Source organism: Castellaniella sp., from assembly GCF_034675905.1.
Taxonomy (GTDB): Bacteria; Pseudomonadota; Gammaproteobacteria; order Burkholderiales; family Burkholderiaceae_B; genus Castellaniella.
Map to the genome: position 1 here is coordinate 1 of NZ_JAUCCV010000007.1, position 57,671 is coordinate 57,671.

A 57,671-nucleotide genomic window follows, 5' to 3' on the forward strand; every position below is an offset into this window, starting at 1 on the left:
GGATGAGTAGTGATACCTTCCTCTGGGGCGGCTTACGGCCAGGAGCCACCATTCGAGTTATTGACCGTCCACATCAAGCCGAGCGAGGTCGGTAATTTTGAAGGTTAGCCATCACATGACCATCCGTCGAGGTTCTCGTGCACAAGCCACAGCAAAGAAGCAACTCCTGAGCGCCCTAGAAACAGCAATGCGCATCTATGCCCCTGCTCGGGAAATGTGTCGATACAGTAGCGAGTCCTTCAACGAAACGGCCTATCAACCCAATGTCGCAGCAAAGGTGGTTGGATTGGCCTTTCTCTCGGCCGTCGCTGCTTGGGAGGACTTTGTCGAGGATGTCTACCTCAACTATCTCTGCGGCTATCAAGCGCCTAATGGGTATGCCCCACGTCTACGCGCAGGGAGAGCTCAGAACAAAACCCATGCGCTTCTACTTGCTGCTGGTGAAAGCAACGAAAAAGAAGCGGAACGTAAACTGCGGTGGAGCAATTTTAAGCGGGTTCAGGCGCTTTCTACCGTTCACTTTGTGCCAAACAACGTCTTTACTGCCGTAACCGATCAAGATGTTGCGTGGCTCGATCTTGCTCAGATCGTTCGAAATCGAGTTGCACATAATTCCGAGAAAGCGAAATCTCAATATAAGGCAGCATTGAATCGACTTATGCGTGAGAAACCGGATTCGCCTCTGCCGCGCGGATTTTCAGCAGGAAAATTTCTTATTTATCAGACTCATGCCGATGAGCAACTGATTCCGCTCATGGAGGATCATCATTACTGGCCGGATGTCTTCGAGGGGTACATGTCTCTTTGGCAAAGGTTGGCAGACCGGCTATGCCCAGAGTAATGACGGGTTCCTAAAGGTCTGCTTCTCCAAACCGGCAAGTTCCGCTTTGGGTCGCTAACGACCGAATGGCTTAATCTTTTATCAGCCAAAAGCGTACGGCCTCAATTTCTCCCGCAGAAGTAACTATTTGGTCATAAGATTGAGGCCACCAATATTTTGATGAATTTTAGCCATGAAAAAATATATCGAACCGGATTTGCCTGGTTGCACAGAACCTGAGAAGATGCTTTGGCTAGCCTATGCATTCGCCGATACTGCAAACGTGTTAATGCAGGCCATGATAGAAAATGACTCGCATGGGGATTGCGGTCAAGGCTTAGTTGTCTCCCACCTCTGTCGCCACGCTCTGGAGCTTTACTTCAAAGGTGCAATTGGTATTGCGACTGGGCAAATTAAGCGCAAGGATCATCGGCTAGATAAACTCTATTCTGAATACAAGAAGCTGTACTGCGACAAAGGTGCGTTCTATTTCTTTGATTTTCTAGTGGAAGATTGGGTTCTTAATAAAGAAGATATGTTCCCTGACTCTCTGGTTAAGCACCGTCAAACCCATGATCAACGGTTTCGATATCCTGCCGATAAGAATGGCATGGAGTTTGTTGGATTTAAAGAATTTAATGTTCTGGAGAAGGCTAATCAAGTGGAAAAGTTCAGCAACGCGCTTAACCATCGAGCATTCTTTATGGGCCAATATGGGACAAAGGCTCAAGAGCACATGGATTCATGCCAGGGATGATTCCTTCAACGCAATCCGCTTGGTAGGTGCTACTTTCGGCCAAAGGCGGTCGGACACACTGTCGTGCCGAAAGCAGCTGGTTGGTATATCGGGACCGGAGTCGGTAGTGTGTTTATCAATTCTGTTAATGTTGCTCTCCCACACCACAGCATCACGTGAAGGAAAATCTGCTAACCATTCCGCGCAGCCAGGCTCTGTCATGTTAGGGAGCGCGCTCTGATGCTAGACGGCAAGACTTTCCCCTACATTAACTGCCTATGCACCACAATAAATAGCCCATCATGCCACTCACAGCCCTCCTAGCACCACATGAATGCGAAAGCCTGTACTCAGGTGCGAATTCCGCAATCTGGCACTCACACTCCCTTGCCAGACAGCTCGCCAAGAGCACCGTCCGTGAAGAAGACTACGTCGCGACATTGGTAACAAACGGAATACCATACTTGGCGGATCGATGGGTGCCATTACTCCGATCAAAGGGAGTTAGTTTGAGGCTCTCTGGTGTGTTCTGCCACGGGCACCCGCAAGTTTCGTTCGGTTCCCCGCCTCGTCAGGTCGAACTCGCTGATTTGCTTGTCGTTCATCAGCACACTAAGAAGGGACGCGCTTCGGCTCGCGCGATATTGCTACAAGCAAAAATGTCGAGAGACTCCACTCACCGGCTTCCCTCCTCAGATGCGCAGCTTCACCTATTCAGCCTATGGCCACCATTTGAGTTTGTGACTGGAGGCCTTACTTCAGGACTACGTGACCTCAAAGAGCATGGCAAGGGTTCGCGCTATGCTTTGGTGCACGATGGGCAAGCCTATCCTGAGCAAATCACGTGGGCCGACCAGTGCCCTTGGGCGGCAAGCCCTGCGAAACAGCAACTAACGGCTGATCGGTCCCTTGCCCGTCTGCTCGGCGACATGCTCCTTAATAAAGACGGCAGGCCGTTTCAGTTGGGGAAGCCCAAGGATGATTGGTCTCGAACGATTCAGGAACTACTGCAAACGACTGGGCGGCGTACTTATAGGCGTGCAAATATCGGTCGAGGCCCTGCCCCGCGAATAACCGATGCAACAGAACCCGGACTAATGCTTATGTATGTCGAGAGGCATCAGGCCGATATTTCAGCTCAAACTTCAAAAGCATCGCTGCTTGAACGCTACTTCGGCACTGTACCTATCGCACAGGACGGTGGTGACGGTTCGAACACTCTCTCAAATGAACAACGCGATCGGCCCTCCGGCGGCCTCTCTAGTCTCATTATTGAGACGGCGGAGGATATGGGGTAAGGGTTCATCCGCTCCGCCGACTATATCCAACGTTAAAACATCCATTTCTCAGACAGGTGACTCAGTACAGCCTAGCCAAAGAAATTGGTGTATCCGTTCGGCGCATTAACGAAATCGTGAAAGGGTTACGTGCTTTTACTGCCGATAAGAATCTACGCTTGGCACGTTTCTTTGGCTTTTCAGATGGCTACTGGTTGCGTGCCCAGGTGGTGCATGATACGGAAGTCGCCCGTGAAAAAATGCAGGACGTATTGGCGAAAATTCAGTCGTTGGAACACGCGTAGAAGCAAAAACTCCGACGAATCGGGGCTGAAATCTACCATACCAATATTATCGCTATTCGACCAGCCGGTTTAGGTCAGGTTTGGCCATCTGCCTTTGGCCACAATCTGCCAATAGAGGACGCTCAGCAATAAGATGTGGATGCCTTAGCCGACGTAAAGGTCCAACAAGTCTTCCAGGGACCGAGACAGAGCAACACCATATTTCGAATCGAGTCGCGCTTGCTTGGCGCGTGAGATGGCGGCTTTCTCGGCGACAACACGGTCCGAGTATGGAATCGCCGTATAAAACGATTGCATGTCAAGGACGTCGTTCGCTGAAAGAGCGCCGGTCTTGGATTCCAGGCGTGCGGCCATTTCCACTTCCACATTCATCGTCGGAACGTCTTCTAACAGTGCTCGCATGGCTTGGTCTCCGAGAGCCCTCAACTGGTCGAAAGAATAGCCAAGTGCAGCCACCGTTTGGTTGAGGATGTTGAGGTTCTCCGCCCAAGACTGCGCTGCGTAAGCCCGACGTCGAAAATCGATGGACTTGTTGGCAAAGCGCTCGCGCCTGCTTTCGATGCGAACGACCAGCGCGGCGAGTCCTTGGGTCAATGTTGCAATGGCCTTTCGTCGACGGATGTCGTCTTGGTTGACCATGAAGTCGAGGTATAGCGCTGCCGGGTGCGTGAGGGAATTCAGATCCCGCACGCGTGCCAGCTCTTCCGGCATCGCCATCAGCTCATCCATGGGTTCGAAGGCCTGCATAAAGCCTGGGGCGAACGCCCAATTGGGCGGCATGGCAACCGGCTCCACACCGAATCGCCGTTGAATGGCCGCGCGCAGCTCTACGGCCATCCGGCCCGCTCGACTTCGGTGGGCGTACCCAAGGCTGAGTATGGCCTGCGTCTCGGCAACGTGCCGTCGGCTGTCAGGGTCGTTGCGCTTTGCGGTCTCCATGATGTTCGAAACCGAGAGAGGAAATAAGACGCGCTTTCTTTGGACCGCAGCAACGAGTTGAGGAAACAGCTCGGCCATGGGGCCGCTCGTAGTGCGCCCGCTATGCACCTGCGCCAGCTCGATCCACTTGTTCTGGTCCAGAAAGACTATATCCATAAGTCTGAGAATTCCTCCACTTGAGGTAGTACCAGTATGTACCAATCAACGCATTGAGTGGCCTCGGGCGGCGAACTCAGCGCGCCAAAGAAGCGCCCAGGGTTTGGATAGTCCCGATTTCGCTTTGGTACCCAGGAGTTATCGATATTTCGTAATTGTCGCAAACTAAAACTCCTTCCCCTACAAAAAGGAGTTCATCATGATTTCGAATGCCTCCGCTACTTTAGAACGCGAGCCTTGGAATAAGGGCAAGCTCGTTGGGCAAAAGCACCATTGAAGCTCAAGGACATCTGGGCTATCCGCGTCCGGTTACAGCTGTCGAATGACATCCGTAATCTTGCTCTATTCAACCTGGCAATCAACAGCAAGCTTCGCTCATGTGATTTAGTGAAGCTAAAAGTCCGAGATATCGCACACGGAGAACACGTAGCAACTCGTGCGATTGTTATGCAGCAGAAAACCCAACGTCCTGTGCAATTTGAAATTACTGAGCAAACACGCGAATCGTTGGTGATGTGGATACGCTATAAACAGTTGCGCGCTGATGATTTCATTTTCTCAAGCAGGATTCACGCATCTTTGCACTTGTCGACTAGGCAATATGCTCGGATTGTAGATGCTTGGGTGAGCGCCATCGGTTTAGATCCGACCACATACGGCACGCACACAATGCGAAGGACAAAGGCGTCATTAATTTACCGACGTACAAAAAATCTCAGGGCGGTTCAATTGCTACTTGGTCATACCAAGCTCGAAAGCACGGTGCGATACCTTGGTATCGAAGTCGATGACGCGCTGGAAATGGCAGAGCAGACAGAAGTGTGATATTTACTTACAATCAACCAGGACAGCAGCCGAGATGGTCGCTGTCCGGCCAGAACCGGACAGTTGGGGGCAGCGCAAAAATCCGGCCCGGAGCGGCTACTCGACGAGGCCGCGTCAGAGGAAAATCCTCCTGCATTGGCGATAGCTGACACACCTCCACCTCAGACTCAGACAACGGCTCCAGGGAGTCTAAGAAGTTTGGGGTCATGCAGTCAGCGGTCGGATTCACACAACATGATGGATAGGAATGAGTAAAACGACCAAGGAGCAGCGGCGCAAGAAGAGGAAGGCGAAAGAGTTGCAGCAACAGAAGCGACGGCGGGCTGAGCGAGGAAAACGTCTTGCTCCTTGGGAAGCCCCCAAGATGGAAATGTTTCAGCTGCCACAGTTGCTCAAAGATGGCGTGCCTCTTGAGAAACGACTCGATCTCATGCGATCAATCGGCAAGGACGCGGGGGAAAAATTTTCCGTCCTATACCCGCAAACCATCAAATGGGTCACTCAATACGAACCGACCTACGTACTTTCGATGTGCGCCCTCTATCTAATGGCGCACCCGGAGGGTATTGATCCCGAGGCAACTGGAGAGCTTGAGTTCCATCATCACTACTTGGAGTTGCTTCAAGCGTTCGCACTTTGTCAGCCTAGGAGCTTTGCAATGCAGCCACTGCGTGAAGAACTCCTAGTGCTTAAGGCACACATGCAGGAGCTTGGCGAGCACATGTCGCTTCGGAGTCTTGATATACCAGAGGGGCTGACATCGGATGAAGAGATCAGCGCCTACCAGCTTCGGACCGGGATGATGGCTCACACCACGGCGGTTCGCAACTGGGCCTATATGCATCAGATGAGAAAGGTCTTTCTCGATCTTGCCCATTCAGTAGAACCTGCATTTAAGGCTGCCTACGGAGTAGCGCCGCAGCAGTTCTTCAGCATGCTGCTGCAGATCGCCGAAGAGACGGAAGATCGGCTCAACGACCACATTGCAAAAATTCGGAAATGCGCGACCGAGCGTGATCACCGCGCAATTATCGCGGCATACAACGACGCGTTCCCAGGGAACATGCCCATCACAGGAGAGCAGGCGTCATGGATGTGGGAGCAAGCCACTAAGAAGCGGCAGAATCTGCTGGCGATGTTAATGATGCATGCTGATCTCAAGCTCGCAGACATCTATTCGTTTTCCCTTGACCGTGCGCTTGAACTTGTCGGTGAGGGGACAGACAAGGCAGCGTTGCAAGCCCTGTTGGAGAAAATCTCGTTTCGCTTCGGTGACTTGGCAGACGCGAACAAAGAGCATTTCGTGCTTTCAAATCCCGTACTCAATCGCCCATTGATCAGTCTTGGAGATGGAGCCTACTTCTCTGCGGTTTGGGGCGTGTTACCTCACCTGTTGCTCGACATCCTGGAAGATCTCGTGTGGGAAAACAAAGGCCTGCGAGATCTGTACACAAAGTCAAAGGCGCTCTACCTCGAGGATGAGCTCGAGCGAATCGTTCGATCAGGCTTCCCAAACGGCCAAGTGTTCACGGGCAGCACCTGGCAGACCAGCGATGGAGTAACCTACGAGAACGATCTGACTATGGTCATTGACTCGTTCGCCATCGTCTTTGAAGCCAAGTCTGCTTCCGTAAGCGATCCGGCTAGACGCGGGGCTCCGTCGCGGTTGGCAGAAACGTTGAGGGAGTTGATCGAGTCGCCTTCAGAGCAAGCACTTCGTTTCATAGACCGACTGAAGAGCGAGCCTGGCGTCCACAAGTTCAGAACCAAGAGAGGTGTGGTGAACGAGATCGATAGCGGGGCGGTCAAGCACTACATACCGATCGGCGTGACGCTTTCGCATCTCGGATTTATTGCGAGCAACCTGAAGAAGCTGATCGCCGCCGGCATCGTCGACAAAAAGTTGGAGGATCTGGCGCCGTCAATCAACATCACTGATCTTGAGTCGGTGTTCGAGCTGCTTACACGCGAGGTAGAGAAGGTGCACTACCTATCGCGCCGGCGCGAATTCGAGGCACATATGGACTACGAAGGAGATGAGCTTGACCTGCTTGGCTTCTACTTAGACAACGGCTTTAACATTGGGGACACGGAGTACAGCCAAGACATCGTTTTGAACATGGCGTTGAAGTCCAAAGAGTTGGACCCATACTTCGTTGGATCTCGCGAAGGGCACCCCGTACCGAAGCCCCGTCTTGCGATGACAGACTGGTGGGACGCGATCCTGAATCGGGTGAGCGAGACAAGGTTCGAAGGCTGGCTTGAGACCGGATTCATCTTGCTCAACACGACAAAGGAGGACCAGGAGAAATTCGAGGTTGAGTTCAAAAATTTGGCAAGGCGGGTTCAGGAGGGCACGGCAAGTCGATCCCACAACTGGGTAGTCTGGGAGACAGGGCCTACGCGACGACGCTACGTTGTCGTGGGTTACCCCTATGTCGTGGATGACAAGGCGCAGAGAGATTCCATACTTAGCGAGGCAATTGGGAGCGATGCCAATGCTGACGCGCGCGGTGTTGCGGCCATCGGTGTGAACATGAAGCACCCGCATTACCCCTATGACGTCCTAGCACGGCGTGCTGCAACCAACTTGTTTGACACGCTGACGTTGGACGCGAGGGCTACCTCGTCGGAGCAGACGGGGGAGTGACAAGCCTGTCACCGAAGGGTTGCTCGTTGGGCTGCGCGACGACTTCCAGGTGCCTCTCACGACAGTATGCTGATTAGCAGATGGCTGCTCGGGACGGATCTCAATCGCTTCAGCAATAGCAGACGCCAAGGGAGTGTCAGATTTTTTGTGGGCGGGGCGGTTTGGCATCGTTTAATCCCTCGCCTCGGTGAACCGTTCACCGAACAGGATGGCGAACTGATTCATGGCTGCTTTCCACGTATGAACCGATCGCGACGGCTTGGCCAGCACGTTTCGCAGCGCCAGCCATAGGAGTTTGACGGCCGCCTCGTCGCTGGGGAATTGGCCCCGGTTCTTGATGATTTTACGCAGCTGCCGATTCATGTTCTCGATGGCGTTCGTGGTATAGATCACGCGCCGGATATCGGGTGGGAAGATGAAGAACGGCACCACATGTTCCCAGGCCCGCTCCCAGGCGGCCACGATCGTCGGATATTTCGTGCCCCAAGGGCCAGCCGCGAAGGCGGCCAGCGCCTCTCTGGCCTGTTGCTCATTGGCGGCGGCATAGATGGGCTTGAGGGCGGCGGCGACCAACTTACGGTCCTTCCAGCCGGCGTCATCCAGGCTGTTGCGCATCAGATGCACGATGCAGGTCTGCACCGTCGTTTTCGGGAAGACCACGTTGATGGCCTCGGGCAGGCCCTTTAAACGTATCCGTCCGGTGAACGCACCTTGAGCCGTTTGAGCATCCGATAGAGCATACGTGTCCGCTTAAATATCGTGGACACGTATGCACCAAGAACCTGTCAGCAAGCCACGCCGTCGGCGCCGTACCTATACCGCGCAGTTCAAGACCGATCTGGTCGCCCAGTGCATGGACCCAGCCGTCTCCCTGGCGGCGGTGGCCATCGAACATGACCTGAACCCCAACGTCTTGCGCCGTTGGGTCATCGAGCACGAACGTCTGGGCTTGCATGATGCCGATGCCCAGTCCGCTGGGGATCGCACCGAGCTAGCGCCCGCGCCCGCGAACTGGCTACCCTTCGTGCCAGTCCGGACGGTCGCCACCGAACGGCTGTCCACACAACCGTCACAGCCCGAGGCCCGTATCCCGCTCACGCTCAGTGGCCGAGGCCTGACCCTCACGCTGGACTGGCCGATGGCTGAACACCAGGCGTTGGCCCAGTGGGCACGCCTGGTCCTGGCATGATCCGCATTGACCGGATCTGGCTGGCCGTCGATCCCATGGACATGCGTGCAGGCCTGGATACGACCCTGGCCCGGGTGGTGCGCGTGTTCGGGGCCGCACACCCGCATCATGCCTATGTCTTTGCCAACCGCCGCGCCACACGCATCAAGGTGTTGATGCACGATGGCGTCGGCGTGTGGCTGGCGACCAGACGTCTGAACCAGGGCAGGTTCGTCTGGCCCACGCCAGGCGGCACACACCTGACGCTCACCGACGAGCAGGCCAGCGCTCTGGTGCTGGGCCTGCCCTGGCAACGCCTGGGCGATGCCGGCGTCATCGACTGCATCTAAGGTAGCACCGGCTCAGGCTGTGCAATCGGGGCTGATGCCGATGGTGCGATGCAGCACCTGCTGGCATACTGCCCGCCATGACAGCCGTTGCACCCGACTCACTGCAGGACATGGACGCCGCGCAATTGCGCGAACTGGCGGCCAGTCTGATGCACACGCTCGGGCGCACGCAGCAGGAACTCAGCGCCACCAAGACGCTCAACGAGAAGCTGACCTTCGAGATCGCGGCCCTGCGCCGTTTCCGGTTCGGCAAGCGCGGCGAGCAACTGCCGCCCGGTGTGCAGGGCAGCCTGCTGGAGGAAGCCGTTGACGAGGATCTGGTCGAGATCGAGGCCCAACTGGCGGCCTTGAACCCCAAGGCCGATCCGCTCACGCCCCCTAAGGATCAACCCAAGCGCGCCGCCTTGCCGCCTGAGCTGCCCCGCGTCGAGATCCGTCACGAACCGCACAGAATGAACTGCACTTGCGGTTGCCAGCTGAAGTTCGTGCGTGACGAGGTTAGCGAGAAGCTGGACTACACGCCTGGCACCTTTACGGTCGAGCGTCATGTGCGCCCGATCCTGGCCTGTCCTCAGTGCGAGACAATTACCCAGGCCCCGATGCCGGCTTACGTCATCGACAAGGGCCTGGCTACGCCTGGCCTGATGGCCCACGTGCTGGTGGCCAAGTACGCTGATCACCTGCCGCTGTACCGTCAGGAAGGCATCTTTGCCCGGGCGGGGCTGAAGATCGCCCGATCAACCCTGGCGGAGTGGGTCGGTGCCTGCGGCTTCGCGCTGCAGCCGCTGGTTGCGGCACTGCGAGACGAGATCCTGGCACACCGAGTACTGCATGCCGACGAGACGCCGGTCAAACTGCTCAAGCCTGGCAGCCGCGCCACCCACAAGGCCTATCTGTGGGCCTACACCCCGGGCGCCTTCGAAGGCCTGAACGCGGTCGTCTATGACTTTACCGAAGGCCGTGCCGGGGCGCATGCCCGGGAGTTCTTCGGCGACTGGACGGGCAGCCTGGTCTGCGATGATTACGTTGGCTACAAGGCCTGCTTTACCCAGGGCATCATTGAGGTGGGCTGCATGGCGCACGCCCGGCGCAAATTCTTCGACTTGCACGCGGCCAGCCAGAGCCCGGTGGCCGCGCAGGCGCTGGAGTCCATCGGCGGCCTGTACGCGATCGAGCGTGAACTCAAGGACCTGTCCCTGGAGGAGCGTTTGAGGCAACGCCAGCAGGTCGCCAAACCGCTGGCCGACAAATACCATGAGTGGATGTTGGCCCAACGCCAGAAGGTGCCAGAGGGTTCCGGCACGGCCCGGGCGCTGGATTACAGCCTGAAGCGCTGGGTGGCGCTGACGCGCTACCTGGATGATGGGATGCTGCCCATCGACAACAACCGGATCGAACAACAGATCCGGCCCGTCGCCGTGGGCCGCAACAATTGGCTGTTCGCAGGGTCCTTGCGCGCCGGCAAACGGGCGGCGGCGGTCATGAGTCTGGTGCAGTCGGCCAAACTCAATGGCCATGATCCGTATGCCTATCTGAAGGACGTGCTCACACGCCTGCCCACGCATCCGAACAGCCGGATCGGGGAATTGTTGCCGCATCGCTGGCAGGCTGTGTGACGCTGTTGATCTGCGTCGGTTGAAATCTGACCCACCTACCGGCATCGCTGCCGTACCAACACCGGAGGAAAGTCATGGCATTGAGTGAATTGGAGCTTGCAGGGGTGAATCGCACCATGACTGCCTATATTGCACGCCGCCGTCCTCGTCCAGAAATCCGGAATGAATTGGATATTGGCTACTCCATTGAAAACCAATCCATCATCGTCCATGAGGATCGCCGGTTATACGATGGTTCGCGGATGATCGAGCCCGTCGCAAAGGCGACGTGGGTCAAAACACAAAGGGCTTGGAAAGTCTTCTGGATGCGAGCTGACCTTCGGTGGCACAGCTATGAACCTCTGGCTACAGCACGGACCTTGGATAAAGTGCTTGAAGAGATCGATGCGGATCCCTACGGCTGCTTCTGGGGTTAAGCGTCGGCTAGAGCCTCAAGATGTGTTCGCCGGACGCTAACCTTTAAACCATCGACCACGGCAATCAGAATGTCCTGGCAGCCCCGGTTCTTGAGCTCGTTGAAGACCTTGAGCCAGAACTTCGAACCTTCGGTCTGCTCAATCCACAGCCCCAGCACGTCACGCTCCCCGTTAGCGTCGATCCCCAGGGCCAGGTAGACCGCCTTGTTGGCCACCAGCCCGTCGGTGCGGATCTTCACGCGCAGGGCATCGAAGAACACGACCGGGTACATGCGCTCCAGGGGCCGATTCTGCCAGGCCACCGTCTCGGTCATGACCTCGTCAGTGACCTCGCTGATGAGCTCGGGCGAGACATCCGTGCCATAGGTCTCAGCCAGGAATGCCTGGATCTCGCGCACGCTCATGCCTCGGGCGTACAGGGCGATGATGCGTTCATCGAACCCGGCGAAATGGCGCTCATGCTTGGGGATCAAGACCGGCTCGAAGGTACCGTCCCGGTCGCGGGGCAACTGAACACGCATCGAGCCGTGTTTGGTCAACAGCGTCTTGGCGCTCACGCCGTTGCGTTCGTCGGCTTGTTGGGCCGGCTTGTCTTCGCCGGCACGGTAGCCAAGGTGGGCGTTCATCTCGCCAGCCATGGCCCGCTCGATCACCGCCTTGCCAAAGGCATCAATCAGATCCTCGACCTCCATGGCCGACATCGGACCTTCGACCAGGCCGTCCAGCAAATGCTCAGGCAGCTTCGGAAATCGGGCCGTACGGGCGGCCGCCTGGGCCGCAATAGATGGCTTCTTGTGTTTCACGGGCATATCCATGATCGTTTTCTCTCATGTTATGCCTCGCCCACAAAATTCTGGACACTCTCGGTACGAGTTCAATTAGAACTAACAAATGGCTCTAATCATTCGCTGAAATCACTGAGACAGGCCAAGGTCCAACACGTAGAGCAACAGCCTCCCACAATATTTAACGGCCGCTTCGGGTCGTAAACAGCCCTCCACACCAAACACAATGAGACGATACTGTTTCCATCCACAGACCAGAAAACTCATCGTGTCCCCTTCCCAAGACCACGCAGCCCGCAGCGGCCACAGCCCCTTCTACCGCACAGAAGGTAGCAGAAACACCCCACCCTCTCCATGAACGATAATACCGTCTGCCCTCCTCAATCCACGCAGACAGATCCCCGCATGACCACCCCAGACCTCTCCGGCCACACCCCCATGATGCAGCAATATTTGACGCTGAAAGCCCAGGCGGGCTCGCATCTGCTGTTCTACCGCATGGGGGACTTCTACGAGATGTTCTACGACGATGCGGAACGCGGGGCGCGGCTGCTGAACCTGACGCTGACCAAACGCGGCACGTCCAATGGCGAGCCGATCCCGATGGCCGGGGTGCCGCATCACGCCATGGAAGGCTATCTGGCGCGGCTGGTGGCGCTGGGGGAATCCATTGCCATTTGCGAACAGGTGGGCGACCCGGCGGCCAGCAAGGGGCCGGTGGAACGCAAGATCGTGCGGGTGGTCACGCCCGGCACGCTGACGGACGAGGCCCTGCTGCCCGCCCGCGAAGACCGCGTGATCGCCGCCTGGATGACGGGACGCAGCCACGGCAAGGACCAGATCGGCCTGGCCTGGATGAACCTGGCCAATGGCGAATTCAAGACCTGCGAATGCACGCCGGAACTGCTGGATACGGAACTGGGGCGCATCGCCCCGGCGGAACTGGTCTGCGCGGAACAGGCGGATATCCAGGCGCTGGAATCCTCCGGTCTGGACACCACGGTCAGCCGGGTGCCTGACTGGCATTTCGAGGCCGACGGCGCGCGCGACACGCTGCTGCGGCATTTCGGGGTGGCGGATGTGGGGGCCTTCGGACTGGATCACCTGCCGCTGGCGACCTGCGCAGCAGGCGCCCTGCTGCGCTATGTTGGCGCGACGCAGTCGCAAACGCTGGGCCACGTTCACAGCCTGGCGGTGGATGCGGGCGGCGACTATGTGGTGCTGGACCCGGCGACGCGGCGCAATCTGGAAATCACGGAATCGCTGAACGGCGGCGAGGGGCCGACGCTATTCAGCACGCTGGACCATGCCCGCACACCCATGGGCAGCCGCCAGCTGCGCCGCTGGCTGCAGGCGCCGCTGCGCCACAATCCGCAGGCGCAGGCGCGCCAGGACGCGATCACCCAGATGCTGCAAGCAGCCGATGCAGACCAGGCGCTGCACACGCTGCGCGACAGCCTGCGCGCCCTGCCCGATCTGGAACGGATGGCGACCCGGCTGGCGCTGGGGACGATCCGCCCGCGCGAACTGGCCAGCCTGCGCGACGCCCTGGGGTCGCTTGCCCCCTTGTCCGCCCAGGCGCTGGACAGCTTCCAGGCCACCGGCCTGCTGGCCGACAGCCTGCAGACGGTCCCGGTGGATGCGGCGCTTGCCGCCTTGCTGGCCCAGGCCATCGCCCCCGAACCGGCGCTGATGATCCGCGACGGCGGCGTGATCGCCGATGGCTACGACGCGGAACTGGACACGCTGCGCCAGCTGGCCGGGGACAACGGCGCATTCCTGCTGGAAATGGAAACCCGCGAACGCGAACGCACCGGCATCGCCAATCTGCGGGTGGAATACAACCGCGTGCACGGCTTTTTCATCGAGGTCACGCGCGGCCAGGCCGACAAGGTCCCCGACGATTACCGCCGCCGCCAGACGCTGAAAAACGCCGAACGCTACATCACCCCCGAACTGAAAGCCTGGGAAGACAAGGTGCTATCGGCCCGCGAACGTGGCCTGGCCCGTGAAAAACTGCTGTTCGAGCAGATGCTGGAACAGGCCGCCGGCCACGCCACGGCCCTGGCCGCCAGTGCAGCAGCTCTGGCCCGCATCGACGCGCTGGCGGCGCTGGCGCACCACGCCCGCAGCCACGGCTGGACAGCCCCGGAACTGTGCGAGGACGTCTGCCTGGACATCGACGCCGGCCGCCACCCGGTGGTGGAACACAGCATCGAGGCCTTTACGCCCAATGACTGCCGCATGCAGGAAGAACGCCGCATGCTGCTGATCACCGGGCCGAACATGGGCGGCAAATCCACTTATATGCGTCAGGTGGCGCTGATCGCACTGCTGGCCCGCATGGGCAGTTACGTGCCGGCCAGCCACGCCCGCATCGGCCCGGTCGATCGCATCTTTACCCGGATCGGGGCAGCCGACGACCTGGCGGGCGGGCGTTCGACCTTCATGATGGAAATGATGGAAGCCGGCGTCATTCTGGCGGCGGCCACGCCGCACAGCCTGGTGCTGATGGACGAAATCGGGCGCGGCACATCCACCTACGACGGTCTGGCGCTGGCCTGGGCCATCGCCTACCGGCTGCTGACGCACAACCGGGCGCTGACGCTGTTTGCCACCCACTATTTCGAAATCACCCGCTTGCCGGAAAAAACGCACGGGGTATCCAATGTGCACCTGGCTGCCGCCGACGCGCCCGACGGGGTTGTCTTCCTGCACGAAGTGCGCCCCGGTCCGGCCAGCCAAAGCTACGGTCTGCACGTGGCGCAGCGCGCCGGCATCCCGCCGGTGGTGATCCGCCATGCCCGCAAGGAACTGGCCGAGCTGGAAGCCCGCAATCGCGCGGATTCACAGCTATCGCTGTTCATCCAGCAGGTCGAGGAAGAAGACAGCCACCCCGACGCGCCCCTGAAAACCGCCCTGCAGGCCCTGGACCCGGACACGCTCAGCCCCCGCGAGGCGCTGGAACTGGTCTACCAGCTGCGCCGCGATTTCCTTTGATTTTCAACGGCCAGCCCCTACACTGGTTCTACCCGATTTCTCTGTAGCGGCGCTTGGGCGCCGCTACAGGCTTTGCCAGGACACCCCGCCATGTCTCGCGCCTACCCCACCCCCGATATCGATCAGCCCACCCCTTTGCTGGGGGGCCTGACGCCACGTGAATTCATGCGCGATTACTGGCAGAAAAAACCGCTGCTGATCCGCCAGGCTATCCCCGGTTTCCAGCCTTCGGTCACGATCCGCGATGTGCAGACCCTGGCCCGGCGTGAAGAAGTCGAGTCCCGCCTGATCACGCACGGCGATAAAGGCTGGTCGCTGAAGCACGGCCCGTTTCGCGGCTTTCCGCCCGCCTCACAGCCCAAATGGACGCTGCTGGTGCAGGGCGTGGACCTGCACGACGACGAATCCGCCGCCCTGTTGCGGCAGTTCCGCTTTATTTCCGACGCCCGGCTGGACGACCTGATGGTCAGCATCGCCACGGACGGCGGCGGTGTCGGACCGCACGTCGACAGCTACGATGTGTTCCTGCTGCAGGGCTTGGGACGGCGGCGCTGGCGCACCAGCAATCAGGCAGACCGCGCTCTGGTCCCGGACCTGCCCCTGAAGATCCTGGCCGACTTCCAGCCGGATGCCGATGACATCCTGGAACCGGGCGACATGCTCTATCTGCCCCCGCATGTGTGCCATGACGGCGTGGCGGTCGGCAACGGCTGCATGACGCTGTCCATCGGCTTTCGCGTTCCCAGCCAGGCCACCCTGGCCCGCGGCCTGCTGGAATCGGCGGCGGATCAGCTGTCGGCGCAGCACCTGGGCGATCCGGGGCTGTACGGACATCCCTGCCTGCCGGGCCCGGATCTGTCGGCCCTGTACACCGACGCGGATATCCCCGCCACGCGCCAGCCGGCGGCCCTGCCCGATCAGCTGGTCCAGGCCACGCTGGACACCTTGCAGCGTGTCCGCCTGGATCAGGCCGTCGCCGCCCGTTTCCTGGGCCAATGGTTGACCTCGTTGCCGGATAACGCCTTGTTCGATCCGGCGGATGTGTCGGTTTCCCTGGCGGCTGCAGTACCCGAAACCGGCCATTTGACGCTGGACCGCTGCACCCGCCTGATGTACAGCGGCGCGCAATTATTCATCAATGGCGAAGTCGCCGAACAGGCATGCGAGCCCGCGCTGGCGGCCCTGGCAGACCAGCGCAGCCTGCCCGCCGCCGAACTGCAGGGTCTGGCCCCAACGACCCTGGCCTTGCTGGACGAATGGCTGCAGGAAGGCTGGGTGCACTGGACGGACGACTGATCGCCGGGGAGCAGACCGCCCGCGCGGATCAGGCGTATTCGGCCCCGAAGGCCTGCTCCAGGGTCTGCACCTGTCCCATCAAACTGCAGTCGTAGCCCACCAAGTCCCGCACATACGCCTGGTAGTCGGCGCCGTTCATCAGGTCCAGCAAACGCTGCAAGGACTGCGTGCCGACCAGGTTCTTGTTGATCCCGAAAAAATAACGTTCCTTGGCCAGCGGAATGAATTCCAGGCCACAGCGCCAGGCGGCTGTCTCGACCCCGATGCCGACGTCGGCCATGCCGCTGGCGATGTGCGCTGCAATCGCCAGATGGGTGAATTCACCGCTGTCAAAGCCCGTCACCCGGCTGGGATCGATGCCCTGGCGTTCCAGCATCAGATGCACCAGAAACCGGGTGCTGGACCCCATCTGCCGATTGACGAAGCGCACGTCCGGGCGGACAAGATCCTGCACTGATCGGATGTTCTTCGGATTGCCAGGCGGAACGAACAGGCCGGTGTTGCGTTCCGCCAGATGCAGCAGCAACATGCTGTCCGGGTTCAACCAATGGCCGTAGCGCTGCAGGATGGGTTTTTCATATTCATCCACCGGCACCTGAAACCCGGCCAGATCGCATTCTCCCCGATCCAGCGAGGACAGGGCCTCGATCCCGGTGCGGTAGCGCAGTTCCAAGGGCAGCATGTCCTGGCCATTGGCCAGCCGCATCAGGCCCTCGACGGCAAAGCCGTGGCTGGCATGCAGGCGCAGGACCGACAGTTCTTCGGAATACAGGCGCTGCAGTTCTTCCTGCAATTCGGATGCAATGCTTTCGAAGGTCGGCGCCAATCGTGCGTCGATGCGGCGATTGGCCCACAGCAGGTGCTGGGCAAAACTGGTCAGGCGCGACCCGCGCCGGCGCGAGGTTTCGATCAGCGGCACCTGAAAATTGGCCTCTGCCTTGCGCAATATTCCCCAGGCATGCCGATACGACAGACCGCGCGCCTGACAGGCGCCAGCGATATGACCGTGTTCGTCCACCGCCGCCAGCAGCCGCATGACCTCCCCCATGGGCAGTATTTCCCCTGATTGCTTTTCCAGAACCCATTCCGAATTCAACCTGGGTTTGAATCGATAAACCGCCATGTCTCCTCCTGATTTTTATATATTATGTAATTAATTACATATAAATCGAATACCCATCTTTTTAATATGCTCTCTATATCTTATTGAAATCAATTCATTTTCAATAGTAGAGTAAATCAACGGCAAAGAATATATATGCACATAAAAACATATTAAAGCGCGTGACCCGCCGCCTCATGCGCCTGGAGACATTCATCATGGACAGCGTACGCACCGATTCCGGGTCCCAGAACCACAGCCGCCTGATCCAGGACATCCTGGCGCAACATGCCGATCAACGGGGTTCGCTGCTGCCCATCCTGCACGCCGTGCAGGATGTCCTGGGCTATATCCCCGATGATGCGGTCAGCCAGATTGCCGCCGGCATCCAACGGTCCCGGGCGGAAGTCCACGGGGTCATCCACTTCTACACACACTTTCGTACGGCGCCGCCCGCCCGGCTGCAGGTGGAAGTCTGCCGCGCCGAATCCTGTCAGGCCTGCGGCGGCGAAGCCCTGTACCGCCACGCCGAACAGCGCGTGGCAGGTCAGCCGGCGGATCAGGTGTCGCTGAGCTCCGTCTACTGTCTGGGGCTGTGCGCACAATCCCCGGCGGTCATGGTCAATGGCCGCCCGCATGCCCGCGTCACGGCGGAACAGCTCGACGTCCTGCTGGAGCGCTGACATGACGCATACCCTGTACATTCCCCTGGACTCGGCAGCGCTGGCCGTGGGCGCGGACGATCTGGCCGATGCCTTTTTGGCCGAAGCCGCTCGGCGCGGCATGACCTTGAACATCGTGCGCAACGGTTCGCGCGGCATGCTCTGGCTGGAACCCCTGGTCGAGGCACGCACACCCGCCGGGCGCGTCGCCTACGGACCGGTCACCGTGGCGGACGTGCCCTCCATCCTGGACGCGGCCTGGACAGATGGCGCATCGCACCCCCTGTGCCACGGCCTTACCGACGCCATCCCCTTCCTGCAAAAGCAGGAACGCCTGACCTTCGCCCGCGTGGGCATCACCGATCCGCTCAGTGTGGCCGATTACCAGGCCCACGGCGGCTATGCCGGGCTGCGCCAGGCGCTGGACATGCCCCCCGCCGATATCGTGTCCTGTATCACCGAATCCGGCCTGCGCGGCCGGGGCGGCGCGGCTTTCCCCACCGGCATCAAATGGCGCACGGTGCTGCAGACCGACGCGGTCCAGAAATACATCGTCTGCAATGCCGACGAGGGCGATTCCGGCACCTTTTCCGACCGCATGCTGATGGAAGGCGACCCGCTGGCCCTGATCGAAGGCATGACGATTGCCGGCGTGGCCGTGGGCGCCACCCGGGGATATATCTACCTGCGTTCGGAATACCCGCAGGCCGAACACGTGCTGCAGCATGCCCTGCAGGCCGCCCGCGACGCCGGCTGGCTGGGCGCCGGCATCCAGGGCTCGGGCCATGCCTTCGACATCGAACTGCGGCGCGGGGCCGGCGCCTACATCTGTGGCGAGGAAACCTCTCTGCTGGAAAGCCTGGAAGGCCGCCGCGGACTGGTGCGCGCCAAGCCGCCCCTGCCCGCCATCCGGGGCCTGTTCGGCTGTCCCACGGTCATCAACAACGTCATTTCCCTGGCGACCGTGCCGTTCATCCTGGACCAGGGCGCCGCCGCTTACCGCGACTACGGGATGGGCAAATCGCGCGGCACGCTGCCCTTCCAATTGGCCGGCAACATCCGCCAAGGCGGACTGGTCGAAAAGGCCTTCGGCCTGACCCTGCGCGAACTGCTGTTCGACTACGGCGGCGGCAGCCGGTCCGGCCGGCCCTTGCGAGCCGTGCAGGTGGGCGGCCCGCTGGGAGCCTACCTGCCCGAATCCCAATGGGACACGCCGCTGGACTACGAAGCCTTTCTGCAGATTTCCGCCATGCTGGGTCACGGCGGAGTGGTGGCCTTCGACGACACGGTGGACATGGCCGCCATGGCGCAATACGCCCTGGCGTTCTGCGCCGTCGAGTCCTGCGGCAAATGCACGCCCTGTCGCATCGGCTCGGTGCGCGGCACGGAAGTCCTGCAAAAGATCCGCGACCGGCAAGACCTTGAAAACCAGGCCGATCTGCTGCAGGACCTGTGCGACACCATGATGGCCGGATCGCTGTGCGCCCTGGGGGGCATGACGCCCTATCCGGTGCTGTCCGCCCTGCGCCACTTCCCGGAAGACTTCGGTCTGTCCGCCGAACACGTTCTGCATACCGCCTAAGGAGCCCGCCATGCTGGAAACCGTCCTGAAGCGTGACCGCGATCTGGGCACGCCCCCCTCCCTGTCCACCGAGACCGTCACCCTGACCATCGACGGACAGACCCTCACTGTGCCCGCCGGCACGTCCGTCATGCGCGCCGCTGCGGAAACCGGCATTCAGATTCCCAAGCTGTGCGCGTCCGACAACCTGGAAGCCTTCGGGTCCTGCCGCCTGTGCCTGGTGGAAATCGAAGGCCGCCGGGGACAGCCCGCCTCCTGCACCACGCCGGTCGAAAACGGCATGGTCGTGCACACGCAGACGGCAAAGCTGCACAGCCTGCGGCGCAACGTCATGGAACTCTATATTTCCGACCACCCGCTGGATTGCCTGACCTGTCCGGCCAATGGCGACTGCGAACTGCAGGACATGGCCGGGGTGGTGGGCCTGCGCAACGTGCGTTACGGCTTTGACGGCGCCAATCACCTGCAGGACCCGCTGGACACCAGCAATCCCTATTTCACCTATGACGCCTCGAAATGCATTGTCTGCAGCCGCTGCGTGCGCGCCTGCGACGACGTCCAGGGCACCTACGCCCTGACCGTGCAGGCGCGCGGCTTTGATTCGCGCATCGTCGCCGGCCAGGACGACGGCTTTCTGGACAGCGACTGCGTATCCTGCGGGGCCTGCGTGCAGGCCTGCCCGACCGGGTCCCTGATCGAAAACACCATCATCGAACAGGGCCAAGCTGATCATGCGGTGATCACCACCTGCGCCTACTGCGGGGTGGGCTGTGGCTTCAAGGCCGAAATGCAGGGCGAAACCGTGGTGCGCATGACCCCCTGGAAGGACGGCAAGGCCAATCGCGGACATTCCTGCGTGAAAGGCCGCTTCGCCTGGGGCTATGCCACCCACGCGGACCGCCTGACCAAGCCCATGATCCGGGAAAAGATCACCGACCCCTGGCGTGAAGTCTCCTGGGAAGAAGCCCTCGGCCATGCCGCCTCCGAACTGCGCCGCATCCAGAAAAAATACGGTGTCGACTCCATCGGCGGCATCACCTCGTCGCGCTGCACCAACGAGGAAACCTATCTGGTCCAGAAACTGGTGCGGGCCGCCATGGGCAACAACAATGTGGACACGTGCGGGCGGGTCTGCCATTCGCCCACCGGGTACGGCCTGAAAACCACCATCGGCGAATCGGCCGGCACCCAGACCTTTGATTCGGTCATGCACGTGGACGTAGCGTTGGTGCTGGGCGCCAACCCCAGCGCCGCTCATCCTGTCTTCGCCTCGCGCCTGAAACAACGCCTGCGCCAGGGCGCCCGCCTGATCGTCATTGACCCGCGCAAGATCGAACTGGTGAACGCCCCGCACGTCAAAGCCGACTACCACCTGCCGGTGCGACCCGGCACCAACGTGGCCGTGCTCAATGCCATGGCGCACGTCATCGTCACCGAAGACCTGGCGAACCAGGCCTTCGTGCAGGACCGCTGCGAAGACCAGGCCTTTGAACAATGGCTGCAGTTCATCCGCCGCCCCGAACACGCGCCCGAAGCAACCGAATCCATCACCGGCGTGCCAGCTGCCGACCTGCGCGGCGCCGCCCGCCTGTACGCCACCGGCGGTAATGCAGCCATCTATTACGGCCTGGGCGTGACCGAGCACAGCCAGGGCTCCACGGCCATCATGTGCATCGCCAATCTGGCCATGCTGACCGGCAACATTGGCCGCGAGGGCGTCGGCATCAACCCGCTGCGCGGCCAGAACAACGTGCAGGGTTCCTGCGATATGGGTTCGTTTCCGCACGAATTCCCCGGCTACCGGCATGTGTCGGACGACACGGTGCGCGGCGAATTCGAACGCGCCTGGGGCGTGCACCTGCAGCCCGAACCCGGCCTGCGGCTGCCCAATATGTTCGATGCGGCCCATAGCGGATCGTTCAGGGGCCTGTACTGCCAGGGCGAGGACATCGCCCAGTCCGACCCGAACACCCAGCACGTCGTGGCGGCGCTGCAGGCCATGGAATGCGTCATCGTCCAGGACATGTTCCTGAACGAGACCGCCAAATACGCGCACGTTTTTCTGCCGGGCTCGTCCTTCCTGGAAAAGGACGGCACCTTTACCAATGCCGAACGGCGCATCTCCCGGGTGCGCCAGGTGATGACGCCCAAGGCCGGGCTGGCCGACTGGGAGGTCACCTGCGCCCTGTCCAATGCCATGGGCTACCCCATGGACTACGCCCATCCCGGCGAAATCCTGGACGAGATCGCCCGTCTGACCCCCACGTTCACCGGCGTGTCGTTCGGTCGCATCGCCGCTCTGGGCGGCAGCATCCAGTGGCCTTGCAACGACGACGCCCCGAACGGCACGCCCATCATGCACGTGGGCGAATTCGTGCGCGGCAAGGGCCGCTTCATGATCACGCAATACGTGCCGACCGAGGAACGATCCACCCGCCGCTTCCCCTTGCTGATGACAACCGGGCGCATCCTGTCGCAGTACAACGCCGGGGTCCAGACGCGGCGCACGGCCAACAACGCCTGGCACAGCGAAGACGTGCTGGAAATCCACCCGCACGACGCCGAAGACCGGGGCATCCTGCACGGCGATCAGGTCGCCATCCAAAGCCGCGCGGGGGAAACCGTGCTGCGCGCCGACGTCACGGACCGCATCCAGCCGGGGGTGGTCTACACGACCTTCCACTTCCCCGAATGCGGGTCCAACGTGCTGACCACCGACAACACCGACTGGGCGACGGACTGTCCGGAATACAAGGTCACGGCCGTCCAGGTGCGCAAGGTCACGGAACCCTCGTCATGGCAGCAGGACTGGACAGCATTCGGGCGGGAACAGGACCAGCTGCTGTCATCCCGGGCCAGCGTGGCCGGCGCCGCCGGCTCTTAAGGAAGTCATCATGCATCCCGCCGACTTCAATCCCATGGCCGATTATCCCGGGGACGGCGCCGCCCACCAGCTGGGCGCCATCGTCCGCATCCACGGCCCTCAGGCCGTCGCCGCCCAGGACGCCATCGCCTGCGAACAAGCCGTCGCCCTGGAATACAACGGCATCGCCCACGCCACTTTGCTGGCGTCCCCCCTGCACATCCGGGAACTGGCCCTGGGATTTTCCTTTACCGAAGGCATCATCCGCAGCGCCGCCGACGTGCTGGATATGGACATCGACACCACGCCGCTGGGCCTGGTCGTGCACGTGACGATCCTGGGCAGCCGCCTGCATGCGCTGAAACAACGTCGCCGCCATCTGGCCGGCAGCACCGGCTGCGGCCTGTGCGGCGTCGAAGGCCTGGCGCAGGTGCCGCGCGATCTGCCGCGCCTGCCCCCGCCGCTGCGCCCCTGGCGGCAAGCCGCCGTGGAACGGGCGCTGGGGCAATTGCGCGAACGCCAGCCCCTGCACAACCTGACCGGCGCCACGCATGCCGCCGCCTGGGCGGATGCCGATGGCGCGCTGGCCTGGATCTTCGAGGACGTGGGCCGCCACAACGCGCTGGACAAACTGATCGGCCACCTGCTGTCGCAGCCGGTGGACCGCAGCCAGGGTTTCGTCGTGATCTCCAGCCGCGCCAGCTTCGAGATGGTGCAAAAGGCGCACGCCGCCGGCATCGGCGCCTTGATCGCCGTTTCCGCGCCCACCTCCCTGGCGGTCCAGCTGGCCCAGGCCGCCCCCATGATGCTGGCCGGATTCGCCCGGGATGGCCGCTTCACCTTGTATAGCTGCCCCGCTTATCTGGAACAGGAGAGCCGCCCGTGAGCAACATCGAACATCTGATCCGACTGGCCAACCGCATCGGCTATTTCTTCGAAGCCATGCCGGACCGTTCTTCCAGCATCGACAGCATCGCCGACCACATCCGGCGGTTCTGGGAACCCCGCATGCGGGCGGCGCTGCTGGACTATCTGCACGCCCACCCGGACGGCCAATGGGGCGATACCACCCTGACGCCGATCTGCCTGGAAGCCATCCAACGCCACCGGGACCGCCTGACGCCGGCCCGGCCCACGATTGCCTGAACCACCCACCCCGATTTTTCCGACCTCAACCGCAGCATCAATCACAGACCGGGCATACGACCCAGGAGGAGACAGCATGAGCACGGAAACAAGCCGCCCTGGCTTTTTCAGCAAGGAACGCATCACCGCCCCACCCGGCTTCAACCGCTGGATGATCCCGCCCGCCGCGCTGGCGGTTCACCTGTGCATCGGCCAAGCCTATGCATTTTCCGTTTTCAACGGCCCGATGACCAAACTGATCGGGATCCAACAACCCGCCCCTGATGACTGGGGCCTGCCTGCCCTGGGCTGGATCTTCAGCCTGGCCATTCTGTTTCTGGGCCTGTCGGCGGCCTTTGCCGGCAAATGGCTGGAAGAAGTCGGCCCGCGCAAGGCCATGTTCGTCGCTGCCTGCTGCTTTGGCGGCGGCTTCATGATTTCCTCGGTCGGGGTCTCTACTCACCAGCTCTGGCTGCTGTATCTGGGCTACGGCGTGCTGGGCGGCATCGGCCTGGGCATCGGCTACGTATCGCCGGTCTCGACGCTGATCAAATGGTTTCCGGACAAACGCGGCATGGCCACCGGCATGGCCATCATGGGATTCGGCGGCGGGGCATTCATCGCTTCGCCCATGTCCGTCGCCCTGATGGAGCATTTCCGCACGCCGATTTCCATGGGCGTTTCACAGACCTTTCTGATCATGGGGGTGCTGTACTTCATTTCCATGATGATCGGCGCCTACGCCATCCGCATTCCGGCCGCCGATTGGAAGCCCGATGGCTGGACGCCGCCGACCACCCAGAAAGGCATGATCTCGCGCAATCACGTGCATATCGACCAGGCGCTCAAGACCCCGCAATTCTGGCTGCTGTGGTGGGCCTTGACCCTGAATGTCACGGCAGGCATCGGGGTGCTGGGCCAGGCCTCGGTGATGATCCAGGAAAGCTTCCGCGGCGCCATCACCCCGGCGGCGGCGGCGGGCTTTGTCGGCCTGCTGTCGCTGGCCAATATGCTGGGACGGTTCTTCTGGTCCAGCACCTCCGACTATCTGGGGCGCAAGAACACCTACGGAATTTTCTTCGTGCTGGGGGCGATTCTGTACTTCCTGGTGCCCGGCATGGGGGCCTCGGGCAATGTGGCCCTGTTCGTCCTGTTCTACGCCGTCATCATTTCAATGTACGGCGGCGGATTCTCCACTGTCCCGGCCTACCTGGCTGACCTGTTCGGCACTCGCTACGTGGGCGGCATCCATGGCCGGCTGCTGACCGCCTGGGCGGCGGCCGGGGTGCTGGGACCGGTCCTGGTGAACTACATCCGCCAGTATCAGGTGGATCACGGCGTCCCGCCGGGCCAGTCCTACACGGTCACCATGTACCTGATGGCCGGGCTGCTGGTGATCGGCTTTCTCTGCAATCTGTGTGTGCGCCCCGTCGCTGCACGCCACCACATGAGCGGCGACGCCAGCCCGGCTCCCTTGGCCCAGCCCACTCTGGCCACCCAGAAATAAGGAAACGCCATGTCCTCGACGACACACACCCCCTCCCCCGCCCTGTTGATCCTGTTCTGGCTCTACGTGGGCATCCCCCTGGTCCTGGGCGTCTGGGAAACCCTGCTGAAAGCCAGCGCGCTGTTCCACTAGGCCGGCAAGCGCCTTTCGCTCATTTGCTTATATCGGCATAAAAACATAAGCATCTGATCGTTCCCGGCCCGAGAGAAGCGTCCCAGAATGGACGCTTCTCTCGTTTCGACAAGGCCATGCCATGCTCGCGCCGAACTATCTGCCCGACGCCCACCATTCTGTGATCGCCGAACTGGCGGACACGCTTGAACCCACCAGCCTGCACTGGCTGTCCGGCTATTTCGCCGGAGTCGCCCAAGCCCGCCAGCCGGCGCGCGAAGCCTCGCCACCCCTGACAGTCGCCGCCGCACCGGCCACAGATGCCGCCCAACGGCTGACCATTCTATACGGCAGCCAGACAGGCAACGCCAAGCGCCTGGCCACCCAGCTGCACGACCAGATCCAGGCCCAAGGCCTGGCGGTGCGCCTGGTGCGAGCCGATCAATACAAGACCAAAGAGCTGAAAGACGAACAGCTGCTCTACGTCGTCATGAGCACACAGGGCGATGGCGATGCACCCGACGATTCCATTGCCTGGGTCGAATTCCTGCTGAGCAAACGCGCGCCCAAACTGGCCAAGCTGAAATATGCCGTCCTGGGGCTGGGCGATTCCAGCTATCCGTCCTTTTGCGGCATCTCGCAGAAAATCGACGCCCGGCTGGCAGAGCTGGGCGCCCAGCGCCTGCAAGACGCCGGCGCCGCCGATCTGGATATCGAGACCGTCGCCAGCCCCTGGCAGGCCCGCGCGCTGGAACAGGCCAGCCAAACGCTGAAGGCCGCCGCACCCGCTGCAGCCCAGGCCACGGTCACGCCGCTGCACCCCCAGGCCGAGAAATTCACCCGCGACCATCCGTTCCAGGCCGAAGTGCTGCTGAACCAGCCGATCACCGGGCGCGACAGCGACAAGGATATCCGCCACCTGGAGCTGTCCCTGGAAGGCAGCAAGCTGCACTATGAGCCGGGCGACGCCCTGGGCGTATGGCCCGTGCAGGACGACACGCTGGTCGCCCGTGTGCTGGCAGCTGTCGGCCTGAACGCCGCCGACGCGGTGGAGCACCAGGACGCCCAGCGCCCCCTGGGCGAATGGCTGGGCCGCTACCGCGAACTGACCGTGTTGACCCGCCCCTTCCTGACGGCGCTGGCCGAACGCGCCGCCCAACCCGAGCTGACCGCCCTGCTGCAGCCGGAATCCCGGGAAGCGCTGTCGGCCTACATGGGGCGGCACCAGCTGATCGACGCTCTGCGTGCCTGGCCGGTGCGCTGGAGCGGCCAGGAACTGGTCGCCGCCTTGCGCCCGCTGGCCCCGCGCCTGTATTCCATTGCTTCCTGTGTCGCTGCCGCCGAAGACGAGGTCCACCTGACACTGGCGCACCTGACCTTCGAACAGGACACCGAGTCCCGCTGGGGGGCGGCATCGCACTTTCTGGCCGAACGCGCCGAAGGCGACACCGTACCGATCTTTATCGAGGAAAACACGCGCTTTCGCCTGCCTGCCGATCCTGCCCGAGACATCATCATGATCGGCGCAGGCACCGGCGTGGCCCCGTTTCGCGCCTTCGTCCAGGCCCGGGCGGATGCAGATGCTGGGGGCCGCAACTGGCTGTTCTTCGGCAACCCGCACTTCACCAGCGACTTCCTGTACCAGACCGAATGGCAGCAGGCGCTGAAAGACGGCCAGCTGGACCGCATCGACCTGGCGTTTTCCCGCGACCAGGCGGACAAGATCTATGTACAGCACCGATTGCTGGAACAAGGCGCCGACGTCTACGACTGGATCCAGGCCGGCGCTCACGTCTACGTCTGCGGGGACGCCGATCACATGGCCCGCGACGTGCAGACCGCCCTGCTGGATATCGCCCGCGATCAGGGCAGCCTGACCGAGGAAGGCGCCCGGCAATGGCTGGATGACCTGGCCGCCCAGGGCCGCTACGCGCGGGACGTGTACTGAAACCGCCTTGTTTTCAACGCCTGCGGGCCGTTTGGCCCGCAGCCACCCTTTTGACATGAAGCATCCCAGATGAGCATTTCCCCCCTATCCCCCCTGGAACACATCAAGACCGACAGCCGGTTCCTGCGCGGGTCGATCGCCCGGGAATTGGAAAATCCGATCACCGGCGCCATTCCCGAAGCCGACACCAAGCTGCTGAAATTCCACGGCAGCTACATGCAAGACGACCGAGACATCCGCGACGAGCGGCGCCGGCAAAAACTGGAACCTGCCCACGCCTTCATGGTGCGCGCGCGCCTGCCGGGCGGCGTGATTCCGCCGGAACAATGGCTGGCGCTGGACGAACTGGCGCGGCAATACGCTACCCGGGGCCTGCGCATCACCACGCGCCAGACCTTCCAATGGCACGGCATCCTGAAGCGCAATCTACGGGCCTTCATGCAAGGCATCCATGCGGCCCGCGCCACGACCATCGCCGCCTGCGGCGACGTCAACCGCCAGGTGATCAGTTCGGTCAACCCGCATCTGTCCAGCCAGCACGCCCTGACCCAGGAATGGGTGCTGCGCCTGTCCAACCATTTCCTGCCGCGCACGACGGCCTATGCCGAAATCTGGCTGGGCGGCGAACAGGTGGGCGAAGCGGGGGATGAAGAACCCATCTACGGCAACGACTCCGCCTACCTGCCGCGCAAATTCAAGATCGGCATCGCGCTGCCGCCGACCAACGACTGCGATGTGTTCGCCAATGACCTGGGGCTGGTCGCCATCATCGAAAACGGCCAACTGCAGGGCTTCAACGTCGCCGTGGGCGGAGGCATGGGCGCCACGGCAGGCGACCCCACGACCTATCCGCGTCTGGGTTCGATGGTAGGTTTCGTCACCCCCGACGATCTGATCGCGGTGGCCGAGGCGGTCGTCACCTTGCAGCGCGACCACGGTGATCGCAAGGAACGCCAGCATGCCCGACTGAAATACACGGTGGATCGCCTGGGCGTGGACTGGTTTCGCGAACAGATCCAGATCCGCAGCGGCCGCACCTTGCAGGACGCCCGCCCCTATCAATTCGAACGCAACGGCGACCGCTACGGCTGGTCGCGCGGCGAAGACGGCCGCTGGCACCTGGGCCTGTACATCGCTTCCGGCCGCCTGTGGGACCACGACGGACTGCGCCTGCAGACCGGCATGCGCGAAATCGCCAAAATCCTGAAAGGCGAATTCCGCCTGACCTGCAACCAGAACCTGGTGATCGCCAACGTGGACGAGGCCGACCGGGCCGCTATCGACGCCCTGGTGCAGGAATACGAGCTGGACGGCTACAAGGAACAAAGCGGCATCCGCCGCCACCATATCGCCTGTGTGGCCTTGCCGACCTGCGGCCTGGCCATGGCGGAAAGCGAACGCTATGCCCCCATCTTGCTGCCCAAGCTGGAGGCGCTGCTGGACAAGCACGGCCTGCGCGACGAACCCATCCTGCTGCGTCTGTCGGGCTGCCCCAACGGCTGCTCGCGCCCCTACCTGGGGGAAATCGCGCTGGTCGGGCGCGCCCTGGGGCGCTACGACCTGCGCCTGGGCGCCGACTTCGTCGGCGAACGGATGAACAGCCTGTACCGGGAAAACATCGCCGAAGCCGAGATCCTGGAAAGCCTGGACAAGCTGTTCGGCGACTATGCCGGCGCACGTCAGCCCAGCGAAGCCTTCGGCGACTTTCTGGTGCGCACCGGGGTGGTGTAAGCATGCATCTGTTTCCCCTGTTCACCGATCTGAAAGGCCGTGCTGTCCTGATCGTCGGCGCGGGCCTGGTCGCGGACCGCAAAATCCATCTGCTGCTGTCGGCCGGCGCACGCGTGATCGTCGGCGCCCACGCCGCTCATCCCCAGGTCCAGGCCCGCGCCCTGGCGGGCGAGATCGAACTGCGCCTGGCGCCGTTTGACCCGGTCTGGCTGGACGACGTCTGGCTGGTGATCGCCGCCACGAACGACCGGCGGCTGAACCAGAGCATTGCGGACGCCGCCGCGGCGCGGCGCTTGTTCTGCAACGTCGTGGACGATGCCGCGCTCTCCAGCGCCCAGGTGCCGGCCATCGTCGACCGGTCCCCCATTACCATCGCCATTTCGTCCGGGGGCAGCGCCCCGGTCATTGCCAGACGCCTGCGCGAACGCATCGAATCCCTGTTCGATCCGGCGCTAGGGGCGCTGGCGGCCCTAGCGCAGCGCAAACGCCTGGCGATCCGTCAGGCCCGTCCTCAACTGCGCGCCCGGCGGGATTTCTACGACTGGCTGCTGGACGGCCCGGTCCTGAGCGCCTTGCGGCGCAGCCGGGCGGACGAAGCCGAAGCAGCCCTGGACCAGGCTCTGGCCCAGGACACCCAGGCCCCGGCCGGCAAGGTGCTGCTGGTCGGCGCCGGTCCGGGCGACCCCGGTCTATTGACCTTGCGCGGCCTGCGCGCCCTGAACGAAGCCGACGTGATCCTGAGCGACCGCCTGGTCAGCCCCGACATCCTGGCACTGGCCCGTCGCGACGCACAGGTGATCGACGTGGGCAAGGCCCTGGGCGGTCCGCACGAATCCACGCAAGCCCGCATCCACGCGCTGATGGTGTCGCATGCCCGGCAAGGCCGCTGCGTGGTGCGCCTGAAAGGCGGCGACCCCCTGGTGTTTGGCCGGGGCGGCGAAGAACTGCAGCACCTGAAACGGCACGGCATCGCCTACGAAGTCGTGCCCGGCATCACCGCCGCGCTGGCCTGCGGGGCCTATGCCGGGATTCCGCTGACGCACCGCGATCATGCCCAGTCCCTGACACTGGCGACTGCGCATCGCCGCGCCGATCTGGATCCAGTCCCCGGCAAGCGCCAAACGGCTGAAGGCCAGACCCGGGTGTACTACATGGGGGTGAACCGTCTGCCCCGCTTGCGCGCCCAATTGCTGGAAGACGGCCTCGCACCCGACACCCCCTGCGCCCTGGTGGAAAACGGCTCCCGCCCGGATCAGCGGACTATTTTCGCCACCCTGGACACGCTGGCTGCCACCGCCGCCGAGCATCAGGCGCAATCCCCCGCCCTGATTCTGGTGGGCGCCGTCACTGCACTGGGCCCCGAGCTGGCCTGGTTCGGTCAGGTGTTAAATGCAGATACGGCGGCGCCTGAAATGCCCTATCTGCAAGCCATGGCCTGATCGGTTCCACCCATCGGAACACCGCGCACTTGCTGCGGGCTGATACAAAAAATCCTGCCAGCGGCAGGATTTTTTGTGACCCGGACAGTCAGGCAGGACCTGCCTACTGCGCGTCCTTCAGGTTCTTATCCAGCACCGACAGAATCCGGCGCGCCGTGGCGTCGGTCATCTGCTGGCCGTCCTGATTCAGCACGGTGACGGCGGTACCCCCGCCCTGCTGCGCCAGGTGAACCCGCATTTTCTGGGGTTCCGCAGCATTGCGGGTGCCGAACATACGACCAAAGACGGTCTGCTGTTCGATCTTTTCACCCGTGTCGGTATCCAGGTAGCGGATGTAGTAATCGCCCTGGTCGCGGTTGCGGTCTTCGACGGTGAAGCGGGCCGAATCGATCGCCACCCCGACGCGGCGCCAGGCCCGGTCAAAGGATTCGTTGACGAGCAGGGATGCCTGTCCGTCCGCCATCTGCGCCGTGGTGCCGGGGCCGGCATCCTGCGACGCGTTCTTGATGTCCTGGGCGGCCTTTTGTTGATCCGTACCCAGATACACCATCAGGCGCGCCAGCATGGCGGCGTTCAGGCCCGGATCTTCTTTGCCGAAGACCCATTTGAAGGCCGTGCCGTCGCCCGTGGGGGTTTCTTCCATGTGCTGGTGGCTGATGTAGACCTCGGTCTTGCCGTTGACGCGTTCCAGACGGGTGGAAAAGCGGTCACGTTCGCCGCTGTCAAAGACCTGATCCAGCACGCTGCCCAGGGCGCTGCGCAGCCAGCCTTCGGGGATCTTGGCGCGGTTTTCAGCCCAATCGGTTTCGATCAGGCCCGCCTTGGCGTTCTGGGACTGGATGGTAAAGCCCTGATTTCCCCAGAATTCGATGATTTTCGGGTACAGGACTTCGGCGGATTCATCCACGATCAGCCAACGCAGCGTGCCATCGCGCATCACCTGGACGCCTGCCGCCTGAGGCAGCACGCGGTCGGCAGGATTGGCGCTTTGGTTGCGCTGACTGGCGGAATAGGCGCTGAGGCTGGCTGTGCCTTCGGGGGCCTTGTAGTGTGTGTTGTCGCTGGCCTGCGTCAGGTCGGGCGGAATGGACAGGGGATCGCCCGTGACCGTGCTTTTATATTCGATGGATTCCGACTGTCCGGTCAGCTGCCCGATCGTGGAACAACCAGTCAATAAGCTGAACAGCACGATGCTGGCCAGGGAAAGCGGTGTACGTTTCATCATCATGTCAGAGGCAACCTGCATCAATCAAAGCTTGGCGCACCACCGTGCGGAAGGAGTCGGACAAAGGCGTCAAAGGCAGACGATAGCCCATCTGGATCAGGCCCATTTCAGCCACCGCCCATTTCACCGGGATCGGATTGGCTTCCAGGAAGAGCACCCGCCCCAGAGCAGCCAGCAGCGTATTCAAACGCCGGGTTTCGGGTACATCGTCGCGCAGGGCGGCGGCGCACAATTCGTGCATCAGTCGCGGGGCGACATTGGCCGTGACGGAAATATTGCCGCGTCCGCCCAACAGAATCAGGGCGGCGGCCGTGGGGTCGTCGCCGCTGAGCACGTGAAAGCCCGCCGGCGCAGCAGCGATCAGTTGCGCGCCCCGGGCGATATTGCCGGTGGCGTCTTTGACGCCGATGATGCCGGGCACCTGCGCCAGGCGCAGAATCGTTTCGTTGGACAGATCGGCCACCGTGCGGCCCGGCACGTTGTACAGGATGCTGGGCAATTCGACCGATTCGGCGATCGCCCGGAAATGCTGGTACAGGCCTTCCTGGGTGGGCTTGTTGTAGTAAGGCACCACCGTCAGGCCCGCCGCCGCACCCGCCGCATAGGCATGGCGCTGCAGTTCGATAGCCTCGGCGGTGGAATTGCCGCCCGTGCCGGCGATCACCGGAATGCGCCCGTCCGCATGGCGCACGGCAAGCTCGATCAGTTCGGCCTGCTCCTGCACGGTGACGGTAGGCGATTCCCCTGATGTCCCGACCACCACCAGGGCATCGGTGCCCTGATCGATGTGCCAGTCCACCAGCTTCCGAAAAGCTTCCAGGTCCAGTTGCCCGTCGGGGTGCATGGGAGTGACCAGGGCCACCATGCTGCCTTGAAAGACGGGAAGGGATGAATCCGCACCAGCCATGATGAAGAATGTCTCCGAAAAACGCCCGGGCAAGATCCCAGGCGATATAAAAAACCAAGTTTACCGGATTCGGGAACCCGATTTACAAAAATCCATTGACGATCCATTCGCCGAACTTCAGCAAAGGCACCATCAGCGGCCACAGCCAACCCATCATCATCAACACGATCAGGATGACCAGACCGTAGGGTTCAATGCGGCCGTACTGCCACGCCAGGCGCGGCGGCAACAGGCTGAAGACGATGCGCCCGCCATCCAGCGGCGGCAAAGGCAGCAAATTCAAGGCCATCAGGATCAGATTGACCTGTACGCCCGCATGGGCCATCAGGGTCCAGAAACTATCGCCGCCCTGGACGATGCCTGTGGACAGCATCAGCCGCCAGAGCAGCACCCAGAGGACCGCCTGCACCAGATTGGATGCCGGCCCGGCCAGCGCCACCCACAGCATGTCCTGCTTGGGGCGACGCAGGCGGCTCCAGTTGACGGGGACCGGCTTGGCCCAGCCAAAGAGCAGGCCGCCGCCCATGAAGCGCGTGAGCAACAGCAGCACCAGGGGCACGACGATGGTGCCCATGGGATCGATATGGCGCAGGGGATTCAAGCTGATGCGGCCCGCCTGCTGGGCGGTCGGATCGCCGAACAGCCGCGCCACATAGCCGTGGGCGGCCTCGTGCAGCGTAATGGCGAACAGGACCGGCAAAGCGTAGACCGCAATGGTCTGAATGAGTTGATCCATGAAACAACAGCCAAGGGAGCCGGCCCGCGCCGGCAATCCCCGCAAGCATAACCGCTATTGCAAGCCCAGACTGGCCGGATCGCCGCGCCCGACCCGGATCACCTGGGGGGCATCCTGGGTCAGATCGATCACGGTGGTCGGATCAAAGGGGCAGGCGCCGCCATCGACGATCGCAGCCAGTTCGTGCTGGTAACGCGACAGGATATCCTGCGCGTCATTCAAAGGCAGGGCTTCGCCCTGCGGAATCAGCGTAGTGGACAGCAACGGCGACCCTACCGCCTCGATCAGCGCCCTGGCGACCCGATGATCAGGCACCCGGATACCGATGGTCTTGCGCGAGGGGTGTGACACCCGCCGGGGGACTTCCCGGGTGGCTTCCAGGATGAAGGTCCAGGGGCCGGGCGTCGCTAATTTCAGCAGCCGGTAGTGAGTATTTTCGACCTTGGCGAAGTGACTGATTTCCGCCAGATCGCGGCATAACAGAGTCAGGTGATGGCGATCATCCAGGCCGCGCAGGCGGCGCAGGCCATCGGCGGCGGCCTTGTCGTCCAGCCGAGCGACCACGGCATAGCTGGAATCCGTCGGGACGGCGACCAGCCCCCCCTGGGACAACAGATCGGCAGCCTGCTGCAGCAAACGGGATTGCGGATTTTCGGGATGAACGACGAAAATATGTGCCATAAGCGGTTCCTTGGAGGGAGAGGCCCGGCTGGCGTCAGCCCGGCCCGATCAAGCCACAACCCATAACATGACCGAAAATGCAGCGTCGATCAAGAGGCCCGTCACATTTCGGCAAAAGGTTTTCATCCATGCTAGAATTCCTCTTCTTTCGGCGGTGGCCGTAGCTCAGTTGGTAGAGTCCCGGATTGTGATTCCGGTTGTCGTGGGTTCGAGCCCCATCGGTCACCCCATCTATTTCCGGCTTTCCGGCCAGGCAGGGACGACCCCGCCTGCGATGCTTGAACGTGGTGACGACACCGCCTCCATAGCACATATCCCCATGCAGATTCATCATCGATCGCTCTCCGAACGCATCTTCCACGCGCTCGCGTTCGAAGTCCTGGCTATCGGCATTTCCGCCCCTCTGGCGGCCTGGATCACCGGCCGATCCATCATGGACATGAGCATCCTGACCGCCGTGATGGCCACCATCGCCGTCCTCTGGAACATGGTCTACAACTGGCTGTTCGACCGGTTGCAGGCCCACCGGGGATTCGACCGCACCTATTGGGTGCGGGTCGGCCACGCCTGCGGATTCGAAGGCGGCCTGATCCTGATCGCCATCCCCTTCGTCGCCTGGTGGCTGGACATTTCCCTGTGGCATGCACTGGTGCTGGATATCGGCTTTGTCCTGTTCTACCTGCCGTACGGGTTTCTTTTCAACCTGGGTTATGACAAGATTCGTCAGAATCTGGTCGCCGCGCACTAGCCGGACCTGACGGTCGCCTTGGCGCCCCAGGCGCCGGGTCCCGTGCGATGCGCCCCCTCGCCATTCGCCCGGAACCCCATGAACTCGACCCCCACCACATCGTCTTTGCCCGCCCTTGACTGGTCCGCCGCGCCGCCGGACTGGGACTGGGCCGCCCAGGACGCGGACGGCCGCTGGTTCTGGTACCGGATCGAACCCGTTCCCGGCATCGGCGGCGGGGTCTGGCGGTCGAATTCCCGCAATCAGCAATACGCCGGCCAGGGCAGCCCCAACCCAGACTGGCTGGAATCCCTGCAACAGCGCCCGCTCGGCGCCGGGGGGGGCTGATCCATGCTGGCCATCACACAATTCCTGTCGGACTACTGGCCGCATCTGGTGGCGGCCATCTCGCTGACGCTCAGCGTCTCTGCCGCCATCCACGCGGCCATGAACAAAAACGACGTGCGGGCCGCCATCGCCTGGGTCGGGGTCGTCCTGATGTCGCCGTTTCTGGGCCCTTTCCTGTACTTGGTGGCCGGCATCAACCGCATCCGCCATGATCAACTGTCTACCCAGCGCAGCCGGTTGATCAAGGATTACGTCAACCACGCGCGAGAACCCATCCGCGATATCGCTACGCTGGCTGGCCCGCAATTCGCGTCGTTGCGTGTGCTGGGCGACCGTATCAGCCGTTTTCCTCTGCACGACGGCAACCACATCACGCTGCTCGACAGCGGCGACCAAGCTTATCCGGCCATGCTGCAGGCAATCGATTCCGCCGCCCATTGCATCGCCTTGCAAAGCTATATCTTCGACCATGACCGGATCGGCCTGCAGTTCGCCGAGGCCCTGCGCCGCGCCCATGACCGGGGTATCGTCATCCGGGTGCTGATCGATTCGGTGGGGTCCAAATATTCCCGCCCGCCCATCATTCATCTGCTGCGCCGCTACGGCATCCACACCGAACTGTTCATGTCCAATATGCTGGGCCTGCGCATGCCGTACGCCAACCTGCGCAGCCACCGCAAGATCCTGTTCATCGACGGCCACCTGGGCTTCATGGGCGGCATGAACATCCGCGAAAGCTTCATGACGTCCCTGATGGGGCGCCACGCCGCCCGCGACACGCATTTCCGCATCGAAGGGCCGGCAGCCACCCAGCTGTTCGCCGTCTTTGCCAACGATTGGGAATTCACCACGCGCGAACGGCTGCGCATCGAGGACTGGTGCCAGCGCACGATAGACGCGCCGCAGCCTCAGGTGCCGGCCCGCTGCATCCGCTCCAGCCCGGACCGTTTCATCGCCGCCACCCATAACGTGCTGCTGGGCGCTCTGGCCGTCGCCCAACGGCACGTGCGCATTCAATCGCCCTATTTCCTGCCCGACCAGACCCTGATGGGTGCGCTGAATACGGCGGCCCGCCGGGGCATCCAGGTGGATATCGTCATCCCCGGGCGCAACAATCTGCGGCTGGTCAACTGCGCCATGACGGCCCAGCTGGCGCAGGTCATCGCCGGCGGATGCCGGATCTGGCGCAGCCGGGGCAATTTCGATCATTCCAAGCTGATCACCATCGACGACGGCTGGTCCTATGTGGGCTCATCGAATATGGACCCGCGCAGCCTGCGGCTGAACTTCGAACTGGACATGGAAATCTACGACCCGGCGATGGCCCGCCAGATCGCCGAACGCATCGACGGCGAAATCGCCCAGGCCGATCTGGTCACGCTGGAATCCCTGAAGGCCATTCCGTTCCTGAAACAGCTGCGTAATCGCGTCATCTGGCTGGCCAGCCCTTACCTGTAGACCCAGACGTCATATCAACACAAGGCGCCTGGGCGTTGCAGCATACAGGACCGAAATGGTGCAGAATAAACGGGTTCGTTTCATGAACTTTCTCGGATCCGCACCATGACTCAACGTCTCAATTACTACCAGGCCTCGCCCGAGGCCGCCCAAAAATATTCCGAATTCAGCCAGACGCTGCATAAAAACCCTTTCCTGGCCAAGATCGGCTATCTGGTCACGTTGCGGGCGTCGCAACTGAACGGCTGCGCCTTCTGCGTGGATATGCACGTCAAAGAAGGCAAGCTGGCTGGCGAACGCGAACTACGCCTGCATCACGTCGCCGTCTGGCGCGAATCGCCGCTGTTCGACGCCAAGGAAAAAGCCATTCTGGAATGGACCGAAGCCCTGACTCAACTGCCGCCCCACGGCATCCCGGATGAACTGTTTCAACGGGTGCACGCCCAGCTATCCGACCAGGAACTGGCCGACCTGTCGTTCCTGATCGTCGGCATCAACGGCTGGAACCGCCTGGGCGTGGCCTTTCAACCGGTGCCCGGCTCGGCCGACAAGCAATTCGGGCTGGACAAGGCCGGTCTGAACTAAGACCCGACGGGGCGCCGATCCAAACGCCCCGCTGCGCCCCACCGCCCCTCAAGCGGCGGCTGCCTGGCCCAGCGCCTGCGCCAGATCCGCCTTCAGGTCGTCGATGTGCTCCACCCCGACCGACATGCGCACAAAATTGGGCTCGATGCCGGCCGCCTGCATCTCGGTCTCGGTCATGGAACTGGCCCACATCGAAGCCGTATGCACGGCCAGGGTTTCCACCCCGCCCAGGCTGACCGCCTGGGTCGCCAGCTTCAGCGCCGACACAAAGCGCTGAGTCTGCGCATAGCCGCCGCGGATCGAATACGCCACGATGGCGCCAAACCCCGTCATCTGGCGGGCGGCCAGCTCGTGCTGGGCGTGACTGGGCAGCCCCGGATACAGCACGCGTTCCACTTCCGGCCGCGATTCCAGCCACTGCGCCACCGCCAGGGCGTTGGCATTGATGCGCTCCATCCGCAAAGACAGCGTCCGCAGACCGCGCAACAGCAGCCACGCATCCATGGGTGACAACACCGCCCCCAGGGTGACGTGCATCTTCCAGATCTGTTCCGCCAGCGCATTGCTGCAGCAGATGGCGCCCGCCATGATGTCGCTATGCCCGCCCAGGTATTTGGTGGCGCTGTGCACGACGATATCGATGCCTAGGGCATGCGGACGCTGATTCAGAGGCGAAGCAAAGGTATTGTCGGCCACCGTCAGAATGCCCCGCGACCGGGCGATCTGCGCCACGGCGGCCAGATCCGTGATCGACAGGCTGGGGTTGACCGGGGTTTCGACCATGATCAGTTTCGTATCGGGCCGCAGGACCGCCGTCAGACTGTCCAGGTCTGTCTGATCGAAATAGCTGACCTGCACGCCGTAGCGGGTCAGGACCTCGGAAAAGAGCTTGGACGTGCTCATGTAATGGCGCTGCTGGGCCACCACATGGTCCCCCGCTTTCAACAGGGCCAGGATCGTGGTGCAGATCGCCCCCATGCCGGACCCGGTCAGCAAGGCGGTTTCCGTGCCTTCCAGGCCCGCCAGGATGGCTTCCACGTGCTTGTTGACCGGATTGCCATGGCGCGTATAGAAATTGGCGGGGCGCACCGTCGTCGCCATGGCCGAAAACGCCTCTGCCGATTCCGCCCGGAACGTCGCGCTGTAATGGATGGGCGGCACCACTGCCGCGTCATGATGGCAGGCGGCATCACCGTGCAAAACGACAGTCTGTTCACGCCAGGACGACTGATCGGGCGTATCGGGCGAATGCGGATTCATGGGAAAGGTTCCAAAATACGTCAAGAGATTCATGATACTGCGAGGCGTCGAACGCATTGGGCCGCCCTTGGGCGGCCCAATGCCTGTACAGCCGCTACCGATCAGTGCGCGCTGGCAGCCGCCGCGCCAATGCCGGTTTCGCTGCGCACGGTCTGCGCCTCGAAGCCGGCCCGGTCGATCCGCGCCCGATCACTTTGGTCCGTGACCGAAAACAGCCAGATCGACACAAAGCCGATGGTCATGGAAAACAGCGCCGGCGAGGCATACGGAAACCAGGCCGATCCCGCCGGATTGCCTAGTGTGGCTTCCCACACGGACGGCGACACGACCGTCAGGCCCACGGCGCTGATCAAACCGGCAAAGCCGCCGATCATGGCGCCGCGCGTGGTGCAGCCCTTCCACAGCACGGACATGAACAGCACCGGGAAATTGGCGGACGCCGCCACGGCAAAGGCCAGCGACACCATGAAGGCGATGTTCTGTTTCTCGAACACAATGCCCAGCACCACGGCGATGATGCCCAGGATGATGGTGGTGACCTTGGCCACCTTCATTTCCTGGGCGTGCGTGGCATTGCCTTTTTTCACCAGGGTGGCATAGATGTCATGCGATACGGCTGAGGTACCCGACAGCGTCAGCCCGGCGACCACGGCCAGAATCGTGGCAAAGGCCACCGCCGACATGAAGCCCAGGAACACATTGCCGCCCACGGCATCGGCCAGGTGCACCGCCGCCATATTGCCGCCGCCGATCAGGGCGCCGGCCGTATCCAGGAACTGCGGATTGGTCGATACCAGCACGATGGCGCCAAAGCCGATGATGAAGGTCAGGACGTAGAAATAGCCGATCCAGGTCGTGGCCCAGAACACCGATTTGCGGGCCTCGCGCGCATCGGGCACGGTAAAGAAGCGCATCAGGATGTGCGGCAAGCCAGCCGTGCCGAACATCAGCGCCATGCCGAACGAAATCGCGCTGATCGGGTCCTTGATGAAATTGCCCGGCCCCATGATGGACTGCCCCAGGGAACCTGCCTGCGCCGCGTCCTTGCCGGCATTCATGGCCGTCAGGGTCTTGACCTCGACCGCCGCCGCAAACAGGCGTTCCGGCGAAAAGCCGTAATGCGCCAGCACCATCAGGGCCATGAAGGTCGCCCCCGCCAGCAGCATGGCCGCCTTGATGATCTGCACCCAGGTCGTAGCCGTCATGCCGCCAAACAGCACATAGACCATCATCAGCACACCGACCACCACGACGGCGATCCAGTATTCCAGGCCGAACAGCAGCTTGATCAACTGACCGGCGCCGACCATCTGGGCGATCAGATAGAACGCCACGACAACCAGCGTGCCGGATGCCGCAAAGGCGCGGATCGGACCCTGCTTGAAGCGATAGGCGGCCACGTCGGCAAAGGTGAATTTACCCAGATTGCGCAGACGCTCGGCCATCAGGAAGGTCAGGATCGGCCAGCCCACCAGAAAGCCGATGGAATAGATCAGGCCATCGTAGCCGTTGATCATCACGGCGGCGGAAATCCCCAGAAAGGACGCCGCCGACATATAGTCGCCCGCAATCGCCAGACCGTTCTGAAAGCCGGTGATGCCGCCGCCGGCCGTATAGAAATCCGCCGCCGAACGGGTCCGGTTGGCGGCCCACTTCGTGATCCACAAAGTCATCAGCACGAACAGGCCGAACATGATGATGGCGGTCCAGTTGGTCGGCTGCTGCTGCAGTTCGCCCAGATCGCCGCCTGCCGCATGGGCCGCACCTGCCAGCGCTGCCATCAAAGCCAGCGCACCGACGGTGCGCACGGTCATCTGCTTCATCTCAGGCCTCCTGCACGATTTCGCGCGTCAAGCGGTCGAATTCGCTATTGGCGCGGCGCACGTACAGGCCAGTCACCAGAATGCTGAACACGATGATGCCGAAACCGACCGGAATACCCCAGGTCATGACCCCGTCGCCCAGCTTCAGGGCAAACAGTTCCTTGTCGAACGCGATCACGCCGATGAAAGCGTAATACACGATCAGCATGGCCACGGTCAGCGTCCAGCCATAGCGCAGACGGGTGCGGCGCAGATGCTGATATTTCGGGTTGGACACAATGCTTTGTGTCTGTTGGTTTCCCATGTCGGTCTCCTACTCATGTCATTGGCAATGGGTTTTATCCGCCGAGCAAGGTAGAGGCCGGGTCTTACGGAGACCTTACATTTTCGTTAACGCACGCCCGGATCAGGGAAAACACCGATCCCCGAATTGCACGTTAGAATTCAGGGTTCATAGGCGTCATGCCTCACCGCCCTTAGCTCAGTTGGATAGAGCAACGGCCTTCTAAGCCGTAGGTCACTGGTTCGAATCCAGTAGGGCGGACCACTTCCTACGCATCCCCTTGACCTTCCCCCCATGGGAAGGATCACACTGCAAAGCAGCCCGACCCACACTGGGCGCCATCTGCAATGAAGGACTGAATCAAGGGATGAACCCATGCGACGTAGAGATTTCCTGACCCGCCTGGCGGGCTCGGCTGGCTTGGTCCTCGCCACCGGCGTACGGCCCGCGCTGGGCATGGAAGGCATGCACCATGCCGCCGGCAGCACGGCGATGGCGCAGCCGCAACACGGTATGCACGCAGATGCGCTGGCTGCCAGCGATGCCATTCCGCTCGGGCAGCCCTTTGCCGCACCGGCCGTTCTGAACAACACCGCTGCCCAGCCCGGCAGATTCACGGCGACGCTGGTGGCCGCCCCTGCCGATATCCAGCTGATACCGGGCATCACCACCCAGGCATGGGTCTATAACGGCCAGTTCCCCGGCCCCCTGATCGATCTGCAGGCGGGCGACGAGGTCGACATCACGCTGGAAAATCATTTGCCCCAGCCGACCACGATTCACTGGCACGGCTTGCCCGTGCCCCCGGATCAGGACGGCAATCCCGGCGATGCCGTGGCGCCAGGGGCCAGTCGCAGCTACCGTTTCAAGATTCCCGACGATGCCGAGGGCCTGTACTGGTATCACCCCCACCCGCATGGGCAGACTGGCGAACAGGTTTACCGGGGATTGGCGGGCGCCATCCGCGTACATCCCAAACACGACGCGCTGGCGGCGATTCCCGAACGCATTCTCGCCATCACCGACTTGCGATTGACGGCGCAGGGCGTCATTCCCGACAACGACATGATGGACTGGATGAATGGCCGCGAAGGGCAGTTCGCACTGGTCAATGGCCTGAACCGCCCGGTGCTGCCTTTCGATGCGGGCGGGCAGGAGCGCTGGCAGGTGCTCAACGCCACCAATTCCCGCTACCTGCGCCTGGCGCTGCCAGGACATGAACTCACGCTGCTGGGAACCGATGGCGGACGCATCGAACACGCGCAAACAGGATTGCCGGACATTCTGATTGCCCCGGCCCAGCGGGTGGAGCTGCTGGTGACCGCCGCCGGCGCAGCAGACAGCACATTGATGGCCAAGACCTATGCGCGCGGCAAGATGGGCGGCGCCAGCGAAACGATCGCTACGCCGCTGATGCAGGTGGATTTCAGCGCCGTGCAGCCGCAGCCGTCTCTTGTCTTGCCGCAGCCGTTGCGCCCGTTTCAAGCCTTGCCCGAGGCGACGGCGCACAAACGCGTCGTCATGAGCGAAAGCATGCCCATGGGCCACGGATCGCACGGCATGGGGAACATGATGTCAGCAGGCGGCATGGGCATGATGAACATGGACGGCATGATGGCGAACGGGCGCCCCTCGATGATGCAGTTCCTGCTCAACGGCAAGGCCTTCGACATGCAGCGCATCGATCTGCACATCGCCGCCGGCGTCTGGGAGGACTGGGAGATCGTCAACGATTCGGACATGGACCATCCCTTCCATATCCACGGCACGCAATTCGCCGTGCTGGAGCGCACCCTGAACGGGCGCACACGCCAGGAACCCTTTCGCGCCTGGTACGACACGGTCAATCTGCAAGCCCAGGAAACCGTGCGCATCCGCGTCATGCAGACCGACAAGGGTATCCGCATGTTCCATTGCCACATTCTGGAGCACGAAGATCTGGGCATGATGGGACACTTGCAGGTAAGCTGACTGCCACCGCGCAACGCAGCACCCAAAAGGACACTTTCATGACTTGGTCGGCACAGCAATACAGCCTGTTCGAAGCAGAACGCACTCGTCCCGTCAGGGACCTGCTGTCCGCCGTCCCCCCGAAAGAAGTCGCCTGGGCGGCCGACCTGGGCTGCGGCCCAGGCAATTCCACCGAAGTCCTGCTGCATCGCTGCCCGGATGCGGCCATCACCGGCGTGGATTCTTCATCCGATATGCTGGACGCCGCCCGCGAACGGCTGCCCGGATTGCGCTTTCAGCAGGCGGACATCGCCGCCTGGCAGCCGTCCGATCCCTACGACCTGATCCTGGCCAATGCATCGCTGCAGTGGATTCCCGACCACGCGGCGCTGTTCCCGCAGCTGGCCGGCTGCCTGACCCCCGGCGGCAGCCTGGCCATCCAGATGCCCGACAATCAGGACGAGCCCGTCAAACGCCTGTTGCGCCAGGTTGCCGCCAGCCCGCGCTGGGCGGACCGCCTGGGCGATGAACGCAGCACCCGTTTCCCCCGCCACCCGGCCACCTGGTACTACGATCTGCTCACGCCCCACTGCCGGCGGGTGGATATCTGGCGCACGACCTACTGGCACGTCCTGCCCGGCGGGGTGGATGCCATCGTCGAATGGTTCAAGGGCAGCGCCCTGCGGCCCTTTCTGGCCCTGCTGGACCCCCAGGAACAGCCCGCCTTCCTGCAGGATTATCGCGACGCCCTGGCGCAGGCCTATCCGGTGCAGGCGGACGGATCCGTTCTGTTACCGATTCCCCGGTTCTTTCTGGTCGCGACTCGTTAGACCCAGCCGTGCAAATGCTAAAGTGCCGGGCACAGACCTTTATCTTGCCTTTCTCCATGCACGCCCCCCGGTTTCTCCACGCATTTTCCCTGCTGCTCCTGCTGAGTATCGCGGCAGCCCCGGCCGCCCGGGCAGAACTTGTCCTGCGACTGGCCAGCCCGCAAGCCGCCCCTGGCGCCGCCGTCGAACTGGAAGGCCTGCTGGTCAACGACACCGGCAATCTGCTGGCCAGCCCCATCCCTGCCACCTTGAACGGCCAATGGACGGACGATCAGGGCCGCAACACGCCGGCCCGGTTTCAGCTGCGGACCTCGTCCAATGCCGCCGACCTGCCGGCCAATACCTTCACCCGCATGGCCTGGACCAGCACGGTACCGGCCAATGCCCAAGGGCTGCTGACCCTGACCATCCAGGGGGCGGACGACACCTTGCTGGCCTTGCGCGTCGGCGAGACGCCTCAAACAGCACAGATGGCGGCGGCGCCTGCCGCATTAGCGGATACCACGCACCCGGCCCTGCCGCCCGCCCGCCAGACCGGCGCCCCCCCTGCCGGCCTGTCCCCCTTTGAAACCTTCCGCAATGCGCTATCGCCCTACGATCCCATTTATTTCGCATTAGGCCGCACCGGCGGGGCGAATGCCCGTTTCCAGCTCAGTTTCAAATACCGGCCCTTCAGCCCCACGGACCCGGCCAACCCCGGTTTCATGGATAACTGGTATATCGGCTACACCCAGACATCCCTATGGGATCTGCATTCGGATTCCATTCCCTTTGTGGACACGACCTACAACCCCAGCCTGTTCTGGGCCCGGGACTCGCTCTGGACGACTGCGGACAAGCGCTGGTCCCTGGGCCTGAACGCAGGCGCCGAACACAAATCCAATGGCAAGGACGGGGATGATTCTCGTTCCCTGAACGACCTGTACCTGCAACCGGAATTCAGCTACCGTTTCGACGGCGGCAGCCGCCTGAGCTTTCAGCCCCGCTTCAAGACCTATGTCGCCACCGATGGCGACATGCGCTACCAGGACTATCTGGGTTATGTTGACTGGAAACTGCGCTGGGCGCAGGACAACGGTCTGGTACTGTCGGGGCTGTACCGCCGGGGCAGCAGCGGCCACGCCACGCAGATGGAAGCCGCCTGGCCGCTGCAGCGCACCTTTCTGCACATGAACGGCTATCTGTACGTCCAGTATTTCCAGGGCTACGGCGAAACCCTGCTGGGCTATCAGCAGAAAAGCGATCCGCAAGTGCGGATCGGTATTGCCCTGGTCCCCTGACCAGGGGACTCAAGGACACGGCATGTTCACCCAAATCGGCATCTTCATCCTGGCGCTTTTGCTGCTGCTGACGAGCAGCCGCCTGTTGTTGACCGCCTGGCTCTGGCCCCGCGTCAAGGCCGCCGGCGGCCCCTGGCCGATCATCCGCTGGGGCCTGCGCATCGACCTGAACCAGATCGCCATGTGGGCCGGCGTCCCTGCCCTGCTGGCCCCCTGGCTGGCGGATCAGCCGCTGGCCATCTGGCTGACCGGGCTATGGCTGCAGGGTGTCTGGCTGCTGTTCGTGCTGCTGGAAATTTCCACCCCGCAATTCATCCAGGAATATGACAGCCGGCCCAATCGCCTGTATCTGGACTACCTGAAATACCCCAAAGAAGTCTTCGGCATGCTCTGGAAGGGCTACAAGCTGGTGCTGGGCGCCGCCCTGGTCTCACTGGCGCTGGCCGCCTGGCTGGGGCACGCACTGTTTGCTCAGGCGCACGTCAACGTCCTGCCAGCCTGGCCCTGGCGGATCGGCATGACGCTGCTGATCGCCGCCGCCATCGTGCTGGCCATTCGCGGCACCCTGGGGCACCGCCCCATCAATCCGGCATCGGCGGCCTGGTGCGGCGACAGCCTGTTGAACACCCTGCCGCTCAATTCCCTTTACAACGTGCTGTTCGCCCTCTACGCCATCAAGAACGAGCGTTCCGCTGCCGATGTCTACGGCGACCTGCCGGACGACACCCTGCACCAGATCATCCTCGAACAGGCGGGCATCCCCCCCGGACCGCCGGAAATCCCCACCCTGCACCATCAGCCCGCCAGCCGGCAACCGGCGCGCCCCCGCAATCTGGTGCTGATCGTCCAGGAAAGCCTGGGGGCGCAGTATGTGGGCAATCTGGGCGGTGCGGGGCTGACCCCCTGCCTGGACGCGCTGGCCGACACGGGCTGGAATTTCACCCGCGCCTACGCCACTGGCACGCGATCCGTACGCGGCCTGGAAGCCGTCACAGCGGGCTTTCCGCCTACTCTATCGGACGCCGCCCTGCGCCTGACCGACGCCCAGAGCCGTTTTTTCACGCTGGCCCAGTTACTGCGCCGCCACGGCTACCGTTCGCGGTTCATCTACGGCGGGGAAGCGCATTTCGACAATATGAAAAGCTTCTTCCTGGGCAATGGCTTCGACGAACTGCACGATCTGCCGACCTTTGAGTCCCCCGCCTTCGTCGGCACCTGGGGCGCCAGCGACGAAGACATGTTCGACAAGCTGCACACGCTGCTGTCACAGGACGACGGGCAGCCCACCCTGCATCTGGCGTTTTCCGTCACCAATCACACGCCCTGGGAATATCCGGCCGGACGCATCCCGGTTCAGGGCGATCCCGCGACTGTGCAAAACACCGTGCGCTATGCGGATTGGGCCATCGGCCAATTCTTTGAACGGGCGCAAGCCAGCGCTTATTGGCAGGACACGGTATTCCTGATCGTCGCCGACCATGATGCCCGTGTGGGGGGCGCGCACCGGATTCCCTTGCGTCACTTTCACATTCCCGCACTGATCGTGGGCGCAGGCATCGAGCCGCGCCGCGACGAACGCATCATCAGCCAGATCGACCTGCCGCCCACCCTGCTGTCCCTGATCGGCATCAGCGATGCCCACCCCATGATCGGCCACGACCTGAACCGCCCGGATGCCGGGGGACGCGCCATGATGCAATACGAAGACCACTACGGCTATCTGCGCGACGACACCCTGACCGTGCTGGAACCCCAACAGGAAGCACTCTGTTTTCGCTACGCCGCCCCTGACAGCTATACCTCGCTGGAACCCGACCCCGCGCTGACGCAGATCGCACTGGCCCATGCCCTATGGCCCACCTGGGCCTACCGCCACCAGGCCCATACGTTGCCGGAATTGCGGCGCAGCCACCCCGAATGACCCTGCCCCGCATGGTAGAATCTGCCGTTCTGATTCAGTCGGGGCGTAGCGCAGCCTGGTAGCGCATCTGCTTTGGGAGCAGAGGGTCGTAGGTTCGAATCCTATCGCCCCGACCAACAAAATCAAGGAATCCGCCATGTCTTCCACCTCTACCGACGATCTGGGCAAACTCATCCTGCGTTTGTCCCTGGGCATTCTGGTCCTGCTGCACGGTCTGGCAAAACTGGATGGCGGTGTCGGTTGGATCGTCGGCATGCTGGATGCCCGCGGCCTTCCGGGCTTCATCGCCTACGGCGTGTATATCGGCGAAGTCGTGGCGCCAGTAATGCTGATCCTGGGTCTGTGGACTCGGGCGGGCGGTCTCATCATCGCCCTGAACATGCTGTTCGCCTTCTCTCTGGTCCACATGAGCGACCTGTTCGTCATCGGCAAGAGCGGCGGCTGGGCGCTGGAACTGCAGGGCATGTATCTGTTTGCCGGCATCGCCGTCGCCCTGCTGGGCGCTGGATCGTACAGCCTGGGCGGACGCAGCGGCCGCTGGAACTAAAGCCGGCCGCATCATAGTTCTCTGCCCGCTTCGGCGGGCAGTGTCGTTTCCAGCGTCTGGATTACGCAGCGGGCAGCGTGATCACCACGCAGGCCCCGCCCAGGTCGCCAGTGCGGATCTGCGCCCAACCTCCGTATAGGTCCGCCAGGTCGCGCACGATCCCCAGGCCCAATCCCGACCCCGGCGTGCGCTCATCCGCGCGCCGGCCTCGTTCAAACACCGCTTCTGACCGTTCCGGACTGAGCCCCGGACCATCGTCTTCGACCCGGATGTCCAATTCGCCATCGCGGCGGTCGGCGCTCACCCGCACCCGATGGTTGGCCCATTTGCCGGCATTGTCCAGCACATTACCCAGCATTTCCTGAAAGTCCTGGGATTCGCCGCGGAAAGCCAGGTTGGCGTCGATGCCATCCAACTCATAGACCAGATGGCGTTCGGCATGCACACGCTGCATCACCCGCACCAAGCCCTGCAACAACGGCAGGATGGGGCTGCGCAGCCCCGTCACGCGCACCGCTGCGGCCGCCCGCGCGCGGGCCAGGTGATAGTCCACCTGGCGGCGGGCCGTATCGACCTGCTCGGCGACCAAGCGCGGCAGCGCCGGGTCTGCGGCAGCGGCGGCATTGGCCAGGACGGTCAGCGGCGTTTTCAGGGCATGGGCCAGATTGCCGGCCTGCTGGCGGGCGCGGTCCAGACCCTGGGCATTGCGCTGCAACACCTGATTGAAATCCTCGACCAGCGGCTGGACCTCGGTGGGGAAAGCGCCATCGATCCGGTCCACCCGGCCTTCGCGCACATCCGCCAGCCTGCGCCGCAAACGGACCAGCGGCCTGAGACCATACGACACCTGCACCCAGGCCGCCACCAGCATGCCCAGCACCAAGACCCCCAGCGCAATGCCCAGCATACGATCAAAGCGGCTGATGGGCTCGGCCCACAAAGCCCGATCCGCCGCGACGGAAAGCACCAGATGATCAGAAGGACCTTCAGCCGGCTCGACCTCGCGCACCCGCACGCGCAAGTGCGCGCCGCCCGGACCGGACGCCGTCGTGCGCAGATCCTGCCCCGGCTGCAGATCCGGCGAGGCTTCCGGCAAATAAACATCCCATAAAGACCGGGAACGCAGAATCTGAGCAGCCCTGCCATCCTGAGCAGGCACGAAGACCTGCCAATACAAACCTGAAAAGGGATGGCTGAAACGGGGATCGCTAGGCAAGGGGGACAGCGACGCCTGGCCGTTCGCATCAACTTGCAAGGAGGCCGTCAACTGATCCAGGTGGATGTTCAATTCAGACTGCAGTTGCGCCAGGATGTGCTGGCGGAACATCTGCTGGATGCCCCAGCCTGCCACCGCTACGCTGAGCAACACCCAGGCCAGTACGCCGGCCAGCAAGCGCAGGCGCAAAGACCGGTAGGGCGCCCGCAACCACCTCATGGCGCGGTGGCCGCGTCCAGTCGATAACCCAGGCCGCGTACGGTCTGGATCAAGGCGGCGGGGATTTTGCGCCGCAAACGGGCGATAAAGACTTCGATCGTATTCGAGTCGCGGTCGAAATCCTGGGCATAGATATGTTCGACCAACTGACTGCGCGAGACGACTTCCCCCTGATGCATCATCAGATAGGCCAGCACGCGATATTCGTGGCTGGTCAGATCCAAGGGCGCATCATCGAGCAGCACCCGCGTCTGACGCGTATCCAGCATCAACGGCCCGCAACGGATATCCGTGCTGGCATGGCCGCCAGCACGGCGCAACAAAGCGCGCACCCGCGCCTGTAGTTCTTCCGGGTGGAAAGGCTTGGTCAGATAGTCGTCGGCCCCGGCATCGATGCCAGCCACCTTGTCGTGCCAGTTATCGCGCGCCGTCAGGATCAGCACCGGCGTCTGCCGGCCGGATTCACGCCAGGCCCGCAGGACCGACAGACCATCGCGCCCCGGCAAACCCAGATCCAGCACCACCAGGTCGTACGGTTCCGTCAGCCCCTGGTGCTGCGCATCCAGACCGTCCGAGGCCACATCCACCACATAGCCGGCGGATTCCAGGGCGGCCTTCAGCTGCGAAGCCAATAAGGGTTCATCTTCGGCGACCAGCAGTCTCATCGATGGGATCCTTCTCGGTGCAAGGGACGGCGACCCACCCATAATACCTGCCCGCTCTGGGCATCGACCTTGATCTTGACCAAACGCCCGTCATCTTGCAGGATTTTGAGCTCGTAGACCCAACGACAGGTCGCAGTCCCCTGGCAAGTCTTGTCGTCCTCGTCGAATTCCACTTTCAGGACCTGGCCAGGGTAGTCTTTGGCTACCCGCGCCAAGACGTCCTGCAGCGGCAGGACTTTACCCAGCGCCTGCAGGCGTTCCGCCTTTTCACGATCGTGATTGTGCGCCTGGGCGCCCGTGGCCCACATCCCCCCCGCCGCCAAAATGGCAGCCAGTACGTGGCGACGTTGCATGACAAGCCCCTTTCAGATTGGAATGGGGGCAGGATAGCCGAAGGCGTATGAACAGCGGGTGAACAGGAAACTAACCGAACCGTCCCGTAATGTAGTCTTCGGTTTCCTTGCGGGAGGGCTTGACGAAAATCTGGTCGGTGGGACCGAACTCCATCAGCTCGCCCAGGTACATGTAGGCGGTGTAATCCGAGCAGCGGGCGGCCTGCTGCATATTGTGCGTCACGATGACGACCGTGTAGTCGTCCTTCAGTTCGGCGATCAGCTCCTCGATTTTGGCCGTGGAAATCGGGTCCAGGGCCGAGCAGGGTTCGTCCAGCAGCAGCACTTCGGGCTTGATGGCCACGCCTCGGGCTATGCACAGACGTTGCTGCTGTCCGCCGGACAGGCCGTTGCCGCTTTGGCCCAGCTTGTCCTTGACCTCGTTCCACAGGGCCGCCTTGGTCAGCGCCCATTCCACCCGCTCATCCATTTCCCCCCTGCTGAGCCGTTCGAACAAGCGCACGCCAAAGGCGATGTTGTCGTAGATGCTCATGGGAAACGGCGTGGGCTTCTGGAACACCATGCCGACCTTGGCGCGGATCAGGGAAATGTCCAGGCGCGAATTCAGCAGGTCTTCGCCGTCCAGCTCGATAGAACCTTCGGCCCGCTGGCCGGGATAGAGTTCGAACATGCGGTTGAAGGTGCGCAGCAGCGTCGACTTGCCACAGCCCGACGGCCCGATGAAGGCCGTGACCTTGTTTTCGGCAATGTCCATGTTGATGTCGCGCAGCGCATGGTAATTGCCATAGTAGAAATTCAGGTGACGCACAGACAGTTTGGTGCGTTCCGAGGCAGCGGTCGAAGACAGGATCATAGTGGGCGGAGACGAATTATTTGCGGAACAGGCTGCGGGCGACGATGTTGATCCCCAGCACCAGCAAGGTGATCAAGGCGGCGCCGGCCCAGGCCAGACGGTTCCAGTCCTCGAAGGGACTGGCGGCATATTGGAAGATCACCACCGGCAGGTTGGCGATCGGCGCATTCATGTTCAAGGACATGAACTGGTTGTTCAAGGCGGTAAACAGCAACGGCGCGGTTTCGCCGGCGATGCGGGCGACTGCCAGCAAAATCCCGGTGATGATGCCCGACCGCGCTGCCCGATAGCAGATGAATACCACCACCCGCCACTGGGGGCAGCCCAGGGCGGCGGCGGCCTCGCGCAGACTGTTGGGCACCAGGCACAGCATGCTGTCGGTCGCTCGCACCACCACGGGAATCACCAGGATCGCCAGGGCGAAGGCCCCGGCCCAGCCGGAATAATGGCCGACCTGCGCCACATATACGGCATAGATGAACAGACCGATGACGATGGACGGCGCCGACAGCAGCACGTCGTTCAGAAAGCGGGTCGCCGGCGCCAGCCAGCCCCGGCGGCCGTATTCAGCCAGATAGGTGCCCGCCAGGACGCCGATGGGGGTCCCGATCAGCGTGCCCACGGCCGACATCAGCACGCTGCCGACGATGGCGTTCAACAGACCGCCCGCCTCGCCGGGTGGCGGGGTGCTTTCCATCAACAGGGTCAGGGACAGCGCCCCGCCGCCCTTGATCAGCAGCGTGGCGATGATCCAGGCCAGCCAGAACAGCCCGGACCCCAGGGCCAGGCTCGATAGCCCCAGCATGAGGCGATTGAACCGCCTTCTACGCCGGTAGATCGGATTACTCAGGACAATAGGAGAGTCGGATGCGGACATGGACACGTCAGTGATGAGCGCCTTCTTTGCGCGTCAGTTTCAGGAGCATGAACTTCGACAAAGCCAGAACCACCGTGGTGATCAGGAACAAGATCAGGCCCAGTTCCAGCAAGGCGGATTTCTGCAGCCCGCCAGCTTCGTTGAATTCGTTGGCCAGGGCCGAAGCGATGGAATTGGAAGGCGAAAAAATCGAGCTGGGCAGATTGAAGGCATTGCCGATCACAAAGGTGACGGCCATGGTTTCGCCCAACGCACGGCCCAGCCCCAGCATGATGCCGCCGATGACGCCGTGCTTGGTGTAGGGCAGGACGATTTTCCAGACGACTTCCCAGGTGGTGCTGCCCAGGCCATAAGCGGATTCCTTCAGCATGGGCGGTACTTGTTCGAAAACGTCGCGCATGACCGCGGTGATGAAGGGAATCACCATGATCGACAGAATCAAGCCGGCGGTGAACAGGCCGATCCCCATGGGCGGCCCGGCAAACAGATCCCCCAGCACCGGCACCCCTTCGAAGAGGTCCACCACATGCGGCTGCACATATTCCTGGAAGAGCGGGACGAAAACAAACAGCCCCCACATGCCGTAGATGATGGACGGAATCGCCGCCAGCATCTCGATGGCGATCCCCAGGGGGCGGCGCACCCAGGCAGGCGCCAGTTCGGTCAGAAACATGGCGATGCCGAAAGACACGGGCACGGCGATCAACAAGGCCAGCAAGGCGCTGATGACCGTCCCCAGAATGGGCACCAGGGCGCCGTAGTGTTGCTTGACGGGGTCCCAGTCATTGGTCCACAAGAAGGCCAGCCCATCCCGAACCAGCGTTTCCCGGCTGCCATAGACCAGCGACACCAGAATCCCGGCCAACAGGATAAAGACCAGGAACGCGAATGCCCGCGTCAGGTGCCGGAATCCGGCGTCCACCAGCAGACTGCGGTGTTGTGTGATCATGAGGGGGACTTTTGGTGAGGAAGGTTCGCCTGCAAACAAGCGAGCCGGACAGAATTCAACAAGCCGTATTTTCCCACAAACGGGGCGGCATCAGGCCGCCCCGCTGCGGGAAACACCGGCATCCGCACCAAACCGCCTATGCAATCAGGCCTGGCTGCCGGTGTCATCCGGCTGATCAGGGCCAGACCGCCGATCCGTCTTCGCCGCGCACCTGTTGCGCCCAGAGAGTGCGGATCTGCTGGGTGACGGCATCAGGCAGGGGCACGTAGTCCAGTTCGCGGGCCATATCGGCGCCCTCGCGCCAAGCCCAGTCGAAGAAGGCCAGGACTTCCCGCGCCTGCTTGGGATCGCTTTGCTTGCCATGGAGCAGAATGAAGGTCGCTGCCGTCACCGGCCAGGAATCAGCGCCCGGTTCATTGTTCAGAACCAGACCCATCCCCGGTGCGGAAGACCAGTCGGCATGCGCCGCCGCTGCCGCAAAGGCTTGCTGGGAAGGCTGCACGAACTGGCCTTCGCGGTTTTGCAACTGCGCCCAGGCCAGGCCATTCTGATGCGCATAGGCGTATTCGACATAGCCGATGGAATTAGCCAGCTGGCGCACGTAGGCGGCGACGCCTTCGTTACCCTTGCCTCCCTGCCCCGTGGGCCATTTCACCGCCTTGCCCTGACCTACCTGCTCTTTCCAGGCCGGAGAGACCTGGGACAGATAGTTCGTCCAGCCAAAGGTCGTACCCGACCCATCGGAGCGGTGCACCACGACGATGCCCTTGGACGGCAGCGCGACCCCCGGGTTCAGATCGGCGATGGCCGGATCATCCCACTTCTTGATCTTGCCCAGAAAGATATCGGCCAGCACGGAACCGGTCAGCTTCAGCTGGCCGGCCTCGATCCCCTTCACATTCAGGACCGGCACCGTCCCGCCGACCACGGCCGGGAATTGAATCAACCCATTTTCCTGCAGGGCTTCGGGCTTCATCGGGTCATCCGAAGCGCCGAAATCCACGGTCTTGGCGATGATCTGCTGCTGCCCGCCGCCGGAACCGATCGACTGATAATTGATGCGATGGCCGCTGACTTCCTGATATTTAGCAGCCCATTTGGCATAGATCGGGTAGGGGAAGGAAGCCCCTGCCCCAGTCACGTCGGCGGCAAACGCGGACGCGCCGGCCACTGCCATCAGCGTCAGACCCGTCGCGCATTGAACCAGCATCCGTTTGAACATATGGAAAATTCCTGTGAGGATGAAGAAAGATGACGAACTCTGATTCGTCAGGACAGGATAATAAAGACCGGAAGTGACAGTTTGATGACAGCACGCCGCTCGGATTCGACGTGCACAGAATGGTCCGCAGGGACCATGGTCTCAATTGCTGCAGCTCCCCCACCTCGCGGCTTGCACGCCGCTCGGATTCGACGTGCACAGAATGGTCCGCAGGGACCATTCTGTGTCTCGTCTCATCCCAATCGCGCCATCAGGTGTTGGTGCAGGTTGACGGGGGCGCGGCGGTTGCGCACGCGCAGATAGCGGCCATCGGGCTGGGCCGCCCAGGCCAGCTGGTTGTCGCGCCAGGCAAAGGTGAAGGCCTCGTCGATCACGCGGCGGCGCAGGGTTTTGTCCAGCACAGGAAAGGCCAGTTCGACCCGGCGCAGGAAATTGCGGTCCATCCAGTCGGCGGACGACAGGTATAGAGGTTCGGCCCCGTCCTGATAAAAATAGAAGACCCGGGAATGTTCCAGGAAGCGGCCGATGACGGAGCGCACCCGGATATGCTCGGACAAGCCCGGCACCCCGGCCTGCAGGGCGCAGGCGCCGCGCACGATCAGATCGATGCGCACCCCGGCCTGGCTGGCCTCGTAGAGCGCCTGGATGACCGTGGGTTCCAGCAGCGAATTCATTTTGGCGCGGATGCGGGCGCGTTTGCCGGCGCGCGCGAATTCGGTTTCCGTGCGGATCAGCTTCAGCACGGTCTCATGCAGGGTGAAGGGCGATTGCAGCAGCAACTTCAATTCGCGCCGCGCCCCCAGCCCCGTCAGCAGCGAAAAGACCTGATCCATGTCTTCGCAGATGGCCTGGTTGGCCGTCAGCAGCCCGAAATCGGTATAGAGCTTGGCCGTGCGCGGGTGGTAGTTGCCTGTTCCCAGGTGGCCATAGCGGCGGATGCGGCCGTCTTCGCGGCGCAAGGCCAGCGCCATCTTGGCATGGGTCTTGTGACCCACCACGCCATAGCTGACGTGGGCGCCGACTTCTTCCAGACGGGCGGCCCAGTTGATATTGGTCTGCTCGTCAAAGCGCGCCATCAACTCGACCACCACGGTGACTTCCTTGCCGGCGCGGGCCGCCGACAGCAGCAGCCCCATCAGTTCGGAATCCTCGCCCGTCCGGTAAATGGTCTGCTTGATCGCCACGACCTGCGGGTCCAGTGCGGCGGCCCGCAAAAACATCAGCACCGGCTGAAAAGATTGATAGGGGTGATGCAGCAGGTGGTCGCGGGCGGCAATGGCCGCAAACAAGGCCTCGGGGCGCTCCAGGTCGCCGTCGAAAGGCGCCGGCACCCGGGGGCGGAACACGGGGTATTCCAGATCGGCGCGACCGACCCGGTTACACAGCTGCATGAGCCGCGACAGATTGACCGGCCCGTTGACGCGATACGTATCGGCCGAGCCCAGATTGAATTCCCGCTGCAGGAACAGTTCCAGGTCCGGCGGCATGGCATGGGCGATTTCCAGCCGCACAGAAGCCCCGAAATTGCGCTGCGACAACTCCCCCTGCAAAGCCTGACGCAGATTGGTGATTTCTTCCTCGTCCACGAACAGATCGCTGTTGCGCGTGACGCGCCACTGGTAGCAACCCTGAACATCCATGCCGGGAAAGAGATCCCCGACAAAGGCATTGATCATGGTGGTCAGCAGCATGAACCCATCGGGAATGCCCGCGATTTCGGCCGGCACCTTCATCATGCGCGGCAGCGCCCTGGGCGCCTGCACGATGGCGATGTGGCCTTCGCGGCCAAAGGCATCGTCGCCACTGAGCGACACAATGAAGTTCAGACTTTTGTTGTACACCCGGGGAAAGGGATGGGCAGGGTCCAGGCCGATCGGGGTCAGCAGCGGCATAACGTCGCGCTGGAAGACGCCATACGCCCATTCGCGCTGCAGATCGGTCCAGCCGGTGGAGTAGATCAGCCCCACCCCGCATTCCATGAGCTTGGGCATGACTTCGCCTGTCAGCAGGCGGTTTTGCCGGTCCACCAGGGCATGGGCGGCCCGCTGTACACGGTCAAAGGCTTCGCCCGGCGTCATGCCGTCGGCGCCCAGCAATTCGGGCGTCTGGCGCTGCTGTTCCTTCAGGCTGGCCATGCGGATCTCGAAGAACTCGTCCAGGTTCGAACCTACGATACATAGATAGCGCAGACGCTCGACCGGCGGCACGTCCAGGCGTTCCGCCATGGACAATACCCGCTCGTTGAACTTCAAGACTGAAAGTTCGCGATTCAGCAAAGGTGGCGATGTATCGGCGCCGTGCATGGGGGCCCCTAATCCTGTCATGTAACGACCACTATAATCGCACAGTGTGACATTCTCAGGTATCCCCATGGACGACCGACTGGCTTCGATTGACCTCGGCTCGAACACGTTCCGGCTCTCCATCGGGCGCATCGTGCGTCACGGCGACGGCACTCAGCTCTATACCGAAGACAAGCTGCGCGAACTGGTTGCTCTGGCCAACGGGCTGGATGAACACCAGCGCATCAACGCAGCCACGGTCGCCCAGGCCATCGCCGCCTTGCAGCGCTTTGGCGAACGCCTGCAGGGCTTCTCGCCCGCCAATGTCCGCGCCGTGGCGACCAATACATTCCGGGTGGCGCGCAACGCCGCCGAGATCCTGCCCGAGGCCGAACGCGCGCTGGGGTTTCCCATCGAAGTCATCTCCGGCCAGGAAGAGGCCCGGCTGATCTACCTGGGCGTCATCCAGGACCTGCCGCCGACGGACGACCGCCGCTTGGTGATCGATATCGGCGGGGGCTCCACCGAATTCATCATCGGCCAAGGCAAACAGCCCCTGCAGCTGGCCTCGCTGCAACTGGGCTGCACGATCTGGACACGCCGCTTCTTTCCCAACGGCCTGATCACCAAAACCCGCATGCACCGCGCCGTCCTGGCAGCCCGCAGCACCATCGAATCGATCACCCACCGCTACCGCCGCATCGGCTGGCAGGAAGCCTATGGCTCGTCGGGCACCGCCAAGGGCTTGCTGGCCGTCCTGGTGGAAAACGGCTTCAGCGAGCAACACATCACGCTGGACGGCATGGACCGCCTGGCTGCCGCCTTGGTCAAGGCCGGGCAGGTGCGCCTGCAGGACTGGGCCGGCCTGAAGGCCGAACGCGCTCCGGTGCTGGCAGGCGGTCTGTCCATCATGATGGCTGCCTTCCAGGAATTGGGGATCACGCGCATGGACGCGGGCGACGGCGCCTTGCGCGTCGGAGTGCTGCACGACCTGTTGGGCCGCGATTCCCATCGTGACCAACGCGATGCGACCGTGCGCCAGATGAGCAGCCGCTATCAGCTGGACACGGCCCAGGCCGACCAGGTGCAACAGACCGCCCTGTCTTTATTCGATCAGTTGGGCCTGGACGACCGCCAGCTGGCGACCGCCGAACTGCGCAAGGCCCTGGGCTGGACCGCGCAGCTGCATGAAATCGGCCTGGTGATCGCCCGCAATGATTACCACAAGCACGGCGCCTATATCCTGGAACACGCCGACATGCCGGGCTTCTCGCACGATGACCAGCAGCTGCTGGCCTTTCTGGCGCTGGGCCATCAGGGCAAACTGAGCAAGGTCCGGCCCTATGCGCCCAACCGTGAACAGTGGCTGGCCTTGTGCTGCCTGCGCCTGGCCGTCTTGCTGCTGCGGCGCCGGGAAGCCCGCGACCTCTTGCCGTTTACGCTGAAGGCCGACGCCGAGCACCTGTCTCTGTCGGTACCCGAGGGCTGGCTGGCGGCCCATCCGCTAAGCGGTTTCCTGCTGAAAGGCGAAACCGAAGTCTGGCGCAAGATGGGCTTCACCCTGGAAGTCACCGAAACAGTCCCCGTCAGCTGAGCCTGGCGCTTGGCGGTCGCCAGATCAATACGCCGACGGCGCTGCCAAAGGGGGCCTTACACCATCCCGAAATGCCGCCGGTAGCGGGCATCCAGCCATTCCAGATCCAGCAGGATAGGGAAATCGGCTGTGTGGAAATCCGGGTCCCAGGCGGGCGCGCCGCAGATGGTCGCGCCTAGTTTCAAATAGCCCTTGATCAAGGGCGGCACCCGCGCTGGCAGCGTGCTGTCCAGGCGATCCACAGGGTAAGGATGCAGGGGCCGGATCTGCGGCACATCCGGATGACGGGCCATCAAGGCCTGCGCCTGACGCCAGACCTCGGATGCCGTGGCCCCGCCATCGCGCAGGCTGACACTGGCACAGCCCAGCATGTAACGGTAGCCCCCCTGCATCATGACCTGGCCCAAGGCGGACCACAGCAGCATGATGGCCGTGCCGTGGCGAAATTCCGCATCGATGCAGGATCGCCCG

The 57,671-nt window shown here is 62.4% G+C and carries 47 protein-coding genes, 3 tRNA genes and 4 pseudogenes (1 of these 54 running past the window's edge); 34 read left to right on the top strand and 20 right to left on the bottom strand.

Annotated elements, in window-relative coordinates; translation table 11 throughout:
- Positions 1 to 115: 115 nt before the first annotated feature.
- The 3 genes and pseudogenes from VDP79_RS07680 to VDP79_RS07690 form a co-directional block, all read left to right on the top strand.
- The gene (locus VDP79_RS07680) at positions 116 to 841 is read left to right on the top strand and encodes a hypothetical protein (protein WP_323017635.1); all 726 of its coding nucleotides are present in this window, start codon (positions 116 to 118) and stop codon (positions 839 to 841) included.
- 172 nt (positions 842 to 1,013) lie between these two features.
- On the top strand, positions 1,014 to 1,577 hold the full coding sequence (locus VDP79_RS07685) for a hypothetical protein (protein ID WP_323017636.1): 564 nt from the start codon (positions 1,014 to 1,016) through the stop codon (positions 1,575 to 1,577).
- A gap of 1,321 nt (positions 1,578 to 2,898) precedes the next feature.
- Positions 2,899 to 3,138: pseudogene (locus VDP79_RS07690) on the top strand (HigA family addiction module antitoxin); the annotation flags it as partial.
- Positions 3,139 to 3,282: 144 nt separating this feature from the next.
- Here the strand turns inward: VDP79_RS07690 and VDP79_RS07695 are convergent.
- Entirely contained in the window at positions 3,283 to 4,233 is a 951-nt protein-coding gene (locus VDP79_RS07695; RefSeq protein ID WP_323017637.1) for a hypothetical protein, read from the bottom strand.
- A 199-nt stretch (positions 4,234 to 4,432) separates the two neighbouring features.
- Between VDP79_RS07695 and VDP79_RS07700 the strand changes: the two are divergent.
- Both VDP79_RS07700 and VDP79_RS07705 read left to right on the top strand, forming a co-directional pair.
- Positions 4,433 to 5,058: pseudogene (locus VDP79_RS07700) on the top strand (tyrosine-type recombinase/integrase).
- A gap of 247 nt (positions 5,059 to 5,305) precedes the next feature.
- Positions 5,306 to 7,708, top strand: a complete 2,403-nt coding sequence (locus tag VDP79_RS07705; protein WP_323017638.1) for a hypothetical protein — start codon at positions 5,306 to 5,308, stop codon at positions 7,706 to 7,708.
- Between the two features lie 171 nt (positions 7,709 to 7,879).
- Here VDP79_RS07705 and VDP79_RS07710 read toward each other — a convergent pair.
- Positions 7,880 to 8,395 (bottom strand): annotated as a pseudogene (locus tag VDP79_RS07710) (IS256 family transposase); the annotation flags it as partial.
- Between the two features lie 82 nt (positions 8,396 to 8,477).
- Between VDP79_RS07710 and VDP79_RS07715 the strand changes: the two are divergent.
- The 4 genes from VDP79_RS07715 (at position 8,478) to VDP79_RS07730 (ending at position 11,258) form a co-directional block, all read left to right on the top strand.
- Positions 8,478 to 8,897: a transposase gene (locus VDP79_RS07715; protein WP_217086256.1), complete on the top strand. Its 420-nt coding sequence runs from the start codon at positions 8,478 to 8,480 to the stop codon at positions 8,895 to 8,897.
- The gene (tnpB, locus tag VDP79_RS07720) at positions 8,894 to 9,226 is read left to right on the top strand and encodes an IS66 family insertion sequence element accessory protein TnpB (RefSeq protein ID WP_217086257.1); all 333 of its coding nucleotides are present in this window, start codon (positions 8,894 to 8,896) and stop codon (positions 9,224 to 9,226) included. Before VDP79_RS07715 ends, tnpB begins: the two co-directional genes overlap by 4 nt.
- Positions 9,227 to 9,303: 77 nt before the next feature.
- Positions 9,304 to 10,842 carry an IS66 family transposase gene (gene tnpC, locus VDP79_RS07725; RefSeq protein ID WP_416233073.1) on the top strand — a complete coding sequence of 513 codons (1,539 nt, stop codon included), beginning with the start codon at positions 9,304 to 9,306 and terminating at the stop codon, positions 10,840 to 10,842.
- A gap of 74 nt (positions 10,843 to 10,916) precedes the next feature.
- Entirely contained in the window at positions 10,917 to 11,258 is a 342-nt protein-coding gene (locus tag VDP79_RS07730; protein WP_217086259.1) for a DUF3024 domain-containing protein, read from the top strand.
- A gap of 41 nt (positions 11,259 to 11,299) precedes the next feature.
- Here VDP79_RS07730 and VDP79_RS07735 read toward each other — a convergent pair.
- Positions 11,300 to 12,067 (bottom strand): annotated as a pseudogene (locus VDP79_RS07735) (IS256 family transposase); the annotation flags it as partial.
- A gap of 381 nt (positions 12,068 to 12,448) precedes the next feature.
- Between VDP79_RS07735 and mutS the strand changes: the two are divergent.
- Together mutS and VDP79_RS07745 are read left to right on the top strand one after the other, a co-directional pair.
- On the top strand, positions 12,449 to 15,043 hold the full coding sequence (gene mutS, locus VDP79_RS07740) for a DNA mismatch repair protein MutS (protein ID WP_323017639.1): 2,595 nt from the start codon (positions 12,449 to 12,451) through the stop codon (positions 15,041 to 15,043).
- 90 nt (positions 15,044 to 15,133) lie between these two features.
- Positions 15,134 to 16,339 carry a JmjC domain-containing protein gene (locus tag VDP79_RS07745; RefSeq protein WP_323017640.1) on the top strand — a complete coding sequence of 402 codons (1,206 nt, stop codon included), beginning with the start codon at positions 15,134 to 15,136 and terminating at the stop codon, positions 16,337 to 16,339.
- 28 nt (positions 16,340 to 16,367) lie between these two features.
- On the opposite strand, the gene VDP79_RS07750 is transcribed toward VDP79_RS07745, so the two are convergent.
- Positions 16,368 to 17,462, bottom strand: coding sequence for a substrate-binding domain-containing protein (locus tag VDP79_RS07750; protein ID WP_323017641.1), 1,095 nt, complete (start codon positions 17,460 to 17,462; stop codon positions 16,368 to 16,370).
- A 197-nt stretch (positions 17,463 to 17,659) separates the two neighbouring features.
- On the opposite strand from VDP79_RS07750, the gene VDP79_RS07755 reads away from it, so the two are divergent.
- From VDP79_RS07755 to cysG, 10 genes are all read left to right on the top strand, one after another.
- On the top strand, positions 17,660 to 18,124 hold the full coding sequence (locus VDP79_RS07755; protein WP_323017642.1) for an NAD(P)H-dependent oxidoreductase subunit E: 465 nt from the start codon (positions 17,660 to 17,662) through the stop codon (positions 18,122 to 18,124).
- 1 nt (position 18,125) lies between these two features.
- The gene (locus VDP79_RS07760) at positions 18,126 to 19,685 is read left to right on the top strand and encodes an NADH-quinone oxidoreductase subunit NuoF (RefSeq protein ID WP_323017643.1); all 1,560 of its coding nucleotides are present in this window, start codon (positions 18,126 to 18,128) and stop codon (positions 19,683 to 19,685) included.
- 10 nt (positions 19,686 to 19,695) lie between these two features.
- Positions 19,696 to 22,569, top strand: a complete 2,874-nt coding sequence (fdhF, locus tag VDP79_RS07765; protein WP_323017644.1) for a formate dehydrogenase subunit alpha — start codon at positions 19,696 to 19,698, stop codon at positions 22,567 to 22,569.
- 10 nt (positions 22,570 to 22,579) lie between these two features.
- Positions 22,580 to 23,434, top strand: a complete 855-nt coding sequence (gene fdhD / locus VDP79_RS07770; protein WP_323017645.1) for a formate dehydrogenase accessory sulfurtransferase FdhD — start codon at positions 22,580 to 22,582, stop codon at positions 23,432 to 23,434.
- Positions 23,431 to 23,694, top strand: coding sequence for a formate dehydrogenase subunit delta (locus tag VDP79_RS07775; RefSeq protein WP_323017646.1), 264 nt, complete (start codon positions 23,431 to 23,433; stop codon positions 23,692 to 23,694). Before fdhD ends, VDP79_RS07775 begins: the two co-directional genes overlap by 4 nt.
- A 76-nt stretch (positions 23,695 to 23,770) precedes the next feature.
- Entirely contained in the window at positions 23,771 to 25,180 is a 1,410-nt protein-coding gene (locus VDP79_RS07780) for an OFA family MFS transporter (RefSeq protein ID WP_323017647.1), read from the top strand.
- Between the two features lie 9 nt (positions 25,181 to 25,189).
- Positions 25,190 to 25,312, top strand: a complete 123-nt coding sequence (locus VDP79_RS07785) for an MFS transporter small subunit (RefSeq protein WP_323017648.1) — start codon at positions 25,190 to 25,192, stop codon at positions 25,310 to 25,312.
- 121 nt (positions 25,313 to 25,433) lie between these two features.
- Entirely contained in the window at positions 25,434 to 27,239 is a 1,806-nt protein-coding gene (locus VDP79_RS07790; RefSeq protein WP_323017649.1) for an assimilatory sulfite reductase (NADPH) flavoprotein subunit, read from the top strand.
- A 69-nt stretch (positions 27,240 to 27,308) separates the two neighbouring features.
- Positions 27,309 to 28,970 carry an assimilatory sulfite reductase (NADPH) hemoprotein subunit gene (gene cysI / locus VDP79_RS07795; RefSeq protein ID WP_323017650.1) on the top strand — a complete coding sequence of 554 codons (1,662 nt, stop codon included), beginning with the start codon at positions 27,309 to 27,311 and terminating at the stop codon, positions 28,968 to 28,970.
- A 2-nt stretch (positions 28,971 to 28,972) separates the two neighbouring features.
- Positions 28,973 to 30,409, top strand: a complete 1,437-nt coding sequence (cysG, locus tag VDP79_RS07800; protein ID WP_323017651.1) for a siroheme synthase CysG — start codon at positions 28,973 to 28,975, stop codon at positions 30,407 to 30,409.
- Between the two features lie 103 nt (positions 30,410 to 30,512).
- Here the strand turns inward: cysG and bamC are convergent, their stop codons facing one another.
- From bamC to VDP79_RS07820, 4 genes are all read right to left on the bottom strand, one after another.
- Complete coding sequence (gene bamC, locus VDP79_RS07805; protein ID WP_323017652.1) at positions 30,513 to 31,637, bottom strand: outer membrane protein assembly factor BamC; 1,125 nt, start codon at positions 31,635 to 31,637, stop codon at positions 30,513 to 30,515.
- 1 nt (position 31,638) lies between these two features.
- Positions 31,639 to 32,541, bottom strand: a complete 903-nt coding sequence (gene dapA, locus VDP79_RS07810; RefSeq protein ID WP_323017653.1) for a 4-hydroxy-tetrahydrodipicolinate synthase — start codon at positions 32,539 to 32,541, stop codon at positions 31,639 to 31,641.
- 82 nt (positions 32,542 to 32,623) lie between these two features.
- Complete coding sequence (locus tag VDP79_RS07815; protein WP_323017654.1) at positions 32,624 to 33,277, bottom strand: site-2 protease family protein; 654 nt, start codon at positions 33,275 to 33,277, stop codon at positions 32,624 to 32,626.
- A gap of 54 nt (positions 33,278 to 33,331) precedes the next feature.
- Positions 33,332 to 33,958, bottom strand: coding sequence for an L-threonylcarbamoyladenylate synthase (locus VDP79_RS07820; RefSeq protein ID WP_323017655.1), 627 nt, complete (start codon positions 33,956 to 33,958; stop codon positions 33,332 to 33,334).
- A 154-nt stretch (positions 33,959 to 34,112) separates the two neighbouring features.
- On the opposite strand from VDP79_RS07820, the gene VDP79_RS07825 reads away from it, so the two are divergent.
- From VDP79_RS07825 to VDP79_RS07845, 5 genes are all read left to right on the top strand, one after another.
- A tRNA-His gene (locus VDP79_RS07825) sits at positions 34,113 to 34,188 on the top strand.
- An 89-nt stretch (positions 34,189 to 34,277) separates the two neighbouring features.
- Positions 34,278 to 34,706 (top strand): multidrug/biocide efflux PACE transporter, encoded by a 429-nt coding sequence (locus VDP79_RS07830; protein ID WP_323017656.1) that lies wholly within the window; start codon positions 34,278 to 34,280, stop codon positions 34,704 to 34,706.
- A 78-nt stretch (positions 34,707 to 34,784) separates the two neighbouring features.
- Positions 34,785 to 35,033: a hypothetical protein gene (locus tag VDP79_RS07835; RefSeq protein WP_323017657.1), complete on the top strand. Its 249-nt coding sequence runs from the start codon at positions 34,785 to 34,787 to the stop codon at positions 35,031 to 35,033.
- Between the two features lie 3 nt (positions 35,034 to 35,036).
- The gene (locus VDP79_RS07840; protein ID WP_323017658.1) at positions 35,037 to 36,491 is read left to right on the top strand and encodes a phospholipase D-like domain-containing protein; all 1,455 of its coding nucleotides are present in this window, start codon (positions 35,037 to 35,039) and stop codon (positions 36,489 to 36,491) included.
- Positions 36,492 to 36,596: 105 nt separating this feature from the next.
- Positions 36,597 to 37,076: a carboxymuconolactone decarboxylase family protein gene (locus tag VDP79_RS07845; protein ID WP_323017659.1), complete on the top strand. Its 480-nt coding sequence runs from the start codon at positions 36,597 to 36,599 to the stop codon at positions 37,074 to 37,076.
- Between the two features lie 48 nt (positions 37,077 to 37,124).
- Here the strand turns inward: VDP79_RS07845 and VDP79_RS07850 are convergent, their stop codons facing one another.
- From VDP79_RS07850 to VDP79_RS07860, 3 genes are all read right to left on the bottom strand, one after another.
- The gene (locus tag VDP79_RS07850; protein WP_323017660.1) at positions 37,125 to 38,336 is read right to left on the bottom strand and encodes an aminotransferase class I/II-fold pyridoxal phosphate-dependent enzyme; all 1,212 of its coding nucleotides are present in this window, start codon (positions 38,334 to 38,336) and stop codon (positions 37,125 to 37,127) included.
- A gap of 101 nt (positions 38,337 to 38,437) precedes the next feature.
- Positions 38,438 to 40,159, bottom strand: coding sequence for a cation acetate symporter (locus tag VDP79_RS07855; protein WP_323017661.1), 1,722 nt, complete (start codon positions 40,157 to 40,159; stop codon positions 38,438 to 38,440).
- A 1-nt stretch (position 40,160) separates the two neighbouring features.
- Positions 40,161 to 40,463, bottom strand: a complete 303-nt coding sequence (locus VDP79_RS07860) for a DUF485 domain-containing protein (RefSeq protein ID WP_323017662.1) — start codon at positions 40,461 to 40,463, stop codon at positions 40,161 to 40,163.
- Between the two features lie 166 nt (positions 40,464 to 40,629).
- Between VDP79_RS07860 and VDP79_RS07865 the strand changes: the two genes are divergently transcribed.
- From VDP79_RS07865 to VDP79_RS07895, 7 genes are all read left to right on the top strand, one after another.
- Positions 40,630 to 40,706: transfer RNA gene (locus VDP79_RS07865), tRNA-Arg, on the top strand.
- Between the two features lie 111 nt (positions 40,707 to 40,817).
- Positions 40,818 to 42,413 carry a multicopper oxidase family protein gene (locus VDP79_RS07870; protein WP_323017663.1) on the top strand — a complete coding sequence of 532 codons (1,596 nt, stop codon included), beginning with the start codon at positions 40,818 to 40,820 and terminating at the stop codon, positions 42,411 to 42,413.
- A gap of 38 nt (positions 42,414 to 42,451) precedes the next feature.
- Complete coding sequence (gene tam, locus VDP79_RS07875; protein ID WP_323017664.1) at positions 42,452 to 43,222, top strand: trans-aconitate 2-methyltransferase; 771 nt, start codon at positions 42,452 to 42,454, stop codon at positions 43,220 to 43,222.
- Between the two features lie 56 nt (positions 43,223 to 43,278).
- Entirely contained in the window at positions 43,279 to 44,502 is a 1,224-nt protein-coding gene (locus VDP79_RS07880) for a phospholipase A (RefSeq protein WP_323017665.1), read from the top strand.
- A gap of 22 nt (positions 44,503 to 44,524) precedes the next feature.
- Positions 44,525 to 46,423, top strand: coding sequence for an LTA synthase family protein (locus VDP79_RS07885; RefSeq protein WP_323017666.1), 1,899 nt, complete (start codon positions 44,525 to 44,527; stop codon positions 46,421 to 46,423).
- A gap of 39 nt (positions 46,424 to 46,462) precedes the next feature.
- Positions 46,463 to 46,539, top strand: a tRNA-Pro gene (locus VDP79_RS07890).
- A 20-nt stretch (positions 46,540 to 46,559) separates the two neighbouring features.
- Entirely contained in the window at positions 46,560 to 46,970 is a 411-nt protein-coding gene (locus tag VDP79_RS07895; RefSeq protein ID WP_323017667.1) for a DoxX family protein, read from the top strand.
- Positions 46,971 to 47,031: 61 nt separating this feature from the next.
- Here VDP79_RS07895 and VDP79_RS07900 read toward each other — a convergent pair whose 3' ends face one another.
- From VDP79_RS07900 to ppk1, 8 genes are all read right to left on the bottom strand, one after another.
- Positions 47,032 to 48,405, bottom strand: a complete 1,374-nt coding sequence (locus VDP79_RS07900) for a sensor histidine kinase (protein WP_323017668.1) — start codon at positions 48,403 to 48,405, stop codon at positions 47,032 to 47,034.
- Complete coding sequence (locus VDP79_RS07905; RefSeq protein WP_323017669.1) at positions 48,402 to 49,070, bottom strand: response regulator transcription factor; 669 nt, start codon at positions 49,068 to 49,070, stop codon at positions 48,402 to 48,404. The genes VDP79_RS07900 and VDP79_RS07905 overlap by 4 nt, the downstream gene beginning before the upstream one ends.
- Complete coding sequence (locus VDP79_RS07910; RefSeq protein WP_323017670.1) at positions 49,067 to 49,423, bottom strand: PepSY domain-containing protein; 357 nt, start codon at positions 49,421 to 49,423, stop codon at positions 49,067 to 49,069. The genes VDP79_RS07905 and VDP79_RS07910 overlap by 4 nt, the downstream gene beginning before the upstream one ends.
- Positions 49,424 to 49,493: 70 nt before the next feature.
- Positions 49,494 to 50,276: a phosphate ABC transporter ATP-binding protein PstB gene (pstB, locus tag VDP79_RS07915; RefSeq protein ID WP_323017671.1), complete on the bottom strand. Its 783-nt coding sequence runs from the start codon at positions 50,274 to 50,276 to the stop codon at positions 49,494 to 49,496.
- Between the two features lie 16 nt (positions 50,277 to 50,292).
- Complete coding sequence (pstA, locus tag VDP79_RS07920) at positions 50,293 to 51,153, bottom strand: phosphate ABC transporter permease PstA (RefSeq protein ID WP_323017672.1); 861 nt, start codon at positions 51,151 to 51,153, stop codon at positions 50,293 to 50,295.
- A gap of 7 nt (positions 51,154 to 51,160) precedes the next feature.
- Positions 51,161 to 52,102 carry a phosphate ABC transporter permease subunit PstC gene (gene pstC, locus VDP79_RS07925; protein WP_323017673.1) on the bottom strand — a complete coding sequence of 314 codons (942 nt, stop codon included), beginning with the start codon at positions 52,100 to 52,102 and terminating at the stop codon, positions 51,161 to 51,163.
- A gap of 175 nt (positions 52,103 to 52,277) precedes the next feature.
- Complete coding sequence (gene pstS / locus VDP79_RS07930) at positions 52,278 to 53,324, bottom strand: phosphate ABC transporter substrate-binding protein PstS (protein WP_323017674.1); 1,047 nt, start codon at positions 53,322 to 53,324, stop codon at positions 52,278 to 52,280.
- Between the two features lie 233 nt (positions 53,325 to 53,557).
- A complete protein-coding gene (gene ppk1, locus VDP79_RS07935; protein WP_323017675.1) occupies positions 53,558 to 55,627 on the bottom strand; it encodes a polyphosphate kinase 1 in 2,070 nt (689 codons plus the stop codon).
- A 67-nt stretch (positions 55,628 to 55,694) separates the two neighbouring features.
- Between ppk1 and VDP79_RS07940 the strand changes: the two genes are divergently transcribed.
- Positions 55,695 to 57,200: a Ppx/GppA phosphatase family protein gene (locus tag VDP79_RS07940; RefSeq protein ID WP_323017676.1), complete on the top strand. Its 1,506-nt coding sequence runs from the start codon at positions 55,695 to 55,697 to the stop codon at positions 57,198 to 57,200.
- Positions 57,201 to 57,256: 56 nt separating this feature from the next.
- Here the strand turns inward: VDP79_RS07940 and VDP79_RS07945 are convergent, their stop codons facing one another.
- Positions 57,257 to 57,671 carry the 3' portion of a GNAT family N-acetyltransferase gene (locus tag VDP79_RS07945; protein WP_416233074.1) on the bottom strand. 371 nt of this gene lie beyond the right edge of the window, so 415 of the gene's 786 nt are visible here — the last part of the coding sequence; its start codon lies off the right edge, out of view — the gene reads right to left on this strand; the stop codon is at positions 57,257 to 57,259.

Excerpts from the sequence above, each read along its gene's own strand:
- VDP79_RS07905 (WP_323017669.1), bottom strand. The coding sequence starts at position 49,070 with ATGAGACTGCTGGTCGCCGAAGATGAACCCTTATTGGCTTCGCAGCTG.
- tnpB (WP_217086257.1), top strand. The coding sequence starts at position 8,894 with ATGATCCGCATTGACCGGATCTGGCTGGCCGTCGATCCCATGGACATG.
- VDP79_RS07880 (WP_323017665.1), top strand. The coding sequence starts at position 43,279 with ATGCACGCCCCCCGGTTTCTCCACGCATTTTCCCTGCTGCTCCTGCTG.
- VDP79_RS07780 (WP_323017647.1), top strand. The coding sequence starts at position 23,771 with ATGAGCACGGAAACAAGCCGCCCTGGCTTTTTCAGCAAGGAACGCATC.
- VDP79_RS07850 (WP_323017660.1), bottom strand. The coding sequence starts at position 38,336 with ATGAATCCGCATTCGCCCGATACGCCCGATCAGTCGTCCTGGCGTGAA.
- VDP79_RS07900 (WP_323017668.1), bottom strand. The coding sequence starts at position 48,405 with ATGAGGTGGTTGCGGGCGCCCTACCGGTCTTTGCGCCTGCGCTTGCTG.
- VDP79_RS07785 (WP_323017648.1), top strand. The coding sequence starts at position 25,190 with ATGTCCTCGACGACACACACCCCCTCCCCCGCCCTGTTGATCCTGTTC.
- VDP79_RS07820 (WP_323017655.1), bottom strand. The coding sequence starts at position 33,958 with ATGGCACATATTTTCGTCGTTCATCCCGAAAATCCGCAATCCCGTTTG.
- VDP79_RS07885 (WP_323017666.1), top strand. The coding sequence starts at position 44,525 with ATGTTCACCCAAATCGGCATCTTCATCCTGGCGCTTTTGCTGCTGCTG.
- VDP79_RS07815 (WP_323017654.1), bottom strand. The coding sequence starts at position 33,277 with ATGGATCAACTCATTCAGACCATTGCGGTCTACGCTTTGCCGGTCCTG.
- VDP79_RS07845 (WP_323017659.1), top strand. The coding sequence starts at position 36,597 with ATGACTCAACGTCTCAATTACTACCAGGCCTCGCCCGAGGCCGCCCAA.
- VDP79_RS07750 (WP_323017641.1), bottom strand. The coding sequence starts at position 17,462 with ATGGCGGTTTATCGATTCAAACCCAGGTTGAATTCGGAATGGGTTCTG.
- VDP79_RS07705 (WP_323017638.1), top strand. The coding sequence starts at position 5,306 with ATGAGTAAAACGACCAAGGAGCAGCGGCGCAAGAAGAGGAAGGCGAAA.
- VDP79_RS07835 (WP_323017657.1), top strand. The coding sequence starts at position 34,785 with ATGAACTCGACCCCCACCACATCGTCTTTGCCCGCCCTTGACTGGTCC.
- VDP79_RS07790 (WP_323017649.1), top strand. The coding sequence starts at position 25,434 with ATGCTCGCGCCGAACTATCTGCCCGACGCCCACCATTCTGTGATCGCC.
- VDP79_RS07840 (WP_323017658.1), top strand. The coding sequence starts at position 35,037 with ATGCTGGCCATCACACAATTCCTGTCGGACTACTGGCCGCATCTGGTG.
- VDP79_RS07745 (WP_323017640.1), top strand. The coding sequence starts at position 15,134 with ATGTCTCGCGCCTACCCCACCCCCGATATCGATCAGCCCACCCCTTTG.
- pstA (WP_323017672.1), bottom strand. The coding sequence starts at position 51,153 with ATGTCCGCATCCGACTCTCCTATTGTCCTGAGTAATCCGATCTACCGG.
- VDP79_RS07695 (WP_323017637.1), bottom strand. The coding sequence starts at position 4,233 with ATGGATATAGTCTTTCTGGACCAGAACAAGTGGATCGAGCTGGCGCAG.
- VDP79_RS07860 (WP_323017662.1), bottom strand. The coding sequence starts at position 40,463 with ATGGGAAACCAACAGACACAAAGCATTGTGTCCAACCCGAAATATCAG.
- VDP79_RS07855 (WP_323017661.1), bottom strand. The coding sequence starts at position 40,159 with ATGAAGCAGATGACCGTGCGCACCGTCGGTGCGCTGGCTTTGATGGCA.
- VDP79_RS07755 (WP_323017642.1), top strand. The coding sequence starts at position 17,660 with ATGGACAGCGTACGCACCGATTCCGGGTCCCAGAACCACAGCCGCCTG.
- bamC (WP_323017652.1), bottom strand. The coding sequence starts at position 31,637 with ATGATGATGAAACGTACACCGCTTTCCCTGGCCAGCATCGTGCTGTTC.
- fdhD (WP_323017645.1), top strand. The coding sequence starts at position 22,580 with ATGCATCCCGCCGACTTCAATCCCATGGCCGATTATCCCGGGGACGGC.
- fdhF (WP_323017644.1), top strand. The coding sequence starts at position 19,696 with ATGCTGGAAACCGTCCTGAAGCGTGACCGCGATCTGGGCACGCCCCCC.
- ppk1 (WP_323017675.1), bottom strand. The coding sequence starts at position 55,627 with ATGCACGGCGCCGATACATCGCCACCTTTGCTGAATCGCGAACTTTCA.
- pstB (WP_323017671.1), bottom strand. The coding sequence starts at position 50,276 with ATGATCCTGTCTTCGACCGCTGCCTCGGAACGCACCAAACTGTCTGTG.
- tnpC (WP_416233073.1), top strand. The coding sequence starts at position 9,304 with ATGACAGCCGTTGCACCCGACTCACTGCAGGACATGGACGCCGCGCAA.
- VDP79_RS07895 (WP_323017667.1), top strand. The coding sequence starts at position 46,560 with ATGTCTTCCACCTCTACCGACGATCTGGGCAAACTCATCCTGCGTTTG.
- mutS (WP_323017639.1), top strand. The coding sequence starts at position 12,449 with ATGACCACCCCAGACCTCTCCGGCCACACCCCCATGATGCAGCAATAT.
- dapA (WP_323017653.1), bottom strand. The coding sequence starts at position 32,541 with ATGGCTGGTGCGGATTCATCCCTTCCCGTCTTTCAAGGCAGCATGGTG.
- VDP79_RS07730 (WP_217086259.1), top strand. The coding sequence starts at position 10,917 with ATGGCATTGAGTGAATTGGAGCTTGCAGGGGTGAATCGCACCATGACT.
- VDP79_RS07940 (WP_323017676.1), top strand. The coding sequence starts at position 55,695 with ATGGACGACCGACTGGCTTCGATTGACCTCGGCTCGAACACGTTCCGG.
- cysI (WP_323017650.1), top strand. The coding sequence starts at position 27,309 with ATGAGCATTTCCCCCCTATCCCCCCTGGAACACATCAAGACCGACAGC.
- VDP79_RS07760 (WP_323017643.1), top strand. The coding sequence starts at position 18,126 with ATGACGCATACCCTGTACATTCCCCTGGACTCGGCAGCGCTGGCCGTG.
- VDP79_RS07830 (WP_323017656.1), top strand. The coding sequence starts at position 34,278 with ATGCAGATTCATCATCGATCGCTCTCCGAACGCATCTTCCACGCGCTC.
- VDP79_RS07715 (WP_217086256.1), top strand. The coding sequence starts at position 8,478 with ATGCACCAAGAACCTGTCAGCAAGCCACGCCGTCGGCGCCGTACCTAT.
- VDP79_RS07870 (WP_323017663.1), top strand. The coding sequence starts at position 40,818 with ATGCGACGTAGAGATTTCCTGACCCGCCTGGCGGGCTCGGCTGGCTTG.
- cysG (WP_323017651.1), top strand. The coding sequence starts at position 28,973 with ATGCATCTGTTTCCCCTGTTCACCGATCTGAAAGGCCGTGCTGTCCTG.
- tam (WP_323017664.1), top strand. The coding sequence starts at position 42,452 with ATGACTTGGTCGGCACAGCAATACAGCCTGTTCGAAGCAGAACGCACT.
- VDP79_RS07685 (WP_323017636.1), top strand. The coding sequence starts at position 1,014 with ATGAAAAAATATATCGAACCGGATTTGCCTGGTTGCACAGAACCTGAG.
- VDP79_RS07680 (WP_323017635.1), top strand. The coding sequence starts at position 116 with ATGACCATCCGTCGAGGTTCTCGTGCACAAGCCACAGCAAAGAAGCAA.
- pstC (WP_323017673.1), bottom strand. The coding sequence starts at position 52,102 with ATGATCACACAACACCGCAGTCTGCTGGTGGACGCCGGATTCCGGCAC.
- pstS (WP_323017674.1), bottom strand. The coding sequence starts at position 53,324 with ATGTTCAAACGGATGCTGGTTCAATGCGCGACGGGTCTGACGCTGATG.
- VDP79_RS07910 (WP_323017670.1), bottom strand. The coding sequence starts at position 49,423 with ATGCAACGTCGCCACGTACTGGCTGCCATTTTGGCGGCGGGGGGGATG.